General features: G+C 28.5%; 60 protein-coding genes and 8 tRNA genes (1 of these 68 running past the window's edge). 10 read left to right on the forward strand and 58 right to left on the reverse strand.

Annotation, left to right across the window (positions count from 1 at the left end; all coding sequences use genetic code 11):
* Nucleotide 1 precedes the first annotated feature (1 nt).
* The 12 genes from ABNK64_RS03110 to ABNK64_RS03165 all read right to left on the reverse strand — a co-directional run bounded on the left by ABNK64_RS03110 (nucleotide 2) and on the right by ABNK64_RS03165 (nucleotide 3,127).
* Nucleotides 2–78, reverse strand: a tRNA-Met gene (locus ABNK64_RS03110).
* 123 nt (nucleotides 79–201) lie between these two features.
* The gene (gene rd, locus ABNK64_RS03115) at nucleotides 202–360 is read right to left on the reverse strand and encodes a rubredoxin (RefSeq protein WP_291255073.1); all 159 of its coding nucleotides are present in this window, start codon (nucleotides 358–360) and stop codon (nucleotides 202–204) included.
* Between the two features lie 38 nt (nucleotides 361–398).
* Nucleotides 399–782: a desulfoferrodoxin family protein gene (locus tag ABNK64_RS03120; protein ID WP_349763431.1), complete on the reverse strand. Its 384-nt coding sequence runs from the start codon at nucleotides 780–782 to the stop codon at nucleotides 399–401.
* Between the two features lie 30 nt (nucleotides 783–812).
* Nucleotides 813–1,235, reverse strand: a complete 423-nt coding sequence (locus tag ABNK64_RS03125; RefSeq protein ID WP_349763432.1) for a Fur family transcriptional regulator — start codon at nucleotides 1,233–1,235, stop codon at nucleotides 813–815.
* A 102-nt stretch (nucleotides 1,236–1,337) separates the two neighbouring features.
* The gene (locus tag ABNK64_RS03130; protein WP_291255076.1) at nucleotides 1,338–1,787 is read right to left on the reverse strand and encodes a GNAT family N-acetyltransferase; all 450 of its coding nucleotides are present in this window, start codon (nucleotides 1,785–1,787) and stop codon (nucleotides 1,338–1,340) included.
* Nucleotides 1,788–1,798: 11 nt separating this feature from the next.
* Nucleotides 1,799–2,530: a tRNA pseudouridine(38-40) synthase TruA gene (gene truA / locus ABNK64_RS03135; protein WP_349763433.1), complete on the reverse strand. Its 732-nt coding sequence runs from the start codon at nucleotides 2,528–2,530 to the stop codon at nucleotides 1,799–1,801.
* Nucleotides 2,531–2,596: 66 nt separating this feature from the next.
* Nucleotides 2,597–2,680 (reverse strand) — tRNA-Leu (locus ABNK64_RS03140).
* Nucleotides 2,681–2,685: 5 nt separating this feature from the next.
* Nucleotides 2,686–2,761, reverse strand: a tRNA-Lys gene (locus ABNK64_RS03145).
* A 17-nt stretch (nucleotides 2,762–2,778) separates the two neighbouring features.
* Nucleotides 2,779–2,854, reverse strand: a tRNA-His gene (locus tag ABNK64_RS03150).
* Nucleotides 2,855–2,883: 29 nt separating this feature from the next.
* A tRNA-Arg gene (locus ABNK64_RS03155) sits at nucleotides 2,884–2,960 on the reverse strand.
* A gap of 6 nt (nucleotides 2,961–2,966) precedes the next feature.
* Nucleotides 2,967–3,042: transfer RNA gene (locus ABNK64_RS03160), tRNA-Gly, on the reverse strand.
* Between the two features lie 8 nt (nucleotides 3,043–3,050).
* Nucleotides 3,051–3,127 (reverse strand) — tRNA-Pro (locus tag ABNK64_RS03165).
* A gap of 219 nt (nucleotides 3,128–3,346) precedes the next feature.
* On the opposite strand from ABNK64_RS03165, the gene ABNK64_RS03170 reads away from it, so the two are divergent.
* Nucleotides 3,347–4,000: a YiaD family glycine zipper/OmpA-like lipoprotein gene (locus ABNK64_RS03170; protein ID WP_291255078.1), complete on the forward strand. Its 654-nt coding sequence runs from the start codon at nucleotides 3,347–3,349 to the stop codon at nucleotides 3,998–4,000.
* 80 nt (nucleotides 4,001–4,080) lie between these two features.
* On the opposite strand, the gene ABNK64_RS03175 is transcribed toward ABNK64_RS03170, so the two are convergent.
* Entirely contained in the window at nucleotides 4,081–4,755 is a 675-nt protein-coding gene (locus tag ABNK64_RS03175; RefSeq protein WP_349763434.1) for a helix-turn-helix transcriptional regulator, read from the reverse strand.
* A gap of 351 nt (nucleotides 4,756–5,106) precedes the next feature.
* Here ABNK64_RS03175 and ABNK64_RS03180 point away from each other — a divergent pair, with 351 nt between their 5' ends.
* Genes ABNK64_RS03180 through ABNK64_RS03190 form a run of 3 tightly spaced genes read left to right on the forward strand, consistent with a single transcriptional unit; the run spans nucleotide 5,107 to nucleotide 8,088 of the window.
* Complete coding sequence (locus tag ABNK64_RS03180; RefSeq protein WP_349763435.1) at nucleotides 5,107–6,507, forward strand: Na+/H+ antiporter NhaC family protein; 1,401 nt, start codon at nucleotides 5,107–5,109, stop codon at nucleotides 6,505–6,507.
* 23 nt (nucleotides 6,508–6,530) lie between these two features.
* A complete protein-coding gene (locus ABNK64_RS03185) occupies nucleotides 6,531–7,709 on the forward strand; it encodes a MalY/PatB family protein (protein WP_349763436.1) in 1,179 nt (392 codons plus the stop codon).
* Between the two features lies 1 nt (nucleotide 7,710).
* Nucleotides 7,711–8,088, forward strand: coding sequence for a RidA family protein (locus tag ABNK64_RS03190; protein WP_349763437.1), 378 nt, complete (start codon nucleotides 7,711–7,713; stop codon nucleotides 8,086–8,088).
* A gap of 103 nt (nucleotides 8,089–8,191) precedes the next feature.
* Here the strand turns inward: ABNK64_RS03190 and ABNK64_RS03195 are convergent, their stop codons facing one another.
* The 31 genes from ABNK64_RS03195 to ABNK64_RS03345 form a co-directional block, all read right to left on the reverse strand.
* Entirely contained in the window at nucleotides 8,192–8,860 is a 669-nt protein-coding gene (locus ABNK64_RS03195; protein WP_349763438.1) for a type IV toxin-antitoxin system AbiEi family antitoxin domain-containing protein, read from the reverse strand.
* A gap of 158 nt (nucleotides 8,861–9,018) precedes the next feature.
* Nucleotides 9,019–9,309 carry a type II toxin-antitoxin system RelE family toxin gene (locus ABNK64_RS03200; protein WP_349763439.1) on the reverse strand — a complete coding sequence of 97 codons (291 nt, stop codon included), beginning with the start codon at nucleotides 9,307–9,309 and terminating at the stop codon, nucleotides 9,019–9,021.
* Nucleotides 9,306–9,620, reverse strand: coding sequence for a type II toxin-antitoxin system RelB/DinJ family antitoxin (locus ABNK64_RS03205; protein ID WP_349763440.1), 315 nt, complete (start codon nucleotides 9,618–9,620; stop codon nucleotides 9,306–9,308). Before ABNK64_RS03205 ends, ABNK64_RS03200 begins: the two co-directional genes overlap by 4 nt.
* Before the next feature lie 94 nt (nucleotides 9,621–9,714).
* Nucleotides 9,715–10,542 carry a patatin-like phospholipase family protein gene (locus tag ABNK64_RS03210; protein WP_349763441.1) on the reverse strand — a complete coding sequence of 276 codons (828 nt, stop codon included), beginning with the start codon at nucleotides 10,540–10,542 and terminating at the stop codon, nucleotides 9,715–9,717.
* Nucleotides 10,543–10,556: 14 nt separating this feature from the next.
* A complete protein-coding gene (locus ABNK64_RS03215) occupies nucleotides 10,557–11,441 on the reverse strand; it encodes a DMT family transporter (RefSeq protein WP_349763442.1) in 885 nt (294 codons plus the stop codon).
* A gap of 1 nt (nucleotide 11,442) precedes the next feature.
* Nucleotides 11,443–11,802: an FMN-binding protein gene (locus tag ABNK64_RS03220; RefSeq protein ID WP_349763443.1), complete on the reverse strand. Its 360-nt coding sequence runs from the start codon at nucleotides 11,800–11,802 to the stop codon at nucleotides 11,443–11,445.
* Between the two features lie 31 nt (nucleotides 11,803–11,833).
* Nucleotides 11,834–12,541 carry an acylneuraminate cytidylyltransferase family protein gene (locus tag ABNK64_RS03225; RefSeq protein ID WP_349763444.1) on the reverse strand — a complete coding sequence of 236 codons (708 nt, stop codon included), beginning with the start codon at nucleotides 12,539–12,541 and terminating at the stop codon, nucleotides 11,834–11,836.
* Complete coding sequence (locus tag ABNK64_RS03230; protein ID WP_349763445.1) at nucleotides 12,534–13,862, reverse strand: flippase; 1,329 nt, start codon at nucleotides 13,860–13,862, stop codon at nucleotides 12,534–12,536. Before ABNK64_RS03230 ends, ABNK64_RS03225 begins: the two co-directional genes overlap by 8 nt.
* A gap of 8 nt (nucleotides 13,863–13,870) precedes the next feature.
* A complete protein-coding gene (locus ABNK64_RS03235; RefSeq protein ID WP_349763446.1) occupies nucleotides 13,871–14,881 on the reverse strand; it encodes a glycosyltransferase family 52 in 1,011 nt (336 codons plus the stop codon).
* Nucleotides 14,882–14,910: 29 nt separating this feature from the next.
* Complete coding sequence (locus ABNK64_RS03240) at nucleotides 14,911–16,212, reverse strand: sensor domain-containing diguanylate cyclase (RefSeq protein ID WP_349763447.1); 1,302 nt, start codon at nucleotides 16,210–16,212, stop codon at nucleotides 14,911–14,913.
* 98 nt (nucleotides 16,213–16,310) lie between these two features.
* Entirely contained in the window at nucleotides 16,311–17,630 is a 1,320-nt protein-coding gene (locus tag ABNK64_RS03245; RefSeq protein WP_349763448.1) for a GumC domain-containing protein, read from the reverse strand.
* Between the two features lie 72 nt (nucleotides 17,631–17,702).
* Nucleotides 17,703–19,049: an APC family permease gene (locus tag ABNK64_RS03250; RefSeq protein WP_349763449.1), complete on the reverse strand. Its 1,347-nt coding sequence runs from the start codon at nucleotides 19,047–19,049 to the stop codon at nucleotides 17,703–17,705.
* Between the two features lie 80 nt (nucleotides 19,050–19,129).
* Nucleotides 19,130–19,408, reverse strand: coding sequence for a DNA-binding protein (locus ABNK64_RS03255; protein WP_291255090.1), 279 nt, complete (start codon nucleotides 19,406–19,408; stop codon nucleotides 19,130–19,132).
* Between the two features lie 197 nt (nucleotides 19,409–19,605).
* The gene (locus ABNK64_RS03260; protein WP_349763450.1) at nucleotides 19,606–20,652 is read right to left on the reverse strand and encodes a DUF1015 family protein; all 1,047 of its coding nucleotides are present in this window, start codon (nucleotides 20,650–20,652) and stop codon (nucleotides 19,606–19,608) included.
* A gap of 2 nt (nucleotides 20,653–20,654) precedes the next feature.
* The gene (locus tag ABNK64_RS03265; protein WP_349763451.1) at nucleotides 20,655–22,469 is read right to left on the reverse strand and encodes an aminotransferase class I/II-fold pyridoxal phosphate-dependent enzyme; all 1,815 of its coding nucleotides are present in this window, start codon (nucleotides 22,467–22,469) and stop codon (nucleotides 20,655–20,657) included.
* A gap of 221 nt (nucleotides 22,470–22,690) precedes the next feature.
* Nucleotides 22,691–24,142 (reverse strand): flippase, encoded by a 1,452-nt coding sequence (locus ABNK64_RS03270; RefSeq protein ID WP_349763452.1) that lies wholly within the window; start codon nucleotides 24,140–24,142, stop codon nucleotides 22,691–22,693.
* A gap of 12 nt (nucleotides 24,143–24,154) precedes the next feature.
* On the reverse strand, nucleotides 24,155–25,123 hold the full coding sequence (locus ABNK64_RS03275) for an acyltransferase family protein (protein ID WP_349763453.1): 969 nt from the start codon (nucleotides 25,121–25,123) through the stop codon (nucleotides 24,155–24,157).
* A gap of 16 nt (nucleotides 25,124–25,139) precedes the next feature.
* A complete protein-coding gene (locus ABNK64_RS03280; RefSeq protein ID WP_349763454.1) occupies nucleotides 25,140–26,006 on the reverse strand; it encodes a glycosyltransferase family A protein in 867 nt (288 codons plus the stop codon).
* Between the two features lie 24 nt (nucleotides 26,007–26,030).
* Nucleotides 26,031–27,041, reverse strand: coding sequence for a sulfotransferase family protein (locus ABNK64_RS03285; RefSeq protein ID WP_349763455.1), 1,011 nt, complete (start codon nucleotides 27,039–27,041; stop codon nucleotides 26,031–26,033).
* Between the two features lies 1 nt (nucleotide 27,042).
* Entirely contained in the window at nucleotides 27,043–28,239 is a 1,197-nt protein-coding gene (locus ABNK64_RS03290) for a Coenzyme F420 hydrogenase/dehydrogenase, beta subunit C-terminal domain (protein WP_349763495.1), read from the reverse strand.
* The gene (locus ABNK64_RS03295) at nucleotides 28,232–29,317 is read right to left on the reverse strand and encodes a polysaccharide pyruvyl transferase family protein (RefSeq protein ID WP_349763456.1); all 1,086 of its coding nucleotides are present in this window, start codon (nucleotides 29,315–29,317) and stop codon (nucleotides 28,232–28,234) included. The genes ABNK64_RS03290 and ABNK64_RS03295 overlap by 8 nt, the downstream gene beginning before the upstream one ends.
* 28 nt (nucleotides 29,318–29,345) lie before the next feature.
* The gene (locus ABNK64_RS03300) at nucleotides 29,346–30,449 is read right to left on the reverse strand and encodes an EpsG family protein (RefSeq protein WP_349763457.1); all 1,104 of its coding nucleotides are present in this window, start codon (nucleotides 30,447–30,449) and stop codon (nucleotides 29,346–29,348) included.
* Nucleotides 30,450–30,463: 14 nt separating this feature from the next.
* Nucleotides 30,464–31,504: a glycosyltransferase gene (locus ABNK64_RS03305; RefSeq protein WP_349763458.1), complete on the reverse strand. Its 1,041-nt coding sequence runs from the start codon at nucleotides 31,502–31,504 to the stop codon at nucleotides 30,464–30,466.
* A gap of 23 nt (nucleotides 31,505–31,527) precedes the next feature.
* A complete protein-coding gene (locus tag ABNK64_RS03310) occupies nucleotides 31,528–32,658 on the reverse strand; it encodes a glycosyltransferase family 4 protein (protein WP_349763459.1) in 1,131 nt (376 codons plus the stop codon).
* The gene (locus ABNK64_RS03315) at nucleotides 32,655–33,539 is read right to left on the reverse strand and encodes an NAD-dependent epimerase/dehydratase family protein (protein ID WP_349763460.1); all 885 of its coding nucleotides are present in this window, start codon (nucleotides 33,537–33,539) and stop codon (nucleotides 32,655–32,657) included. Before ABNK64_RS03315 ends, ABNK64_RS03310 begins: the two co-directional genes overlap by 4 nt.
* Complete coding sequence (locus ABNK64_RS03320; RefSeq protein ID WP_349763461.1) at nucleotides 33,539–34,219, reverse strand: sugar transferase; 681 nt, start codon at nucleotides 34,217–34,219, stop codon at nucleotides 33,539–33,541. The genes ABNK64_RS03315 and ABNK64_RS03320 overlap by 1 nt, the downstream gene beginning before the upstream one ends.
* 13 nt (nucleotides 34,220–34,232) lie before the next feature.
* Nucleotides 34,233–36,377, reverse strand: coding sequence for a polysaccharide biosynthesis protein (locus ABNK64_RS03325; protein WP_349763462.1), 2,145 nt, complete (start codon nucleotides 36,375–36,377; stop codon nucleotides 34,233–34,235).
* Between the two features lie 207 nt (nucleotides 36,378–36,584).
* Nucleotides 36,585–37,631: a patatin-like phospholipase family protein gene (locus tag ABNK64_RS03330; protein WP_349763463.1), complete on the reverse strand. Its 1,047-nt coding sequence runs from the start codon at nucleotides 37,629–37,631 to the stop codon at nucleotides 36,585–36,587.
* Nucleotides 37,632–37,689: 58 nt separating this feature from the next.
* Nucleotides 37,690–37,986: a hypothetical protein gene (locus tag ABNK64_RS03335; protein WP_291256434.1), complete on the reverse strand. Its 297-nt coding sequence runs from the start codon at nucleotides 37,984–37,986 to the stop codon at nucleotides 37,690–37,692.
* 129 nt (nucleotides 37,987–38,115) lie between these two features.
* Nucleotides 38,116–38,397, reverse strand: coding sequence for a type II toxin-antitoxin system RelE family toxin (locus tag ABNK64_RS03340; protein WP_349763464.1), 282 nt, complete (start codon nucleotides 38,395–38,397; stop codon nucleotides 38,116–38,118).
* Nucleotides 38,394–38,657: a hypothetical protein gene (locus ABNK64_RS03345; RefSeq protein WP_291256436.1), complete on the reverse strand. Its 264-nt coding sequence runs from the start codon at nucleotides 38,655–38,657 to the stop codon at nucleotides 38,394–38,396. Before ABNK64_RS03345 ends, ABNK64_RS03340 begins: the two co-directional genes overlap by 4 nt.
* 141 nt (nucleotides 38,658–38,798) lie before the next feature.
* Between ABNK64_RS03345 and ABNK64_RS03350 the strand changes: the two genes are divergently transcribed.
* On the forward strand, nucleotides 38,799–38,951 hold the full coding sequence (locus tag ABNK64_RS03350) for a hypothetical protein (protein WP_291256437.1): 153 nt from the start codon (nucleotides 38,799–38,801) through the stop codon (nucleotides 38,949–38,951).
* A 40-nt stretch (nucleotides 38,952–38,991) separates the two neighbouring features.
* On the opposite strand, the gene ABNK64_RS03355 is transcribed toward ABNK64_RS03350, so the two are convergent.
* Nucleotides 38,992–39,429 carry an ACT domain-containing protein gene (locus tag ABNK64_RS03355; RefSeq protein ID WP_291256438.1) on the reverse strand — a complete coding sequence of 146 codons (438 nt, stop codon included), beginning with the start codon at nucleotides 39,427–39,429 and terminating at the stop codon, nucleotides 38,992–38,994.
* 160 nt (nucleotides 39,430–39,589) lie between these two features.
* On the opposite strand from ABNK64_RS03355, the gene sstT reads away from it, so the two are divergent.
* On the forward strand, nucleotides 39,590–40,816 hold the full coding sequence (sstT, locus tag ABNK64_RS03360; protein WP_349763465.1) for a serine/threonine transporter SstT: 1,227 nt from the start codon (nucleotides 39,590–39,592) through the stop codon (nucleotides 40,814–40,816).
* A gap of 150 nt (nucleotides 40,817–40,966) precedes the next feature.
* Here sstT and ABNK64_RS03365 read toward each other — a convergent pair whose 3' ends face one another.
* From ABNK64_RS03365 to ABNK64_RS03400, 8 genes are all read right to left on the reverse strand, one after another.
* Nucleotides 40,967–41,206, reverse strand: a complete 240-nt coding sequence (locus tag ABNK64_RS03365; RefSeq protein ID WP_291259613.1) for a DUF2442 domain-containing protein — start codon at nucleotides 41,204–41,206, stop codon at nucleotides 40,967–40,969.
* A gap of 49 nt (nucleotides 41,207–41,255) precedes the next feature.
* Nucleotides 41,256–41,975, reverse strand: a complete 720-nt coding sequence (locus ABNK64_RS03370; protein ID WP_349763466.1) for a LemA family protein — start codon at nucleotides 41,973–41,975, stop codon at nucleotides 41,256–41,258.
* Nucleotides 41,976–41,990: 15 nt separating this feature from the next.
* Nucleotides 41,991–43,817: an MAG1210 family protein gene (locus ABNK64_RS03375; protein WP_349763467.1), complete on the reverse strand. Its 1,827-nt coding sequence runs from the start codon at nucleotides 43,815–43,817 to the stop codon at nucleotides 41,991–41,993.
* A gap of 93 nt (nucleotides 43,818–43,910) precedes the next feature.
* The gene (locus tag ABNK64_RS03380; RefSeq protein ID WP_349763468.1) at nucleotides 43,911–45,083 is read right to left on the reverse strand and encodes a dicarboxylate/amino acid:cation symporter; all 1,173 of its coding nucleotides are present in this window, start codon (nucleotides 45,081–45,083) and stop codon (nucleotides 43,911–43,913) included.
* A gap of 125 nt (nucleotides 45,084–45,208) precedes the next feature.
* Nucleotides 45,209–45,448 carry a TIGR03905 family TSCPD domain-containing protein gene (locus ABNK64_RS03385; protein ID WP_300391028.1) on the reverse strand — a complete coding sequence of 80 codons (240 nt, stop codon included), beginning with the start codon at nucleotides 45,446–45,448 and terminating at the stop codon, nucleotides 45,209–45,211.
* A 26-nt stretch (nucleotides 45,449–45,474) separates the two neighbouring features.
* Complete coding sequence (locus tag ABNK64_RS03390) at nucleotides 45,475–47,028, reverse strand: AbgT family transporter (RefSeq protein ID WP_349763469.1); 1,554 nt, start codon at nucleotides 47,026–47,028, stop codon at nucleotides 45,475–45,477.
* Between the two features lie 37 nt (nucleotides 47,029–47,065).
* Nucleotides 47,066–48,355 (reverse strand): L-cysteine desulfidase family protein, encoded by a 1,290-nt coding sequence (locus tag ABNK64_RS03395; RefSeq protein WP_349763470.1) that lies wholly within the window; start codon nucleotides 48,353–48,355, stop codon nucleotides 47,066–47,068.
* Between the two features lie 264 nt (nucleotides 48,356–48,619).
* The gene (locus ABNK64_RS03400; RefSeq protein ID WP_349763471.1) at nucleotides 48,620–50,386 is read right to left on the reverse strand and encodes a sigma-54-dependent Fis family transcriptional regulator; all 1,767 of its coding nucleotides are present in this window, start codon (nucleotides 50,384–50,386) and stop codon (nucleotides 48,620–48,622) included.
* A 290-nt stretch (nucleotides 50,387–50,676) separates the two neighbouring features.
* Between ABNK64_RS03400 and nagE the strand changes: the two genes are divergently transcribed.
* The 3 genes from nagE (at nucleotide 50,677) to ABNK64_RS03415 (ending at nucleotide 52,812) form a co-directional block, all read left to right on the forward strand.
* The gene (gene nagE / locus ABNK64_RS03405; RefSeq protein WP_349763472.1) at nucleotides 50,677–52,140 is read left to right on the forward strand and encodes an N-acetylglucosamine-specific PTS transporter subunit IIBC; all 1,464 of its coding nucleotides are present in this window, start codon (nucleotides 50,677–50,679) and stop codon (nucleotides 52,138–52,140) included.
* A gap of 107 nt (nucleotides 52,141–52,247) precedes the next feature.
* A tRNA-Gln gene (locus tag ABNK64_RS03410) sits at nucleotides 52,248–52,322 on the forward strand.
* A gap of 157 nt (nucleotides 52,323–52,479) precedes the next feature.
* Nucleotides 52,480–52,812: a hypothetical protein gene (locus tag ABNK64_RS03415; protein ID WP_349763473.1), complete on the forward strand. Its 333-nt coding sequence runs from the start codon at nucleotides 52,480–52,482 to the stop codon at nucleotides 52,810–52,812.
* A 167-nt stretch (nucleotides 52,813–52,979) separates the two neighbouring features.
* Here the strand turns inward: ABNK64_RS03415 and ABNK64_RS03420 are convergent, their stop codons facing one another.
* From ABNK64_RS03420 to ABNK64_RS03435, 4 genes are all read right to left on the reverse strand, one after another.
* A complete protein-coding gene (locus tag ABNK64_RS03420) occupies nucleotides 52,980–53,540 on the reverse strand; it encodes a hypothetical protein (protein ID WP_349763474.1) in 561 nt (186 codons plus the stop codon).
* 10 nt (nucleotides 53,541–53,550) lie between these two features.
* Nucleotides 53,551–53,712, reverse strand: coding sequence for a hypothetical protein (locus tag ABNK64_RS03425; RefSeq protein WP_349763475.1), 162 nt, complete (start codon nucleotides 53,710–53,712; stop codon nucleotides 53,551–53,553).
* Between the two features lie 138 nt (nucleotides 53,713–53,850).
* Entirely contained in the window at nucleotides 53,851–55,203 is a 1,353-nt protein-coding gene (locus ABNK64_RS03430; protein WP_291256451.1) for a glucose-6-phosphate isomerase, read from the reverse strand.
* Between the two features lie 21 nt (nucleotides 55,204–55,224).
* Nucleotides 55,225–55,662 (reverse strand): S-layer homology domain-containing protein, encoded by a 438-nt coding sequence (locus ABNK64_RS03435; protein ID WP_291256452.1) that lies wholly within the window; start codon nucleotides 55,660–55,662, stop codon nucleotides 55,225–55,227.
* Nucleotides 55,663–55,844: 182 nt separating this feature from the next.
* Between ABNK64_RS03435 and ABNK64_RS03440 the strand changes: the two genes are divergently transcribed.
* Entirely contained in the window at nucleotides 55,845–57,200 is a 1,356-nt protein-coding gene (locus tag ABNK64_RS03440) for an MATE family efflux transporter (protein ID WP_349763476.1), read from the forward strand.
* Between the two features lie 64 nt (nucleotides 57,201–57,264).
* Here ABNK64_RS03440 and ABNK64_RS03445 read toward each other — a convergent pair whose 3' ends face one another.
* Nucleotides 57,265–57,671, reverse strand: partial view of an iron-containing alcohol dehydrogenase gene (locus ABNK64_RS03445; protein WP_349763477.1) — the 3' end only. The gene runs 763 nt beyond the window's last position; the window shows 407 of its 1,170 coding nt (coding positions 764–1,170); its start codon lies off the right edge, out of view; it ends in the stop codon at nucleotides 57,265–57,267.

Genomic DNA, 57,671 nt, shown 5'->3' on the forward strand with positions numbered 1-57,671 from the left:
ATGGTGCCTAGAAATGGATTCGAACCATCGACCGTACGGGTATGAACCGTATGCTCTAGCCAACTGAGCTATCTAGGCATATGTAATTCTTATTACACTAATATGATACACTATTTTAAAAATAATGTCAAGTTTTTTTTGAAAAAATTTTAAAAAAAGAACACGTTCAAAAACGTGTTCTTTTAAAAAACATTTTTCATTTTACTCTGCTTCGAATTCATCTTTTCCAACACTGCAAAGTGGGCATAACCAATCCTCAGGTACATCTTCCCAAGCAGTTCCTGGAGCTATTCCATTATCTACATCTCCTACAGCAGGATCATACTCATATCCACAAACTTTACATACATATTTTTTCATATTAAATTTCCTCCTTAAATTACTCTTTATTTTAATTTTTATTTTTTATCTGTCCATACACCATGAATATTACAATACTCTCTAGCTACAACTTTCTCTCCCTTTGGTACTTCAAAGAAAGCTTCTGGTTCCATTCCTGGTTTTAAGTATTTTCTATAAAGATACTCTCCATCTACCTCTATCTCAATAAACTCTATATAGTGAGCATCTAACATAGGATGTTTTGCCTCTTTACCAACTTTTACTAAATAACCATTATCTTTCTCTTCAACAAATGGAACATGTTTTTCAACTGTTGCATCTTCAGATTTTAATTGTACTATTTCAACTCCAGCAGGTAGTCCATTGCAACTATCTTTTCCTAAAGCTACTAATTGAGCTAAAGCTCCACACTCAAATTTAATAAAATCATTTTTTGTCATAAAGCATACCTCCCTAAAAAATGAAACTATCTATATTTTAGTATTCGCACAATCTTTACAAATTCCTTTAAAATAATAGTGTTGCTCCTTTATATCGAACTCTCGTAACTCTTTTTCTTCTATTAACTCTTTGGCTATGTTCACATCAAATATTTTTCCACATTTTTCACATTTAAAATGCCCGTGAACATCCATTATACTATCATATCTAGTCTCATTCTCTTCAATTACGATTACATTAACTATTTTTTTCTCTGTAAAAAGATTTAGTGTATTATAGACAGTGGTCTTAGATAACGTAGGAATCTCTGAACATAGAGCTTTATATATCATATCTACTGTTGGATGATTTCTATTCTCTACTAAATATTGGAATATTCTTATTCTCTGATACGAAGGCTTTATTCCACTATTTTTTAAGTATTCTCCTACATTTTCAATATGAGTCTCCATCTTAACACCCCCAATCTATAAAAATAAAATGAATTTTAAATTTGTAATCATTCTATATTTATATGGTACACTATTTTACAACTAATGTCAAGTGTTTTCAGATTAAATTATGACTTTTTTCATCAAGTATCTATGAACCCCTTTTCCATACTCATTTTCTTGGTATTCTTCAATCTTAAAACCAAGCTTTTTATACATATCTATGGCTATCTCATTTTGAGGATCAACAGTTAATGAGATCTCCTCATAACCATTTGCCACAAGATATTTTTCACTCTCCTGCATTATTTTTTTTGCCCAACCTTGATGTCTATACTTTTTTCTTGTTGAAAGTCCATATAGGAATACCTCTCTCTTGTCCATAACTTGCATATATTCAGCTATACTGACAATCTCTCCAGCCTCTTCCCAGATAAACACCTTTCCATACCTTATGAGAGCCTTCAATATCCAAAGATCTACATTTCCATTCCCTTCAAATGCTTCCTCTTCTATCTCAACTATCTTATTTAGCATCTCTAGATCTACATCTTTCAACTCTTTAAGTTTCATCTCTTCACCCCTCAATAATTCACCTTAGAAAGATAGAGTCCATTTGGCTCTGCCACCTTCCTTATAAATTTTTTATTAGGATTTTCCAACATCTCTCTCAGATAACTCTCATCTCTAACTCCAAAATACACATCTAAAGCAGTTCCAATTATTATTCTAATCTGTGATTTTAAAAATGAACTCCCTAAAATATCAACAGCTATCCTCGAACTATCCAATTTTTTTACATCTATACTGTATATCTCTCTCACTGATGTCTTGCTTCCACAATCACTCAATCTAAAATTGTTAAAATCATGTATTCCAATTAGAGGTTCCATTACACTAGCAAATCTCTTGGTATCTATCTCCCTATTTATATAGGTCTCATACCTACTTTTAAAAGGATCTCTCTCCCAAGATAGAATATATCTATACCCTCTACTCTTGGCATCAAATCTAGAGTTAAACTCCTCTTCAACCTCCTCTATATCCAGTAGCTCTATATCTAGAGGTAAACCTCTGTTTAATACATATTTTAATTTCTCTAAAGGTATGGTAGAGTCAGTATGAAAATTGGAAACCTGTATAAGAGCGTGAACTCCTCTATCTGTTCTCCCAGAAGAGATCATATCTATATTAGTTTTCAATACCACATTGAGTAATTTCTCTATCTCACCTTGGACAGTTCTCTTCTCTGGTTGTCTTTGAAAGCCATAAAACATACTGCCATCATATCTATATGTTATCTTTATATTTCTCATACTTTTCCTCTTATACTTAGAATAAAATAAAAAAAAGAGATTCACTAGAATCTCTTACTAACTAATTGGTGCGAAGAGAGAGACTTGAACTCTCACGTCTGGGACACTAGATCCTAAGTCTAGCGCGTCTGCCAATTCCGCCATCCTCGCACGAATGGTGCGTCATACAGGATTTGAACCTGTGGCAACACGATTAAAAGTCGTGTGCTCTACCAGCTGAGCTAATGACGCATCTTATTAAGTTTTAATGGGGTGATCGACGAGGCTCGAACTCGCGACAACCAGTGCCACAAACTGGCGCTCTACCAACTGAACTACGATCACCATATGAATCTTTTTGCCTGTTATATAAGTGGCGTGTCTGAAGAGATTCGAACTCCTGACCCACGCCTTAGAAGGGCGTTGCTCTATCCAGCTGAGCTACAGACACATTAATTGGAGCGGGAAACGAGGGTCGAACTCGCGACATTCAGCTTGGAAGGCTGACGCTCTACCAACTGAGCTATTCCCGCAGATTTAATGGTCGGAATAGCAAGATTCGAACTTGCGGCCCCCTGCTCCCAAGGCAGATGCGCTACCGGACTGCGCTATATTCCGACGCCTTTCTCTCAAGACAAGAATAATTATATCACTTATAATAAAAAGTGTCAACACTTTTTTTAAAAAATTTTTATTTTTTTTTGAACATTAAATTAACCCTTGTTTTTATTGACTTTCTTTATAGTGCTTTTTATTTTTTTAACTTATTTTTACATTTTTTGCTTTTTTGTTATATAATATATTAAGAAATTTTTTTACAAAAGGGAGGTAATTTTTATGAAAAATACTAAAAAAATTGTTTCAACACTACTTTTAGGACTTACTATGGTTGGATGTACATCTTCTCCATATATGGATGAAACTGGATCAGTCAATAAAAAAACTTCTGGAACAGCTGGAGGAGCTGCTGCTGGAGCTCTTATAGGACAGCTTATTGGTAAAGACACAAAAGGAACTCTTATAGGTGCTGGAATTGGTGCTCTTGCTGGACTTGGTTGGGGAGCATACAGAGATCACCAAGAGAAAGAACTTAGAGAAAAACTTAAAAATACTGAAGTTGAAGTTAATAGAGAGGGAGAAAATCTTAACCTTTATCTACCAGGTGGGGTAACATTTGCTACTAACAGTGCTAATATAGCTTCAAACTTCTACAGTCCACTTAGCTCTATTGCATCTGTACTAGTTCAATACCCTGAAACTAGAGTTATAGTTAATGGATATACAGATAACACAGGATCTCCTAGTTACAACCTTGATCTATCTCAAAGAAGAGCTGCTAGTGTTAAAAACTACTTCATCTCTCAAGGTGTAGCTGCATATAGAATCACATCTGTAGGACATGGTATAAATAATCCTAGAGCTACTAACAGCACTGCTGCTGGAAGAGCTGAAAATAGAAGAGTAGAGATTCAAATTTTACCTTTAAACTAAAAAATGAATAAATAAAAAACTTAGGTATATTAAACTTTTTATCTTTATTTTAGTTTAATATACCTTTTTAACATAATTTTTTATTTTCCATTTTTCTCAAAATTTCTGATATGCAAATACACTGTATTTTTAGAAATATTTAACTGTTCTGCAACCTTTATTACTGAATCTTTTAAATTAAAAATTCCATTTTCATATAATTTATATATAATATATTTATTTTTATTAGAAGTTAAAATCTCTTTATTCGCAAAAACCTCTTTTCTTATTTCATTTAAAGTATCATAAAGTAAATCATCTATACTTTCCGTAAAATTTTCTTGAACTTCTGGAATAACATTCTCAGTGTCTTCAATACATGTAAATTTTTTTATCAAAGCATCTAATGTAATATCAGTATAATAATTTATACATAAAAGAGCTATTATTCTAGAATTTTCTCCTAATATTGGAATAGTACATGATCGGAGTTTTGCTCCTGTTTTTGATTTATTAAAATAAGTAATTGATTTTATTTGATCTAAATCTTGTATTTTTGATAGCATAGATAAAGCAAAGTTAGTTATAGGAGCTCCTGATTTTCTATTAGAATAATGTCCATTGTATATTTTAACTACAGAACTATCTAAGTTTTCTAAACTATGCAAAATAATTTCATACCCCTCCCCCAAATACATTCCTAAATCATTTACTAATCTAGAATACGACTCTAATATTAATTTATCTATTTGTGTTAATTGTAAATATGTAGACATAGTAAACCTCCTTTCTTCCTAAGAATAATTATATATAAATTTAAAAAAATATGCAAGAATAATAAAAAAAAATTTATCAGATAAAATTTTATATATTGAATAAAATATTTTTTATTTAATAAAAAAAATACTAGCATTTATTTTGAAATTATGTTATTATTAAAATATAATAACAATTTGCTATAAAAACAAACAAATAAATTATTTTTTAAACTAGGAGGTTGGTAATTTAAATGATTTAAAATAACATTGTATTTTTATCTACAGTTTTGATTACTCAATATTTTTTGTAATCTATTGAATAATCTATTATATTTTTACTATTGTTAATAAAATAATTTTGGAGGGAAAATGGAAAAAACAATAAGAAAACCAAATGTATTTGAAGCTTTTTCAACTGTAATTTTACTAATTGGATTAATAATCTTTTCTGTAAAAACAAATACTAGTAGTGTTCCAATGCTAGTAATTGCAACAAGTTGGTGTATGATAATTGGAAATAAATGTGGTTACACTTGGAACAATTTAATGGAAGCAATTCTTGAAAGATTAGGAAATTTAATGGAAGTTATCTTAATAATCTTTTCAATAGGTATATTTATAGCATCTATGATGTATTCTGGTACTATTCCTACATTAATATATTATTTAGTTGAGGTTATTAATCCTAATTTTATGATAGTTTTATCTTTTGTCATAACTGGATTAGTAGCTATGATTATAGGTACTTCTTGGGGAACTGCCGGAACTATAGGTATTGTTATGGTTTCTATTGCTTCAAGTATGGGAGTATCATTACCTATGGTAGCTGGAGCAGTTATTTCTGGAGCACATGTAGGTCAAATATTATCTCCAATGAGTGATACAACTAATGTTGCTGCTAACCTAGCTAATACTGATGTAATGACTATGATAAAAAGAATGTCATTCTACTCTATTCCAGTTGTAATTTTTTCAATTGTTGTTTATACAATATTAGGTTTTATTGGTGGAGCTGGACAAGCTGATTTAGCTACAAGTACTGCTATTAGAGCTGAAATTTCAAGTGTTTTTAATACAAATCCGCTTGTTATTTTACCAATGATCTTAGTTTTCTTTTTAACTTTTAGAAAAAAACCAATTATTTTTACTCTTATTGTTTCTTCTTTAATAGCAATTATTTTTGGAAAGATATTCAATGGTTATTCTTTAGCAACAGGACTTGACTTTTGGTATTCAGGGTTCAACATAGAAAAAATAACTGGATTAGGTGCTGAAAATTATAGTAGTATTTTTCTAAATCTTGTAAATCGTGGTGGAATATTAGGAATGATTAGTTCTGCTATTTTAGCAATTATAGCTACTTGTTATGGAGCTTTAATGACAAAAATAAAAGCTGTTGATGTTGTTGCAGAAGCTATTTTCTCAAAAGTAACAAGTAGAGTTGGTTTAGTATTTTCATCAATACTTGTTTCTGGGTTAGTAGTTGCTCTAACTACAAGCTCTTATTTAGCAGTTCTTATAGCAAGTGATCTATTTAAAGAAAAATTTCATAAAGAAGGTATGGATGATAAAGATTTAATTGCTAGTTGTATGCCAGCAAGTTCTCAATTTGTAACATGTGTTCCATGGGTTGATACAGCTATATATCTTGCTTCAATTACTGGAGTAGCAACAATGAGCTCTCTACCATTTAACTTCTTCTGTTGGGGAAATGCAGTAATGGCTATAATTTTAGCTGTATTTGGAATAGGATTTAAAAAAAGAGTTTAAAATAAAATAAGGAGGAATAATTTATGTATAACTTTGATAAACCTTTTAATAGAAGAAATACAAATTGTTGGAAATGGGATGCTGAAGGTAAAAATGCAAAATTTGCAATGGGTTGTGCTGATACTGATTTCAGAATTCCTGAGCCTGTTGCTAAAGCACTACATGCTAAAATTGATGAAGGAGCATTAACATATATTTGTGATTGTGATAATGTATTTTTAGCTTTAGCTAATTATTGGAAAAGACAGTATGATGTAACTATTGATAAAGACTCTATTTGCAACTGTATAGGAAGTATGGTTGGTCTAAGAGTTATGCTAGATGCATACACTCATGCTGGTGATGCAATTATAATTCAAACACCTGTATTTAACTACTTTAAAGATACTGCTGAAAATTACGGTAGAAAAGTTATTGATAATACTATGATATACAACAGAGAAAAAGGAGAATATGAAATCAACTTTGAAGAGCTTGAAGAATTTGCAAAAAATCCAAGAGTTAAAATGATGGTAATATGTAATCCAGCAAATCCTACTGGTAAAGTTTATACAAAAGAAGAATTAGAAAAAATTGGAAAAATATGTTGTGAAAATAATATTATCCTTTTAAGTGATGAAATCCATTCTGATTTCTATTTTAATAATCATAAACATACATCTGTTTTATCATTAAATGATAAGATTAAACAAAACTCTATTATGTTAACTGGAACAGGAAAAACTTTCAATATTCATGGCTTTTATACTGCCTTTATAGTAATTCCAAATAATTTCATTCGTACTCAATTTAAAATTGCATATCAAAATCTTAGATTAGATGTAATTGATATGGGATTAGTTGCTGCTGAAGCTGCTTATAATCATTGTGATGATTATGTTATTGAGATGAGAAAATACATTGCTAAAAATATAGAGTATGCTACTAATTTCTTTAAAGAAAAAAATATAAAAGTTAAATTAGTTAAACCTAATTCAACATATCTATTATGGTTAGACTTTTTAGATTGGAATTTGACAAGTGATGAATTAGATAAATTATTTAAAAAATATGGATTAGTACTTACTAGAGGTAGTCTCTTTGGAAAAACTGCAGATGGTTTTATGAGAATGGATATTGCAACTCAATTAGCTAATGTTACAGGAGCTTTAGAACTTATAGAAACAATATATAATGAAAATATAAAAGGAGAGAATAAATAATATGAAAAAAATAATACATACTGATAAGGCACCTGCTGCTTTAGGACCTTATTCTCAAGCTATTGAAATCAATGGAATGCTATTTGTTTCTGGACAAATTCCTTTTGTTCCTGAAACTATGACTTTAATTTCCGAAGATGTAAAAGAACAAACTAAACAATCTTTAGAAAATATAAAGGCTATAATTGAATCTGCTGGTTATTCAATGAGTGATGTAGTAAAAGCAAGTGTATTTATTAAAAATATGAATGATTTTACTGCTATCAACGAAGTATATAACGAATACCTTGGAGAAGTTAAACCTGCACGAGCATGTGTTGAAGTAGCAAGACTCCCAAAAGATGTCAAAGTTGAAATAGAAGTTATTGCTGTAAAATAATAGATTTAAGTTAAATGATATTTTAGATTAATACAGTGCTTGAAACATAAAAAAAGGGGCTATATAAATTAATAATTAATTTGTATAATCCCTTTTTTATTTATTATTCTATCCTCCACTCTTTTCCATTTTTTAAATCCAAATTTAATTTAAAAATAGTAGTTTTATTCAAGCTTTTCTTCAATTCTCCTACTTTCAAAATATTCTTTTCCTCTACCATACTTCCAAGTAAAGCCAACACAACTACTGTATAGTATTTTTCTGCTATTTCTAATAAGGTCATTATCTCTTCATAAGCTAAACTTAATATTACTTTCTTTACCAACATATAACTCTCTGCTATATTAGAATCTGGAATCTTTTTTAAATTCTTTAATATATCTAAAATTTCAAGATATTTAATATTTTTTTCTGTTATTGGAGCTTTATTTTGAATAAATTTTATTTTTATTCCATCAAATTCTCTAGGATTTTTTCTTGTATTTGTAGCTATCTCTATACTGTTAGAAAGTTGTGTAGTAAGTCCATACTTATTAAAAAGATTAACTCCTGTAATGTATCCTATTCTTCTATCTCCAATATATAAATATTTTTGTATAAATTCTTTTATGGAGAGAGAAAGTTCACCAAAAATAGAGTTCTTCGGAATATAGTATAAACCTTTTTCTGCTCTTTTTAGTTCTCCTTTTTTTACCATTCTTTCTAAAGATTTAAAAATAGCATACTTAGAATTATTATTATCTAGTTCTCTAGTATTTATTATTCTATTCATACTCCCTCCTTCTTTTTTAGTTTTTTTTACATTTATTTTGACTTTTATATATATAATTATACCATTATTTTAAAATATATTTAAGTTTTTTTTACATTTATTTTGACAAAAATAAAAACTAATCATCAAATTGACAATTAGTTTTAAATATGAATTTTTTACTTAATAATCTTTTTTATATCTTTTAAATTATTATAGATATCTCCTCTATTTCCTGCATCAATTGTATAAATTATAATAATTTCTTCGTCTTTTCTTGTAAAAATTATTCTATAACTTCCTAACCTCATTCTATAAATAGAATTTTTAAATCCCTGAAGAGGTTTTATATCTATATTTCTATCTCCTCGAAAAAATTTAATTATAGTATTTTCAAAATCTTTTTTTACTCCAATATGCTTATTAAAAAATTTATCAGCTTTTTTTGAATATAAAAATTCTAAAATCATAGTTCAATCACATTTCTACTTGAAATTTTTTTATCTTCCTCTGATAAATCATTCAACATTTCTAGAATTTCTTTGCTTTCCTCTTCACTGCAAGGATCAACATTTTCTAAATATTCAAAAGCTTTTTTCACATCATCTTTTGATATTTTTTTATTAACTTTTATTTCAAATGGTATACCTTGCTCTTTTATAGTCATTTTCATAAAGGTTGTAAATGCTGAAGTTACAGAAAGTCCCATCTCTTCACATAATTTACTAAACTCTTCTTTTAAGTCATTTTCAACTCTAAAATTAATACTTACTTGAGCCATATTAATTCAACTCCTTTCTTTAAATTATATATTCTTTTATATAATTTGTAAATACAAATCATATAAAATTTGGAGTATTCTCTTTATTTATTCTCTAAAATTTTTTTATAAACTCTTCTCCGTCAGCAAAACCTAGATTATAGACTTTCAATAGTTTATCTCTATTTTTCTCAAACCTATCTATCTGTAGAGGTGCACTTGGAGCTATTACATAAGCTTTTCCCTCAGCTTCCAATCTCCTTATCTCCTCTTGATTTTCTCTATACACCTCATGGTGTCTTTTAAGTAGCTCTACCATAGCTGGGTACTCTCTCATCTTCCAAGCTATGAGTGGAAAACATCTCAACTTCGGCTTTATAAAATCTCTATCTCTAGTTAAAACTACTATTAGCTTGTCACAGCCATCTTTCAAAGCCTGTGAAACAGGTATTGGAGCTGCTGTTCCACCATCAAAGTAGATATTCCCTCTATACTTCACTGGATTGGCTACTAATGGTATAGATGACGAGGCTCTCAAAACTATTGATCCATCATGTATACACTCTTTATCATAAAATTCAGCCCTTCCAGTTTCGGCATTGGTAACACCGATCTTAAACTCACAAGGATTGGCAAAAAAGCTTGTATAATCAAATGGATCTAGCTTTTGTGGAATCTCGTTATATAGAAAATCCATTCCAAAGAGTGAACCTGTCTTTATATAGTTCTCTAGGCTCAAATATCTCTTATCATTTAAGTAGTTTATATTTGTTCTAAGTGCTCTTCCATCCTGCTTTGAGATATAGGAAGCTGCATGGGAAGCTCCAGCAGATACACCTACAATATAATCTGGCATAAAATTGTATTTTCTAAAGGCAGCTAATACTCCAACTGTATAGATACCTCTCATTCCCCCACCTTCTAATACTAGACCTAATTTCATACACAAACCTCTCTTTACACTTTAGTATGTTTTTTTAGAGCAAAAATACATCCTAATAGGATGATAGCAGCTCCTATCCCTTGATGAAAATTGATCTTTTCTCCCAAAGTCAAATAACCAATTACACTGGTTGCTAATGGTATTGAAAGCTGAAGCACATTGAATACTGAAACACCTTGTTTCTGCATAATCTGAAATGCCATCAACATCCCTGTTACCAATCCATATATTCCTGCTAAAATCAAACCTATTATCAAGATTTTATCTACTTCTAACAACTCACTTATCTTTCCTGTTTTAAATGCCAAGATAAAGTAATTGATTCCTGAAAAAGTAGCTATAAAAGCACTTATAACTATTGGATGTAACTCTTTTGCTATATGTTTTACTATTAAATTTTGTATAGATTGTATAAATATAGCAATTCCTAGAAATAGTGATCCTATTAAAAAATTGCCATTTCCTCCACCTCTTTGAGCATAAAAAACAAAAATCAATGAACCTAAAATTGTTAAAATACTTCCCAAATAAAAATTTCTCTGCTTGACTCTATCCCTTTCATCTTTAAAAAATATAGAAGCCATAATTATAGCTACTGGCATTCCTAAAACTCCAAATATACTCCCTGCTAAAGCTGAAGTTTCTTTTATTCCGTTTATAAAAAAATACATATTTCCTGTCATAAAAAAACTCAATACCAAAAGTTTTAAAATTAATATTGGCTTATTTCTAATCTTTAACAGTTCATTACGATATTTAAAACAGCATATTAGGATAAAGAATATACCCCCAGCCAAAAATCTAACAGCATTATTATTTACAGTTTCAAATCTTACACTCATAAATCTCATAATAGGAAAACCTAATCCTATTAGAATTACATACAATATATTAAACATATTACTCCACCTGTGAAATACAAGCTTTGCAACCCTCAATAAATCCTTCAGAGCTATAAGTTGCACCTGCAACTGTATCCACCTTCGATATATCTTGAGTCTCTTTCAATTTAGTTATAAGCTGATCAATAGCTGGATCTGCTATTGCTGCAGTATCTTCATGGTTATATTTTATATCTGTTATTCTAACCTCTCCTCTAGAGTTTTTCTTAGCTACTATTGTCACCTTCATATCTCCATTGAATCCATCAGCAACAGCTGTATACTCCTTTGGTGCATTTGATCTCTCCACAAATATACAAGCTAATCCTACAACTATAAATGCTCCTACACATATCTTTCTGATTTTTTCAACACACACTTTTTAATCCCTCCATATTTATCTTTTTATTTTATTTATTATTAAGCTCTTGATCTAGATAGTATTCGATCTTCTTTATATCCAAGTACGTATCTATATCCACAGAGTATTTTTCACTCATCTCATAAGCTAATCTACCATCATTAAGACTTGTTTCCAATCCAAAGTTCTCATTTAATTCCTGAATATATATAGCTCCATTTACTCTATAGAATTTAGGAAAATCCTGTCTTCTCATTGTACTATTTAGTGATAATAGATTTTTTACTGTTCCATCTTCATTTATCGTTCTCATAAGTACTGGATTCTCATCTACCTCAGTTACACTTACCAAGCTCTTCTCATCTGTTGCAAATAGCTTCTCTATTGCCTCATCAATATGCCAACCCTTTCTCAAAGGAACAGTATTTTGAAGTAGTACAAGATAGTCATACTCCTCTCCTCTCTCCTTCAACCAGTTAATAGCATGGATTACAGCATCTATTGTCTTAGATGTATCTTGAGCCAACTCTGCTGGTCTTAAAAATGGTACATCTCCACCAAATTTTTCAGCTACAGCTTTTATCTCTAGATCATCTGTTGAAATAACAGTTCTATCTAGGTATTTTGAAGAGTTTGCACACTCAATTGAGTATTGAATTAGAGGTTTTCCATAGATCTCAATTATATTTTTTGAAGGTATCCCCTTACTTCCACCTCTAGCAGGTATTATCCCTAATATTCTTTTTCCGTTATACATTTTGGCTCTCCTTTCTGCTCCTATATTTTTTTATTAGCTCCTTTAAAAGATAAAAACTATTAAGTGATTTCAACTGAACCAACGCCTGTTCTCTATACTCTGCAATGAAAAAATCAATTGCAAATAGAGCTATAAACTGTGTGATTAAAGTTGCTATTGCTGCCCCATTTATACCGTATTTTGGAATCAATAGAGCATTTAAAATTATATTTACAACAAGACTTATCAAAGTCTTATAAAAACTTTTCTTAGTAATCTTTTTAATTGTCATATGTCCAGTCTGTAGTGAGGCATTTGCCTTTATAAATATAGAGGCTGCCAAGATAGTGTAAACACCTATAGCTGGTAAATATTCCTGTGCATATACATATTTAAAAGTATATTTTACAACTACTATTGATAGTAGAGTCACTACAAAGTAGAACTGAGTTATTAATGTATTTGAAAAGAGATAAAAATTATAGTACTCTTTATAATCCTTTCTGTATAGCTCCATCATCTTAGGAAACAGTGAGTTCTCAACTGGTCCCAATAGAATAGCCAAGATTGCTGAGAGCTGAAACCCTATGGTGTATATCCCAACATCTGCCACTCCCATATAGTATTTTATCATAAGTCTGTCAACTTGGGTATATATTAAAAAAGATATATAGCTTATCCATAAAAATTTTCCCTCATCTACTATCCTTAGGATTAGATCTCTATCCACCCTCTTCTCCAAGTTTTTTAACTTTATAAGGTAGGCTTGTCTATATTGGTACTTCAATATTCCCATTCTGATAAGGTTTCCTATACACCTTATAGCTGGTAATACAACTATACCCAGATGAAATATCATAGCTAAATACTGTAGTGTATAGGATATCACCTTCACTATATTGTTGGATATAACTATCCTTCTAGATTCTAGCTTAAATTCAAAGAAGTTCTCCACCCCATAGGTAGCTGTTACCAATATATTATCTAGACACATCAACATCAACATATAGAAGATGAGATTGTCCATTCCCACAGTGAATTTTATAACTATTGGAATAAAAAATATTATCCCTGCCATTGTATTTCTAAAAAAACATACATTGTGAACTACATTGTTAAAATTATCATCTGTGTAATACTTCTTTATTACCCTACTGTTTAAGAGTTCAAAAAATATTGCTGAAAAGGCAACCAATGACACTGCATAGTTATACTTTCCATATAGTTCTGCCCCATAGTAGTTGGCTATCTTTATACCTACAGCAAACTGTAGCACAAGTATAAATACCTGATCAAACATAAGCCAAGCTATATTCTTTGTTATTTTTCCTCCACCACTCATACTCTCTCCTATAGATAACTATTTCTTACCATTATATTATCACAACTTCCAAATCTTTCAAAGAGTTTATTATCTACCTCTGTTCCATAAAAATCTATAGCTATATCCTTATCAAATCCAAATACAGCTGTGGAGAAAAGAGTCACCACTCTCTCTAGCTTTATCCCCATAACTGACAACAGTTCAACTGGGTATTTCTCCCTCATCACATAGCAATTGGGAAAATGCTTGGAGTAATCTGTTTTCTCTCTCGGATGTGCCTTGATTATAACGGACTTGTTAGGGTATCTCTCTATCACCTTAGTATATAGCTCTATCTTTCTCTCCTCTGATAGTATTCCATCTTCTGACATAGGCTGTGTAAATAGCATTACACTCTCTCCACTTATCTTCTCCAAGATCTCATCATTGAAGTTAAAAGCTCTTTTTATAACCCTCTTCTCCTGCTCACTCTTTCTCTCCCATAGCTCTTGAAGATTGATGATCTCTGCTTTTTTCTCCAATCCCTCTGGTACTCTCTCACATAGACTATCAGTTAGATATATCTTATCCACACTATCTCCATAGCCCATCACCTTTTTTCTCTCACTCAAACCAAAAAGAAGTGCTATCCCCTTTTGTACTAACTCCTTAATACTGCTTGGATCTGCCTTGTAAGGCATATAGTTTAGAGTTCCCTCCTCTATAACATTTATTCTCTCCTTGTAGAACACTCTCTTCCCAAGAGCTAGATTATCCATTCCATAGAGCTTAGCTTCCCCACTCTCTATCCTCTTTAGAACTGGTGCTAACTCACTTCTCAACTCTTTTATATATTTTGACATCTTTATTCTATTGAGTATCTGATTCTTACCATACATCTTAGAGTTCTCTAAGACTATCTTTCTTCCTGGTAACCCCTCTAATATACTCTCCTTCCCCTCATAGGTAACATAGGTTATATCATCTCTCTCTAGATCTGCTAACAGTAGAAATATCAATAATACCCTATCCATATCATAAAGAAACAGCTTTTCCATAATCTCCTCCCTAATATTCCATTTTTTATCTATCTACTATTCTTTTTATCATTTCTCTTATTTTTATACATGTTTTCATCTGCTTTTTTTATCAATTCATTTATATTTTTATTTTCTTCTGTTGAAATAACATATCCATAGCTAAATTTAATATAGATATCTCCTTTTTTGTATGGCATCTTTAATTTTTTAAGTCTCTCTAATCTTTCACAAAATGAATCAACATCTTTTTGAAGGAAAATACCATTAATTACTAAAAGAAATTCATCTCCCCCATTTCTAATAGCAAAATCCTTATCTCTCAATATACTTTTTAGTGATGTTGAAAAGAATATGAGAAGTTTATCTCCAATTCCATGTCCATAAGTATCATTAATAGCTTTAAAATCATTTAAATCTATAAAGAAGAGAGTAAAAATTTCAAGTGATTTTAACTCATCAAGTTTTTTTATATTATATAAGTTGGTTAATTTATCTAGATAGAGATCCTGTTTTATCAATTTAATCTTTAATTCTCTTTTTCGTAAATATATATATGTTAAATATGAAAAAAACAAACCAGATCCTAATATTAACGCTAGTATTAAATAAATAGTTATAGATGTATTTTTATATATTCCAAAACACCACTCTCCATTAGCTAATGGTATAGAGATAAATTCAATTTGCCCCTCTTTAAATTTATCACTTCTGTCTATTATAATCTTACCTTGCCCATTTACACATGAATATATCTCATATTGATAACCAAATTTTTTCAAAGAATAGAGATCTATAGATTTATTTAATTTATCTAAATCTATTATCAATGCAATCATACCCCAAAAAGTTCCATCTTTATTAAAAATCGCTTTTCTTACTGATAATCCCTGCCCACCTTGTGTCAATCTATCTGGCCCAGAAATAGTTATATCTTTTGTTCTAATCGCAATTTCGACCTCTTTTTTTCGATTTGGCATTACAAATACATTATCACCAATAGCTTCTTTATTATTTTCTAAAGGATATACATATTTTACAATTCCATCTGGCAAAATAGATATATTTCTCAACAAATGCTCCTCTACAATAAGACTAAATGAATAATCTAATTCTCCATTCTCAAAATTACTATCCTTTGTTAATTTTATTATTCCCTCACCCATTTTTATAGCAAAACTTAAATCTTCAATTAAATGTTTAATTCTTAAATTATATATATTTAAAAAATACTCTTTTTCATGTTGTTGGTCCTTTTTATACTCTTTAAAAATAAAACTAGTTAAAAAAATTGTCACTATTAAAGAAAATACAGAAAAAAATATTGAGTATCTAAAATGTACTCTTTTCACAAAAAGCCTCCTAACCCTATCCCTATTTTTTATATCCACTCATACTTTGTTTTATAATCAAAAAAAGGAATAACATATCTATGCTATTCCCCTTTCTCCTATTTTGAATACTTTGCTTTGTAGTTTTTTGCAAACTCTTTCATAAATGCAAGGAATATTCCTAACATTCCTCCAAGTACGATTCCTATTGCTAAAAATAGTACCACTGGTTTTTCAGTCTTAACCTCAGTTACTGGTGAAGCAATTTTTATCATATCTGAGTACTTTGCATTTACATATTCTTCATTTATTTTGTTTAATTCATTTATTATTCCATTCAATTTAGTAGTGATCACATTTAATTTTTGATCAATTACTTTCTTCTGGTTTTCAGAAGGGTAGTTAACTATCTCCTTCTCCTCTTGAAGTTTTTTGATAGTAAACTCTTTATCTTTAATCTGACTATTTACATTTAAATACTCATTGATTAAACCAGTATAATACTCATTCTCTGTATTTATCTTTATTCCAAACTCTCCTACATTAGGTACAACTATATTTCTATTAGTTGGTTTGTACTGCTCTAACATAGATTTAATAATTTGAGCTTTAGCTTGTAACTTCTCTTTTTCTAATCTTATCTCTCTAATTTCAGAGTCATATCTTGTCTCTCTCATTATCTTGTTCAAGCTTAACCCATGAACAGTGAAGTAAGAGTAGTAATCTTGTAACTCAACTCTCTCTAAACTCTCTAATTTAACTAATAACTCATTGAAAGAGTATCCCAATTTGTTTGAGATGTAGTTTTTCTTTGTCTCTGAATTGATATTGCTCTTTAATAGAGATATTCTATCATTTAAAAGTGTGTAGATATTATCATAGTCATAGTTTTTAAACTCTTCTACCTCTGCCACTGCATAGTTAGGTTTATACTTGTTTATAAACTCCTCTATTGAGTCAGTTGATAACTCCTCTAATATCTCCTTACTCTCCTTTGTACTTATCTTGTATTGAGTAGGAGTATATGTCAATATCTCTCCATTCTTTAAAGCACTCTCTATTCTTGTCTCAGTCGCTTCTGGTATTATTCCCTCTACATTTATTTTTGTTTTAAAGTTTGATATACCATCTGCTTTTATCTTATCTTTATTCTCTATGTATACCTTATTTATTACATTCAATGGAATTATATTATCCTTAAAAAATACTGATCCATCTGGATTCTTTCCTCTCTCCATCTCTGGATAATTAAAACCTATTATTGTACTATTTATAGTATTTTCTCTATTATACAGATAACCCCCTACAACTGATAATAGTGTTACCAATATTGTCGATATTAGTATTATCCCCTTGTGCTTTCCTAAAGTTCTGATGAGTTCCATTAAATCAATTTCATCCTCATCTTCATAATACTTTCTCTCTTCTATCTGATTCATAGCTCCTCCATCCTTCATATGTTTTGTCGTTCTCTTTATTATACTTCTTTTTTACGTTTTTTACAAAACATTTTATAATTGTCTTACTAAATTTTTCTCTTTTCTCCCCAAATAACTTAAAGCAATGATGATAACTACTCCACAGATTCCTAAATATAGGAAAGTCATTAAATTCTGTAACCCTCCTAATATTATTATTAACGATCCTACAGTAGCCACTACAGGTATTATCATACCTCTTACCATACTATCTATCTCCCCAGCTCTATATAGCTTGATTACATAGACATACAGTATAATATAGATAATATAACTTGCTACTATTGGTATCTCTGAAATATCTGAATTAGGTATAAGCTCATATTTTTGAACTATGTAGTTTATAACTATGTATACTAACGATATTATTCCAGCTACTCTTGCTGAACACTTTGGAATGTGATGCCCCTCTTCTAAATAACCTACCTTGTCAGCCATTGGGAACATATCTCTAATAGCTAATATATATGGCATTCTTAAAAATCCTAATGTAAATCCATTCAATGATCCCAATACAGATAGGATTACAAATATTAAAAATACCTTTGCTCCACCAGCACCAAATAGTATAGTCACAGCCTCATTTACATGAGCATCTCCTAGCTCCATTATCTTCTGTGGTCCAACTAAGATACTAACTCCTACAAAATATGCAACATAGGCAAATAGTACAAATATTGGTCCAAACACTAAAGCTATTGGTAGATTCTTCTTAGAATCCTTTATCTCATGTGAGATTGATGTAGCTACTACCCAACCATCATATGAGAAGGCTATTGGTGATAACGCTCCTAACCAAGCCATAGAGCTTCCAGCTGTTGATACAACATCTGAATTAGTTATTAGCTTGGGATCTCCATAGATAAAACCTGCAACTGCTAAAACACCTATTAAGATAACCTTAGATACAGTGGCAAAGTTTTGAAATGCTCCACCCAATAGAGCTGAAAAATAGTTTATTCCAAAACAAGTTAAAAATGCTATTCCACCTATAACTCCTAATCTCTCTGGTGTAGCTTCCCAACCCATAAGCATACATAGATATACTCCTACTACCCAAGATACAACACTAAGTATTGCAGGAAAATATATAAATACTTGAAACCACCCAAATGCTCCAGCAGCCTTTGGACTCACATACTCCTCTACATATGTTATTAATCCTCCAGGCTTTGTTGTCCTAGATGCTAATAGGGCTATAGTTAAACTCCCGAATATTATCCCTACTGCTGCAATTACGAATATTAATACACCCTTTAATATGCTTCCATTAGTATAAACTAATATATTGTCACTCTTAAAAAATATCCCTGAACCTATTACTATTCCTACGATCATAGTAATAGCCGTAAACAACCCATACTCTTTTTCTTTGTTCATCTCTTTTCTCCTAACTAAATTTGTAATATTTTACTATTATACTACATGTTTCTGTTATTGAAAAGATTTTTCATACATTTTTATAACACAAATATTAAACTTTTTGTATATATTGAAATCTTTCTCTCACTTTGTTTGTATATAAAACTATTATTGTCCTTATATTTGTAAATTGTACTTCTACTCTTACCTGTAATCTTCATTGCTGTTTCAATTGTAACCCATAGTCCATACTTTTCCACTAATTCATTCATTAAATCCTTTTCAAAGTCACTACTGTTCTCTAATTTCTTTTTCAAATATTCCTCACACTCACTTTTATATTCATTTTTACTTTTAAAATCATTATCTCTTGGCATATCATCACCCCTAAATATATTTTATCAGTTATTACAGTTAAGTATGATCTATATTTATATATTATTACTTTTTAAAGGATTTGTAAAGAGTTATTTTTAATATTTTTCCAGTAAGTGAGATTAAATGGTAATAACTGGGATTTAGGAAGAAAAATAACCCCAATTTTTATTTTGAGGTTATAGTTTTTATTCTCTAACTATTTAAAAGTATTAAATACTAAAAAAGAAGGAAACTTAGGTTTAAAATAAGTTGATTTTGGTGGCATAATATTTCCATTTTCTATTGTTTTCATAAATTCAAATTTATCCATAGCTGCTGTTTCTAAATAAATATCATTAGTTTCTTGATTTAACAATTCTTTTTTTAATTCTTTTATTGATAAAAATTTTACACCATCATCCTTAAAAATTCTAAAAATATCAGATATTACCTGTGTATTTAATCTATATATATCATTATTTGAAAATAAATCTCCAGAAATTTCTAATAATTTAAAAGTTAAAATATTTTTTTTATAATATAATCTAACTTCACCTTTTTCTAATTTTTTAGTATTATCCAACATAATAAATTTATTTTTGATTTTTTCTATTATTTCTAAATACTTTTCTTGAGTTATATTTTCTATTTTTCTAGGAATTGCTTCTATATTTATTTCTTCCATTTCATAAATACAACTCATTACAGTCTCTTTTTCAAAATATAGAGAGGTACTATATAACCTATGGTGTCCATCAGCTATATAAAAATGTTCGTTTTCTTCTAATTTTAAAATAATATCTTTTGCTTTTTCTTGAGAATACACATATAATTTCAATTCTTCTTTTTCTATTTTATATTCTTCTTTATTTTTATCAACAAATTCTTCTAAATTTAATTTTTTATTATGTAATAATATCACTGGATTAGCTTCTGAATTATAATTATGAAAGTTACTTAACATCCTTTGAATAACATCAGATAATACTAATTCATGACATAATATTTTTTTCTCTTTATAATCTTTAATTAAAATATTACATATAACTCCCCAAGAATTTTCTAATTTAAAAATTACAACAACATCTTCAAATCTTTTGATTTTATCTTGATTGAGAACTTCTTTTAGTTCTTTATTTAAAAATAAAGTACTATCATTAAAAGCTATTTTATTATCTTCTACTCTTGCTAAATTTATATAATCATTTGGATAAAAATTCCCACTTATATTTAAATAAGCAGTTTTTAAACTTTTTAACTTCATAATTATCTACCATCCATAAAAATCTCTTTTATTGCATTTATAAAATAATTATTTTCTACAGTAGTTTTTACAGCTATTCTTATATAATTATCATCTATTCCATTTTTATTTTTTAAATCTTTTATTAGTATTTCATATTTATCTAATAATATCTCTGCTAAATCTTTAGAACTATATTTTTTTAGTATTCTAATTAATAGGTAATTAGCTTCTGATGGATATACCTCTAACTCTTCTATTTTTTCTAATTCTTTTATAAAATTATTTCTTGCTAGCTTAATCTCTTTTAAAGCTTTAATATATCCTTTTTGATATTTTCCAAAAATTTGCATATAATACTCTGCAAAAGAATTTATATTCCAAATATTAACTTCCTTCTTTAATTTATTTATTATTTCTTCATTACTAGATGCAACTATCCCCAATCTTAATCCAGGAACTCCATATGATTTTGAAATACTTTTTACAACTATTAAATTTTTATATTTCTCCAAAATATCATCTTTTAACAAACTTGGATCTTCTTCGCTAGAAAAATCAACAAAAGATTCATCTATAATTATTTGAATTTTGTTTTTTTCTCCCCATTCTAAAATCTCAAATAATCCATTTTTTTCTATATAATTTCCAGAAGGATTGTCAGGATTTATTAAAATTAAATTATCTATTCTTTTATCATTAAAGTAATTAATTATATCCTTACTAGAATATCTAAATCCTATCTTAGTTGGATAATAAGCTTCTATATTATCCTCAAAATATCTATTTGGGTATTCTTCAAAAGTAGGTCTTATAACCCCTAATTTACCTTCTATTGCATTTAATAAACCTTTTATTAATTCTGCAGCACCATTTCCTATTACAACATATTTTTCTTCGATATCAAAATATTTACTTGCTAATAAATTATTAACTTTTAATCCTGATGGATATTGGGCTAGTAATACTTCAAAATTTCTCTTTATCTCATCCATCATTTTTTTAGGTGGAAAATATGGGTTTACTAGATAACAATAATCTAAAAGATTAGGATATCTCCAAAATCCACCATATCTTTTTTCAAATTTATTTAGTTTTTTATTTTCAGCAAATAAACTCTCTGCAATATCTAAATCTTGTTTATCGTCTATTTCATACCATTTGATATTTTTTATTATTAATCCTTTTAATTGATTTGGAATAATCTTTATAACTGTTTCGAAAACTGTTTCATAATATTGGTCTGTTCCTTTTGATTTTATATATGCCTCTAAAAATGGAATATAATATTTTGAATTAAACTCTTTGCTTAATTTATAAATATTTATCGTTTTATAATATTTATCAGTTTTATCTATTCCAAATTCTTTTGATGATGTAAAATTTACAATATTGTTGTCTTTATCTAACTCTACACATGTTCCATCCATCCAAAGTTCATAAGGTGAAACTGCTGCTAAGTTTTTATCTGAACTAGATATTATTTCATCCAAAATCTCACTTTCAAATATTAAATCAGATTCAATTAATAAAATATCATTTTGAACCATTTCATCTTTTACTAATGATAAAGAATAAATATTATTTGTCTGATCATAAATTTCATTATTACAAAATTTTATTTTTGTTTTTAACGATAATTTTTCGATATAATCTTTCAAAATATTTTCTTTATATCCAGTAACTACAATTATTTCATCTAATTTATATTTCTCTAATTGATTCAAAACTCTTGCAATTAATGTTTCTCCGTTTACTTCAACCATACATTTAGTTTTATTTTTAGTAATTTTTTTTAATCTGCTTCCCATTCCCGCAGCCAAAATTATTGCTTTCATAACTATCTCCCTAACTTTTTAAATTTTATTAATTTAACTTCACATCACAATGAATTCAATCTGAATTTGTATAGTATTTTAACTATTAAAAATTATTTATCTTTCTATAACAAATTTTTTTCTAATTATATTGTTAAGATAACTTAGTCTAATATAAAATTTATAATTACCAATTCTAAAAATATATTTATCTACTTAACACTAATAATTTCTCTAAATTTTTATAAAATCAATTTTTTTAAATAATATATATACTTACTTTTTATTTTTATTAAACATATTATATAAATTATCATCCCTAAACATATTATTAATAATGTATTAATAAATGTAAACTCTAATTTTAGTTTATATTTTGCTAAAATTAATATTATGAACATAACTATACTCGAAAACATATATTTAATACTTTCATTTACTAAATTTTTTAAAAATAAAATATTAAAAAAATAGTCTTTTACATATATTATTGTTATAATAAGTTTTATAAATTCTGCTAAAATTGTTGCATAAGCTGCTCCTAAAGAATTAAATTTTGGAATTAAGCTTAAGTTCAAAATAATATTAGCTAGCACACTAATTAATATTATATAAATCAAATTTTTTTCTTTTTTATTAGCAATTAAATACTTATTTGCTATTAAATCAGTTATTCCTACAAACAAAGGTAAAGGCGCAAATATTTTTATCAATAGACCTACCTTTATAAATTCTTTTCCGAAAAACCAAGGAACCAACATATCTCCAATTACAACTAATCCAACTACAATTGGAAATCCTAAAATCAGAACTATATTCACTCCTAATAATAATATACTTTGTACTTCTTGGTAATTTTTCTTTTCAATTTTATTAGAAAGAACAGGTAGTAATACTGTTGATATTGTTGTTATAATTGCTATTGCTAAAGTTAGTATTTTTTGAGCTTGTTCATAATAACCTAGTTCTTGATAACCACTTCCCAAAAAACCTAACATTATTCTATCAATTATTGTATAAAAAACAGTTATATAATAAGGAATTCCTAAAATAAATGCTGGTTTTAAATGACAAATAATCTTTTTCAATGTTATCTCTTTTTTTGAAAAAGAAACATATTTTTTTATATCAATTAATATTATTAAATTACCAAGTACATTTGCGAACCCTATAATAAAAGTATATTTATATAAATCATTTGAACTTTTTACAAATAAAAATATTGTAACAATTGAAAAAATTTTAACAAAAATATTTTTTCCTATACTCACTTCAAACTTTTCAATTCCCATATAAAACCAACTTGTTGCAAACGAAGCTCCAAATAACCCCACTGTTTGAATTAAATAAATTTGTCTGTTTTCTTCTACAATATTAAACACAAAAAATAAATATATTAATATTACAATTAAAATAAGGATAAGTTGGGCTAGTATAATTTGAAAAAACAAAGAACTTCTTTTTCTTTTATTTTCTGATACAATTGCTATTTCTCGCTGTCCATACAATGGAAATCCTAAACTTCCAACTACCATAAAATATGTAGCAACTGATAATGTATAACTATATATACCAATTTTTTCTGCTCCGAATACTTTAGAAACATAAGGAGTAGTTATTAAAGGAGTGATTATTATAAAAAATTGATATAACATATTATATATATAATTTTTAAATATTTTTTTTCCATTCATATGATTATTCCTTTATTTAAATTTATTTTTTAAAATTTGTTTATAAATATTTTTCACAATGAAAGAAAAAATAATAGTTAGTACTACAGTTATTAATACATTTAAATAAATGTTATTTCCATAAAAGTAATATTTTATCCAATCCCACACCAACATATGATATAAGTAAATTTCAAACGAAATATTTCCTAAAAATTTTAAAATATAACTACTTAGTTTTATCTTTTTCATTATCATTCTTAAAGTTAATAAAAAGAGAGGAATAACAAGCATTTGCAATCCAACAGCATAATAATTATCTGATAGTGGTAATAATTTTATATTTTTTATCAAATATATTTCTCCTAATATTACTGTAGTGATCCAAGTTATAAAAATAAAAAATTTTATTATATTTTTTTCTTCTTTTTTAGAATTTTTTCCATAATACAATCCTATTAAAATACAAGATGTTGCTGTATACCACCATATTCCTATATCAAATAATACTGCTAATATAATATAAAAAATATATACTATTACATACAGTATTGTTTCATATTTGTTTAGATTTTTTTTAATAAAATATAAAATCACTAAAAAAATTAACAAATGCCATATATACCATAATATTGGATTTGACAATTTTATACCTAATAAGTACAATATAATGTCTTTATATTCAATTTTAGAAATCATTAATTTATTTTGTAAAATACTTGATAAAAAATATAATATATCTGCTATTAAAAATGGTATATAAATATTGACAACTTTTTTAGAGATATAATTTCTTAAAGTTTTCCTTTTATTTAATGAAATTTCACTTCCAAAAGAACTATAATAAAAGAAAACTCCAACAGCAATACCACCACTAATAATATACCAAATATTTGCCATAAAAGGTGCTATATGTCCTAACATAACTATTGTTGCCATAATCCCCTTTATTTGTAACATGTTTTCTTTTTCATCCATTCCTATTATTTTCTTATTATCCATAAATACTCAAATACATCTACTTTCTATTATTTTTAAATCTTAATATATACACTAAATATCCTGGGATTAATGTTAATAAATTCATAAATCTATAATTTTTGTGAAAAAAATCTTCTTTTATTACAAAAGAAATACTTGTATATTTAATTAAATTAATAAATTTATTTTTCAATCGAGTGCTTAATTCTATTCTTTGTTCAAGAAAAGCACGATAACCTTTCGGATTGTTAGCAATAATCTTATTTATATTTTTAGTATATCCATCTTTTAAATAGTTACATTTATATAAACTCTTATTAAAAAAAGATAACTTTCCCATTTTTTCTGTTTGATCATATAAATAATCTTCAGGAACAAATTTCTCACCATTAAATTTTGGAAAACTATAGTTTTTTATTATACTAGTTTTAAAAATAATAAAAGTATCTCCTTTTAATTTTTTGCTCTCATAAGCTTCTCTTAAAAAAAATATTTCTTTATCTTTTAAATTTGTAATAGTTATATCTTTTCCTTCATAAGTCATTCGTTTTGCTAATATACCAATTGCATCTATCTTTATTTTTTCCCATCTTTTTAAAATAGTTTCAACAGCATTTTCTACTAAACAATCATCAGAATCAACACAAGTAAATAATTCCATACTTGCCAACTTTACGCCTTCATTATGAGCCAATGCTTTTCCTGAATTCTTTTGATAAAAATATTTTATTTGAATCTTGTTCTCTTGAATAAATTTATTTATCAATTCTTTAGTATTATCAACTGAACCATCATCAACAATAACCCATTCAAAATTTTTATTTGTTTGTTTACATAGTGAAAAATATAAATTTTCTATAATATATCCTCTATTATATGTTGGAGTGACTATTGTAATTCCCATAACTTCTCCTCTTTCTTTATCTTCTTAATATTTATAACAATACTTTGCAAGATTTTTTTCTATTATTTTAATTTCCTCTTTGTATTCTTTATATTTTTCCCAAAGTTTTGTATTTTTTTTAGAAATTTTAGGATCAAACTTTGTTAAAGCTTTTGTATGCATTTTTTTATCTAAACCAATATAATTTTCTATAATTTCTACTGTCTTTTCATAATTATAAATCAAATCTTCAAATTGAATCCTAATTGAATTTCCTTTATCTGTGTTTTCATACTGTTCTCTTGTCCATTTATACCATTCGCAAAAAAGATTTATATTATAATGTGGTACAATATTCCCTTTAAAAATCTTTTTTTCTAACAAATACATATCTCTTGGATCTCTATCTACTACTATAGATTTTATATTTGAAAAATATCTTTCGTATCTTGCTATATTACTTGGTGGAATTAATTGGTCTAACATAATATATTCTTTATTTTCTACATTAATTTCATTAAATAATTTATCGAAAAATTTTTTAGTTCTCTCTAAAAATATATCCTGATTTTTTATTGTAGCATAAGCTAGTTCATTTTTAGGTAGTAAATTATAGTTAACATCATTTGAAATTCCAATAATTTTTTTTAATATCGTTATTATTTTGTTATATCCTCTTGATGCAAATATAAAAAAATTTCCTCTTTCAATTATATCGTAATGCCATCTTCCTAAATATTTAAATTCATAAAGAGATTTTATATATTCTTTTACAAATATTTTAAATTTATTATTAAAATATTTTTCATATGGTTTTAAAAAAATAGGATTATAATACCTTTCACTCATCTCCATAAATTTTTTTAGTGCATTGCTGCTATTATGTCTATTTGGATTTTCAATTAAATTATACTCTAAATCACTAATCCCATATGGATCATGAGCAATTCTTACCTCAAAATCACCTTTTGTTTCTATATTTTCATATTCTGATAATAAATCAGTAATTGCACTAGAACCTGTTCCATAAAATCCTGTTGTTGTTATAATTTTCATTTTATCCTCGCTTTTTTATTTTTAAAATCATTTTTTTTATATATTCTTTTTTTATAGCCATAAAATTAAATAATAATTTTTTCTTTCCGTTATATATATATTTAATTATAATATCATCAAATGATAATTTTTTATAATCTGACCAAAACTCATATCTATTTAAAGGTTCATCAAAAGGTCTGATTAACGGTGTTTGTAAACTATTTTCTATTTTAGTTTCTACATAATCAATATTTTCCTTGCATTTAAAAAAATATTCTTTTCCTTTTTTATTATTAATTAAAACTAATGAAACTCCATTATTATCATCAAAACCTGGTGCCGCATTATCAATTCCCCAATAATCACCAATTGTTATATCTGCTATATGGTAAATACTTTTATAAGGACATTTATAACAAGCTGGTCGTACAGTTAAATGAGAATAAAATAATCTGGTATATATCTTACTATTAATTTTTTTCCCAGAGTTTATCTTAATTGTCTCTACATGACTATCCCAACCAAATTTTTTTTTATTTCTAAAATCAATTTCTATACACTTACTTTTATAAGTATTTTCAACCCAATCTAAATAATCTTCTAATACTCTTGGACTAGGTACTCCATGACATATGATATCTATAGTTAATAATAATCTTTTATATTTGTCCGGTACAAATGATAAAAGTCCTTCTATTTGACAAGAAGTCCCTGAAAATAAGACTTTCTTTCCGTTTTGTAAATCTTTTAATACATCTCCATAACATTCTTTTAAATCACTTTGAACATACTTAGAGCCTTGCATTTTATTTATACTTTTTATATCATCACATCTAATATGAAGTGCTTTTAAATCTTTATCTAAAATACACCCATAAACTATACCAGTATTTTTTAAAATATACTCAGATAAAACAACAAAAATCCCTCCCGATCGCGATTTCTGTCTTGATAAAAAATTTTTATTTTTTACTGCATAAACAACTGGGAAATTACTATCTCTATTTTGAATAATACTATTTTGACTTTTTTTAAATCCACATACTTTTAAACATTTTTTACAATTAATACATTTTTCTATATCTATTACTGGGTATTTAAAACCTTCATCATCTGATATCATCTTTATCGCTGAAACAGGACATACTGTATAGCAAGCCGTACAACCACAACATTGACTTTTATTTTCATATAAACTTATAAATTCTTTATCTATTTTCTACACCACCTATTTTTAGAAAATTTTTACTTTTTTCTCTAATCTTTTCTAACTTTAATGTTACTATTGCTAATTCTTCTTCTAAAATATCATTAGGAATATCATCAGCTTTTATCAATCTATTCTCTAGTCCTAACTGTTTTAAAAAAGTTTCTGCTCTTTGTGGACTTTTAGGATGTTTAATACTTAAAAATTGCTTTTTAAAGTTCACTGAAAAAGCTGTACCATGAAAAGAATTAGTGATAATATATGAGGCATTATAAAATAGTTCCACAAATTCTTTTGGACCAATATCGTTAAAATATTTTATATTTTTATATTTTTTTCTAGTCTTACATATACAATATATTTCTAAATTTTTAAGTTCAGCTACTCTTTGTGCTATTTCAATTATATTTTTTTCATCAGCCAAATGATATATCAATAAATATTTATTTGAAGTCTCTTTTATATTTAATTTATTTTTCCATTCATCTTCATTTAAAAGAATTGTCGGGTCACAAACCTGTTCAACTTCTTTTCCTAGTATTTCACCTATTTTTTTAGAATTTTCTCTAACACTTATTTTTTCGAATGATTCCACTAATTTTTTAAATTCCATATTTAAATTTTTATCATCTAATTTGTAATTTCCTACACTTGAAGCATAGGAAATTTTTTTAGTATTAACTTTAGTATTTATATTCCCAAAATATATGTCATCATATCCTTTATTTAGTAAGGGATTCCATATTTGATCACTTCCTGAGATAATATAATCATAATCAAAAGCTATTTTTTTTAATTCAGTTTTATTATATAATTTTGTTAAAGAATAATTTTTAAAAAATTCTATAAATTTTATTATTTTTCTTTTTCTTGCACTATAATTAAATATATCTGTCATAAAATAATAAATTCCATGTATTGAGAATTCAAATCTTATCTTTTGCATTCCTTTCATTATAAAATAATTTTTATAATTAATTATTTCTACTTCGTAATTGTTTCGCTTTACTTCTTCTTGTAAAGCAAATGTTTGTAATGCTGCTCCATAATTACTTCCATTATGATATGTTACTATTCCTATTTTCATTTCTTCTCCTTAATTTTTCTGTATTTATTTAAAAAAATCCATAATTAACAAATATTAATATAATCTTTCTTAAAAGAATTACTAAGGTTCCTCCATAAACAATAATATTATTAATATTTTGTATTGTTCTTGATTTAAAATTAGTATTTATATAATAATAAAAAATGAAGACTGGGACATAAAAAATTCCCACAAATCTTGTAAACCAGTATATTTTTATGGAAAAAATAAGTAGTGTTGAACAAATGATAGATATCGATAAATATTTGTCATAATTTTTAAAAACCTTTAAATATTTCTTTCTTTTTAAAACTCCTAATAATGTTATGTAATAAATTGGAATATATTTCAAAAATGTTGCTGATAACTCTATTTTTTTAAAATCACTAAAATAATTTCTTATTTTATTTGCATAATTTATACTTATTATTTCTAATATTTTTTCAAGAATAAATACAAAAGTTTCTATTTTTAATATAATTATAATAATTAAAAATAATATTATTACAATGATATTTTTATTCAGCCTTTTTTTTTGAAACAAAATAAAAAATGGCAATAAAATTATTGAACTTATATGAAATAGAGTTGCTAAAATAATACATATAATACCTAATATCATTCTTTGTTTTCTTTTGTATTCAAGCATAATAATAAAAAATAAAGAAGCTATTGCACAGGCATATGCCTGTTTCAATGTTATTATAGTAAATAAAATCCATTCATTCGTTAACATTAAAATATATATTTTACTATTCATGTTTTTAGAAATTCTATACCCTATTAAAAATAAAAATACACAAATAAAAGTAGTAAAATAAAATAATGTATATACGTCTCCGTTCATTATTCTTATTATTTTTATTAAAGTATTTAATGCTACTGAAGTCGTATCTCTTAAATAATTAAATTCATATATATAATTCAATCTATCTGAACCATATTTTGAAGAAATTTGTGTTGAATAAATATTAAAAATTGTAAATAGTATAGAAATTAACAATATTGTTGGATACGAAATTTTTACTATACTCTTTTTTTCATCAAACTTTTTTTCATCTCTTTTTATTAAAAATATAGAAATTATACTTATAATAATATATACACTTGATACTAATAATCCTTTTTGCATTATCTATTTACCTCTTAATCTTTTATAAGTGATTTATATATTTCTTTCAATTTTAATAAATATGAATGTTCATTATGTAAAAGTTCAGCTCTTTTTTTAGCATTATAATTTTTAAGTTTATAATAATTTTTATCTGTTAACAATTTATAAATTTCTTCTATATATTCTTTTGTAGTCCTACATATTTTTCCAACTTCATTATTTATAATTTTTGGTAATCCACCGACATTTGAAGCAACAACAGGCTTTCCTAATGCTAATGCTTCAATTGCAACCAATCCAAATCCTTCCCATTTTGATGGAATACATAAAAGTTGTGTGTTTTCTAATATTTTATATGGATTTTCTATAAAACCCATACACCTTATGTTATTCTGCAACTCCATATTTTTTATTTCATTCTCTATAAAATTATACATTTCTCCTGTACCTATCATTCCAACTCTTATTTTTGGTATTTTTTTAACTATTTCTTTTATTATTTCTAAAAATTTTTCTGGATCTTTTTGTTTTGTAAATCTTCCTAGATAAATTATATCAAAGATTTCAGAACATTCTGCTTCTTTAGCTCTTTGTTTTATCCTGTAAATATTTATTGGATTTCCTACTATAATAGTTTTCTTAGTAAATATTTTTCCAAAAATATACTCTTTCATTACTGAGCTTGAAACTGTTAAAATTTTTTTATACTTCATACAAGTAATCCCATATATTATTGATTTTATATTTATTTTTTTTATCCAAGGTGGGTTATTGTGAAGATGAGATATTATTGGAATTTTATTTGCGACAGTAAATGAAATTATACTGGCTGTAAAATCATGGGCATGAATCAGATCTGGTTTTTCTCGATCTAAAATATTTTTTATTGATAGTGGTGTTAGTTTGTCAACTAAATAATACTTTATTTTTTTTTCTTGCAAAACTCTTTCTATTGGTCCTTTTAATGAAATATAAATACTCTCTATCTCTTTATCTATATTTTCAATAATTGAGATTGCAACATTTTCTGCTCCTGAATAAAATCCAGTATTTAATATATGTACTACTTTCATTTTTCCCCTTTCTATAATTAATTTTAAATTTTTTCTACAAACTCTGCATAGATTGTTATCATCTTTTGTTCGATATTTTGGATATTTATTTTGGCTAATATTTTTTCAGTACTTTTCTCTAAATTTTTTGAAAGCTTTATTTTTTCTATATACTCATTCTTTTCAATAACTTTTACTAAAAATCCATTTTTTCCATTTTCTACCAAATCATTATTTCCACGAATATTTGAACAAATAATAGGTAAATCACAACATATAGCTTCCATTAAAGCAACTGATAATCCTTCTCTCTTTGAAGGAAAAATAAAAATATCGGAAATTTTATATATTTCATATACATCTTTTCTAAATCCTAATAATTTAACATTTTTTTCAATTTTCAAATCTTTTGCTAATTTTATTAATTCTTCTTTTAATTTTCCTTGTCCACAAATTAAATAATAAATATTTGGATTATTTATTTTAGCTAAGGCTTTTATTACTATAGAATGATTTTTATTTTTATTTAATTCTCCAACAGATAATAAAACTATATTCTCTTTTGTTAATCCTAATTCTTTTCTTTTTGCCTCTTTATCTACTTTTATACTTCTAATTTTTTCTACATCAATTCCAACTCCTGGAATATATTCCACTTTTTTAGCGTGAAATGTTTTAGCTCTTTTATAATCTTCTTTATTTATTGTTATTAAAACATCTGTATATTTTGATAAATATTTTTCAATAGGATAATATAATAACCAATTTATTAGAGGAGCTCCTTTAAAAAAATGAAACCCATGAGCTGTGTAAATTACTTTTGTTTGAGTTTTATATCCTGCTAATCTTCCTACAACTCCACCAATTGGTGAATGACAATGTAAAAATTTATATTTATTTTCTAATAAAATTTTTTTTACCTGTTTATATGCCTTTATATTATTTATTATTTTTAATATATTTCTTTCAAAATCTATTTGATAATATTTTACTTTTAATTCTTCTAAAATCTTTTTTAAGGTTTGGACTCTCTCATTAGAACAGCTACTTCCTTTTTCAAAATTACATGCAACATGGACTTCATATCCCATATTTTGTAGCAATTTTATATTTGGAATATTAAATTGATCTATCATTGAAGCTACTGAAGCTAACATTAATACTTTTTCTTTCACTTCTCATCACCAATCATATTTTTTATTCCGTTTATATAGTCTATTTTTGGAATATACCCTAATTTTTCTCTTGTTTCCTTATTTTCAAATTGTAAACTTCCATAAAGTCTTACCATTATATTTGGTTTTAACTTTGTAAGTAGCCAGAAAAATGGTTGTATCATAGGAATATTTATTCTTTTTAATCCATATGCTTTTTCAATTCCTTCAACTATTTCTTTTAATGAAAGATTTTTTTCATCTAGTGGTAAAAATACTCCTTGTCCCTCTTTATCTATGACAAGGGTTGTTAAATACATTAAATTTTCTATATTTACCAGACTTCTTTTATTCTTACTGTAATTAAAAGGTAAAATTGGAACTCTCTTTATAAGTTTTATTAAACTCTCCATATTCCCTTTTACACCTTTACCATATACCATTGGTGGTCTTATTACTCCAATTTTAAAACTATTCCCTTCTAAGTTTTTTAGAATTTTTTCAGCTTCCCACTTACTTTCACCATAAGGATCATCTACAGGATTGCATTCTGAATTTTCATCTAATATTAGATTATGATTATATAAATCTCCATCATATCCATAAACTTTCACTGTACTATAGAAGACAAAATGTTTTACTCCATTTTTCTTAGCATTTTCTGCTACATTTTTTGTAAGCTCTGTATTCACTTCAAAATACTTTTCTCTTGGAGCTCCCTTCATTTGATGAACTAAAGCTGCCAAGTGTAATACTGTATCTACTCCTTTAAACTCTATTTCCTCTGGCTTTGTTTTTAATAGATCTATTGGAATAATATTATATTTTTCTTTATATCTTTCTATAAAATTACTTCCTATAAACCCTGAAGCTCCTGTAATCATAAGAGTTTTCTTTTCCATTAATACTCAACTCCTATCTTTTTTTCTATCTCTTTTTTCTTTTCAAGTAACTCTTTATCTTTTACAATGTTACTATTATCTACTTTATTAGCTATCTTTAAAAATGTTGCTATTATTAAATAAATATCATTCAAAAACCTTCTATTCTTAACATAATAAAGATTTAATTCAATCTTATAAGGCATTATCTGTTCTATATAGAACTTTTCAGGATCTTTTACTTGATTCATTAGATATTCCTCATCTGAAAAAACTATACTAGCTGGAGAAGATATTCCACTTCTTACTTTAAATATTCCCTTATCTCTTTCAGAATAATAATGTAATCTTCTTGGTAATTCTGGTCTTGGACCTATAAAACTCATATCTCCAAATAAAATATTAAATAATTGTGGTAACTCATCTAATTTAGATTTCCTTATTATTTTTCCTATTGGAGTAATTGCATTACTACTTCCCTTTACTTGAATTCCTTTCGCATCTTTATCAAAATCTGTTCTCATACTTCTAAATTTATAGATAGTAAACTCTCTCATTCCCATTGTTAATCTCTTTTGTTTAAAGAGTATTGGTCCTGGAGATGTTATTTTTATTATTATTCCAACAACTAACATAATTGGTAATAAAAATATTATTCCTAAAAATGATGCAATAATATCAAATAATCTTTTTAAAAACATCTCTCTTTCCTCTCTAGTTATATTTTACTTCCTTATATGACACTACCAACTCTTTCATTACCTCTTTTATATGCTCTATGCTTGGGTTATGAGTACACTCTTCTAATTTTTCAAAGAATTCTGTAATCTCCACACTATTTCCATCCTCTATCTTAGTTATAAATATCTTCTTATTCTCTGTTTTAATTGCAGAATTTACATCATATAGTAGCTCTTCATATAGTTTCTCCCCTGGTCTAAGTCCAATTATATCTATTCCTACATCAGCATTAGATAGTTTTATCATTGTCTTAGCTAGGTCATATATTTTTACAGGTTTTCCCATATCTAGTATAAATATCTCTCCACCATTACCTATTGCACCAGCTTCAATTACAAGTTGTGCTGCTTCAGGTATAGTCATAAAATATCTAGTTATATCTTTATGAGTAAGTGTTAGGTTCTTTCCTTCCTCTAATAGTTTCTTAAATATTGGAATTACTGAACCATTACTTCCCAATACATTTCCAAATCTTACTGCCATAAACTTAGTATTCTTAGCAATAGCATTCATATGTTCTATTACAAGTTCACAAGCTCTTTTACTTGCTCCCATTAGGTTAGTAGGATTTACAGCCTTATCTGTAGAGATAAGTACCATTCTTTCTACTCCATACTTATCTGCACACTCTGCCACTTTCTTAGTTCCAAATATATTATTCTTTATAGCTTCCTCTGGGTTATGCTCCATAAGAGGTACATGTTTATGAGCAGCTGCATGAAATACAACATTTGGTCTATACTTATCAAATAGGAATTCCAACTTCTCTTTCTCTCTAATATTACATATCTCTGATACAAAATCTAAGTTAGGATATCTTCTCTTTAGCTCTAACTCTAAGAAATACAGATCATTTTCATTAACATCTATAGCTACAAGTTGCTTAGGATTAAATTTTGCTATCTGTCTTGCTAGTTCTGATCCTATACTTCCAGCTCCACCAGTTACAAATATTCCTCTACCTTCGATCAGTCCTCTAATGCTTCCATCATTAATTACTATCTCATCTCTTCCCAATAGATCCTCTATCCTTATATTTCTAAGTTGAGTAGCAAGAGATTTACTATCTAATATTTCAGATATACTTGGTACTGTTTTAATATTTACATCTCCAATCTCTTGGACTTTCTCTACTATCTCTCTTATCTCCTTACTCTGTACTGAAGGCAGAGCTAACAAAAGTTCCTCTATTCTTTCATTCTTTATTATCAACTCTAGAGAATCTTTATTTCCCAATACTCTAATGTTATATATCTCTGTTCCAATCTTTTTACTATCATCATCAATAAATCCGATTATCTCATATGGAAACTTAGGATTTGTCATAAACTCTCTAGCTAGTACTACTCCAGCTTCTCCAGCACCATATATCAAAGTTCTCTTAGTATCTCCTATCATCTTATGATGATTTCTATAGTATCTCTTCAAACGGAAGAAATATCTTCCTAATAGTTGGAAAGACACAGATAGAATAAGAGTTATTATCAATGTTGAAACTGGATAAGAATGATCCTTATTTATATACATAAAAATAGTGAAAACAGCTCCAGTTATCCCATTTAATACCAAAAGATTTAAAACATCTAAGATATTGGTATAGCTCCAGCTTTTCTCACTCATTCTCTTATATATATATCCAATCAAAAACACTCCAAGATAGGTAATAATATACTCTTTTTTTATTCTCTCATACCATTCAAAGTCATACTTCAACATAAAAGACAAAACCATTCCTAAGACTATACTTCCACTATCTATTAAAAACTTAACACTGTTTCTTTTATTTATAATTTGAGGAGTATATCTCTCATCTTTTCTAAATGATATTTTCTTAAATACTCTATATATCAACATCTGAAAAATTGAAAATACTAAAAAGATTGTAAATATCTCTATATTCTTGTAGAAGAATAGAAATATTACAAATATTAATGTATTTACAAAAATAGAGTGATATTTTGGCTTTCTTGTAAATTGTAAATTATCAGTTAAGTAATAGAATAGCAATAGAATAAAGAATAGACCATATGCTGCTGTATTCATACTGAAATCACTAAATGAAAATATAGTTTGATAGAGTACAAACAACAAAACTGAATAAATTATTTGTAGTTTCATATATAACCCCTTTAAATTTTTTACTACTTTTCTTAATAATGAAATTTAAATGACAAAATATACCAATATACTGTATTTTTTGTCATTTTATCCATTATATTTTATTATATAATACTCTCTTTCGACTTTAAAGTCAAACATTATTATTTTTATTAGTGTTCATATACATAAAAAGCTAATTAGATCAACTCCAATTAGCTTACTTTTCTATACTCTCATAGCACTTTCATAACCATGTTGTAACAATCTATCAAAATCCTCTTCACTTGGTTTTCTCAAATTTGTTGGATAGTTTTCTGCCCACTTGCACTCTCTTTCACTCAAGTTATTTCTACTCTTTCTATCACAGCTTCTTCCTATCCTTATATATACACCTGCTCCCTCTTTCTCTATATACTCTCTATAGAATTTAGAGTTGAGGTTATCCACCTGTTCCATTGAGATATCCAGCAATCTTTTAATAGCCTTTGTCCTTGTAAATATACTCTTTCCATAGTTTACAAATCCTCTATTCCCTGCACCTGCATCACTTACTATATAATAATTCAACTCTCTTTTCTCCCTCAATATATTTTCAAATATCGGTTCCAATCCCAGATTATCATAGATACCTCCATCCCATAGATGTAGTTTTCCTCTACTTGGCTCTACTCTCTTCTCTCCATATCTATCATACCACTCATATCTCTCTCTTTTCAGTTCATACATTCCTATCAAGATTGGAAATCCTGATGAAGCTGAAACAGCATCAGCTATATTTACATCATCACCGTAGAAATATCCCAACTGATCATCACCACATCTCTCTTGAGAAAAGAAAAATCTCTTTCCACTCTCATAGGTTACTGCATTTATATCCCACACTGGAGATTGAGCTAACTCTCCTAACTTACCATCTATTCTCCAGAAGAGCTTCATTGTCTTAGCAAGTTTTTTAGATTTACTATCAAATATATGTAGAATATCTATGACACTTCTCAATATCAACCTTCTCTCTATATCCTCTTTTATCAATATCTTCCTTATACTTGGTAGCACTCTCACAAGGTACTCCTCACTTGTTGGCCATCTCATATTATTGTTCGTATACATAAAAGCTACAGATATACTCCCACCTGAAACTGTTGAGATATACTCTATCTTCTCCAATAGTTTTTTCTCTGCTAGATACTTTATCACTCCTAAATGAAATATTATAGCCCTCATTCCACCACCTGATAGTGCCAAGCCTATCCTAAGTCCACTCCTTTTCATCTTACCACCCCTTTTGATAAAAAAGGATAGGATTAACTCCTACCCTTTTCTTTTGATTCTATTGTGCTGGATTTTTCTCTAAATAGTACTCATAGGCTACTATCAGATCTTTATACTTAGCAATTGTTGCAAGTGAAGCATTCTTAGATTTCATTTTTTTCTCTACATCTGCTTTCCACTCATCATAGCTTGTAAAGTTTGTTCCCTCTGGTAGTGGTTTTGACTCTGCTACTAAATCTCCAATCTCTTTTAATGCTGCTGTATAGTTTTGTAGATCATTCTCAATTGCTGCCTCTCTCTTTACACTGTTTCTCATTTTTTCAACTTCTTTTTGAACTGTTACTTGTACTGACATAATGTTACCTCCATCTAATTTTTTTATTCCTTGGTGGCCCCCTTTGGATATATATATGATACTATTTTTTAGTATTATTAGACAGAGCATTAATATCAACTACTATTAACTATTGGAAAAACTTTATAATCAGAAATTATTATATATTTGTCCTCTTGAGCCAACTGCTATAACACTAACTACTTTTATTTCTCCATTAACTAGCTTATAAATAACTCTATAATCATTTATTCTCATTCTGTAAAGATCTTTATAAGACTTCATAGCTTTTATATCAATATTTTGATTGCTAAAATAATAATAATTTTTAATATTTTCAATAAATTTTTCATAAACTTTTCTATGTTTAGAAAAAAATTTATCTGCAACTTTAGTCACTTCCAAAGAAATATTTTCTGTAATCTTTATCATAATTTAATAGTTTCCTTTTTAACAATTTTTAAATCATCATCATTAAGCTCATTTAGAAGTTCTACTAACTCTCTTTCCTCTTCTTCATCACAATAAGGAACACTAGACATTCTAACCATAAAATCAGATTTTTTTATATCAAGCTCTTTTTTTATAGCATTTCTAATAAACTCAGAACAAGATATATTAAATATTTCAGCTACTTTTTTAATATCTAAATATAAATCCTCTTCCAATTTCAAACTCATTGTTTTAGACATACTTCTCACCCTCTTTAATTTCTAATAGTATTACCGTATTACTGTATTACTGTATTTTAATTATATCATAGTTTTTTATAAAAAACTATAGTATAATTAAAATATTATATTGACTTTAGATAATTTTTAAGAAGGTGAATTATGAAAAAATTAAAAGCATATAAAAAAAGTAAAGATAGTATTAATGTTAACAAGAAAAAAATACCTTTTGAAATTGATTCTGACCCATTTTATTCCAAAAAAAATTTAGAAAGATTAAAAAAATCTATTGAAAAATTAGAAAAAACTATATGAAAAGAAAGAGAGATACTACACATCTCTCTTTCCACTTTATTTATTCCAAAGCTATTAATCTTGAAGCTACTACATACTTAACATCTTTTAATTTTATTAAAATATCTTCAATAGCTAGTTTTATATCTGAAATATCCAATGATATTATCACAGAAGCTACATCATTGATAGGTATATTCTGGTTGATAGTTATGATATTACACTCCATAGAGTATAGGAAATTCAATATCTCTGACAAAGCTCCCTTTTTATCCTCAACCATAATTGAGATCAAAGCCTTTCTTCCCACATTCCCATCTGAAGGTAAAAACACATAATCTTTATATTTATAGTAAGTACTTCTACTTATACCAACTACTTTTACAGCCTCACTCACATTCTGATACTTTCCATCTCTCAATAGATTTCTTACCTCTATTACTTTCTCAAAATACTCTGGAACTATGCTTTTATCAACTATTAAATATTTTCCTACCATATTACCTCCAACTTCATCATTATTAATTAGAGTATATCCTTTAACCTAAAGTTTGTCTATCAAAAAATAAAAAAATACTTGCATTTAAACTCTCTTTATGATATATTGTTCTCTATATAGAAACAATTGTTTTTAAAATAGAGACATAGGAGTGGGAACAATGAAAGAAATTTATAATAAATGGATAGAGATAAGTTTGATTAAGAGGGTTATAGTGGGTATATTATTAGGTATACTTCTAGTTACTGTAGCACCTGACAAGGCTAGTGGTATAGCTATCTTAGGAGATATATTTGTGGGAGCATTGAAGGCTATTGCTCCTGTGCTGGTTTTTTTCTTAGTTGTAGCTGCTGTAATTCAGCATAAAGAGGGACAGAAGAGTAATATGAAATCTATAGTTTCTCTATATCTACTTGGAACACTTTTAGCTTCTATAGTTGCTGTAGTTGCCAGTTTCTTATTTCCAGTAGAGCTTATATTACAAGCTGGTGAGAGTGCTATTGCACCTCCTGAAAATATATATGGAGTTTTAAGATCACTTTTAATGAATCTTGTAGATAATCCTCTAAATGCTATTTTGAGAGGAAATTACATAGGAATACTATTCTGGAGTATACTCTTTGGAATATTTTTGAAGAGTGGAAAAGATAGTACAAAACAGGCTATTGTGGATATATCTGAAGCTATTCTAAAAGTTGTAAAAACTGTGATTGAGTTTGCTCCATTTGGTATAATGGGTCTTATATTTAACTCTATGCGTACTAATGGATTTTCTAGTCTATTAATATATGGTAAATTGATACTTCTACTATTGGGAGCTATGGCTTTTGTAACTTTTATAGTAAATCCTGTTATAGCTTGGGTTATGATTAGACAAAATCCCTTCCCTTTAATAATGAAGTGTTTGAAATATAGTGGAATGACTGCTTTTTTCACTAGAAGCTCTGCTGCAAACATTCCTGTTAATATGAGTCTTTGTGAAGAGCTTGGATTGGATAAAGATGTTTACTCTGTATCTATTCCACTTGGTGCTACTATCAATATGGGTGGAGCTGCTATTACAATCTCTATATTCGCCCTAAGTGCTGCACATACTTTGGGTATACAGATAGATATATTCTCAGCTATACTTTTAAGTATATTGTCTGCAATCAGTGCCTGTGGTGCTTCTGGAGTAGCTGGTGGATCTTTACTACTTATCCCTCTAGCTTGTAGCTTATTTGGAATCCCAAATGAAATAGCTATGCAGGTAGTTGGAGTTGGTTTTATTATTGGTGTTATACAAGATTCTTGTGAAACAGCTCTCAACTCATCTACTGATGTATTATTCACAAGTTTAGCTGAATACTACAACTGGAGAAAAACAGGAAGAGCAATCCTTATATAGCTAAAGAATAGAAAAAAGACAAGGTTACATCCCTTGTCTTTTATGTTTTGTATTTTTAAAAAATCTATGATATAATTCAACTAATCAATATAAGAATAGTCAACATGAACAAAGAGAGGTATGCCAGTATCTCTCTTTTTATATTTAAATTCATACTCCTTTTGTGTATAATTCATATTCACTCAAGTCACAATCATCATTCCAAGATATTCCATATCCACCTGTATCTACTTTTACATTTTTAAAAATAGAATAGTCTTTTAATATTGAAAAATCTTCATATTTAAAATTAGGTTTGAAATCATATATTTTAACTTCATCATTATTAAAAATAACTTTTAATATATAGTCTTCAAATACTTCTACTTCCTTTATTTTTGGATATTTCATAAATTTCACCTCTCTATCTACTTTAGCTCAGGTAATTTTTTAATAGTATTTAAAAGAAAACCTCTCTAGCTTTTTGTTTTACCTCTTGAGAAGCAATAAATGGAACTCTTGTAGTGTAACCTTTATTGGCAGCCACATACTTTTTAAATGGCCACTCAAATATCTCTCTATTCCAAACTCCTATATTATCATTGTATACTTCTCTAGCAGCAGTGATCTCTCTTTGAAGATAGATATTTTGTTGCATTGCATCTCTTAACTCTCCATGACTCTTAAGATCTGGATAGTTTTCAACAGCTATATTTAGCCCCTTGTATGCTCTATCCAACTGTCCTTGAACCTCATTTCTATCCATATCTTTTATATTTCCACTTCTAAATTTAGCTATATCTGCAAATACACTCTTATCTAAATCAATTGCTTTTTCAACTAATTTAGCAGTATTTTGTAATACTACAACTCTTTGCTCCAAATAGTTATCAATTTGAGAAGCACTCTGTTGCACTCTTTGCTCCAACTGATTAAAGTATGACTCCTGTTTCTTTAAGTTACTATATACAATTACTGGAATTATTATTCCAACAGGAATAGCATAGTATATTTTTGACATAACACCGAATACTATCAATCCCAATCCTAATAGATACAATACCCAGATCAATACCTGAATACTTGAATCTTTTTCCACTTGTATCTGCTTAGCTATAACATTGACATCTCTACCCTGCTCTCTAATCTCTTCATCCATTTCATTTAACATATTAGCCATAGTAAAAACCTCCTATTACCCCTTTATAATTCTTTTCAATATTTTATCACATTTCACTTCATCTGTATCATTAAATATTGCAAAAATATTGTTCTTATATGCAAATCTCTTATTTTCAGTAGATTCTATAAAGCCATTATCAATTGAGTCCTCAAACTCTTTCTCTCTCATATTTATTCTCTTTAATTCCATCTTACCTGTAGCAGTTAGAGGTACATAATCTATCCAATCCACTGGTACATAGTATCTCTTTCCATCTCCAGCATATTTAGGGATATACTCTGTTCTTGTTACCTCTTTATATGAATTGGCTACAACCTGTACTAGGTCTACATCATCTTTTGTTCCAATTGTATTAGTTTTCAAAATTGATTGTGTAGTAGTCTCTGGATGAGCAAATACCCTATCTCCAAGTAAGTTCGCCATCATCTCTGAAGTATATGGGTTATAGTTGTAGTTAAACTCATTTCCATAGATATAGTCCTGTGATTTATGCTGATGATATATAGGTATTGTCAATATAGGTAGGAATAATCTATAGAAGTTACTGAAATATTTTTTGTTTATATCAAAAAACTTCTCTGATATTCTATCATATGAGAAATCTCTATAGTAAGATCTCTCTATATTCAGAGGCCAATCTCTATCATTAGAAACATTGTTCAATTTGTTGATCTTGTAGTAGCTAAAGTCATCTCCAAAATCTGTATCCTTAAGTAATTCAACCATATTTCTTTGAGCTATTGGGGTGAACAGTACTCTGAATTCCACCTCATTATCTCTATCAAAAGCACCAAACAGAGCATCAAATTCTAAGTTTCCCATCTCTAAGAAGCCTGTTCCCTTCTGTATAGCCTTCTCACTCATCTTTTTAACATCTTTCTGAAGCTTTTTAGAGTATTTTTCCAATTTTCTAGGTTTTAACTTATGAATGAACTGTGGTTCTCTAGTAAAAGTTAGATGTTCAGCAGCATCATTCCCATAGATCAAGTTGATCGTACTCTCAAATATCTGTTTAGGTCTAATTATACTTGCTACCAGTGTCTCTGTCACTGTTCTTGACTTTCTCTCACCATTCTCTGTATAGTATTCAGTCCAAGATACAGTTAAAGATCCTGTATACTCTTGATCTACAACCCTATTACGAACTTTTTTACTGATTATAAAGGGATTTCCCAAGATCTCTCCTGAGATTATATCTGTAACTGAAAGATTATCATTTAATTTTGCTGGCATTCCAAAGTTAGTCACAAGGTTGGCATATCTATCCAACTTAAAATCTTTGTCTAATGTCAAAGTGGGTATTAGCTCTGTGATTACATCATTTGACATATTGTCATCAAATAGATTGAGTAGTGGTTCAACCTGTGAATAACACTCCTCTTTTTTCTCTTTTAGTATAGTTGCTAAATGCACTATTGTATCATTCAAACTTCTCTTCTTATCTCTAATATATTTTAGATTTATGTATAGGAGAGTTATTAAAAGTAGACCCATCCAAGTAGTTCTTATTCCTATCTCCTTTATACTCTCTTTTTTAGCCATAAGATCTCTCAAATGCTGGACATTAATGAACTCTGACAAAATCAGATAAGCTATTCCTATCCCTATGACCATTGAGAGCCTACTCAACCATTTTAGCTTACTCTCATTCTTACTCTTAGCATCTAAATTTCCATTGTACTCTTTTACAGATTTCCTGTTTGCCTCAACATCTATATTGGATCTATTCAACAGATTCTCAAAAACTGAAGTGATCCTCTCTAGATACTTTCCAGCCAACTCATCCTTATAGTATTTTACTGGTTCTAATAGTTTTTCTTGCTCGTCTACAAAGTCCATAAAATCTCTCCTATACTCTTCGTCTTTTATTTTCCTATATATGCAAAAATGCCAAAGAGAATCTATCTCCTTAGCATTTTTATTTTAACATATTTATTTATTTTGAGCCAACTCTTTTTTGAAAATTCCGTTTAGGATAAGTGCTAATGCTCCATCTCCAACTACGTTACAAGCAGTACCAAAACTATCTTGTAAAGCGAATATTGTAAGCATTAAAGCAACTCCACTATCATCAAATCCAAGAACAGATATGATAATTCCTAATGAAGCCATTACAGTTCCTCCTGGTACTCCAGGTGCTCCAACTGCAAATATTCCTAAAAGAACGATGAATAATATCATAGTTCCCATAGCTGGTAATTGTCCATAAAGTACTTGTGATACAGTCATAACAAAGAAGATCTCAGTTAAAACTGATCCACATAGGTGTACAGTTGATCCTAATGGAATTGCAAAGTTTGCGATATCATCATCTAAAACTTTAGATTTCTTAGCACAGCTTAATGCTACTGGTAAAGTAGCTGCTGATGACATTGTTCCAACTGCTGTTAAGTATGCTGGTCCATAGTGCTTTAATAGGCTGAATGGATTCTTTCCAGATACTGCTCCAGCCACACTGTATAATAGTGTAAGCCAAATGAAGTGTCCTATTAAAACTATGATAACAACTTTTAAGAATACTGGTAATTGCTTAGTTATTCCACCCTCATAAGCTAATGTTGCAAATGTAGAAGCTATGAAGAAAGGTAGTATAGGAATGATGATAGCATAAACAAGTTTTAACATTATGTTGTTAAACTCATCTAATAATCTCTCAAAATTCTCTGATTTTGTCCAAACAACTGCAAGTCCTAAGAATAGTGCTAATACTAGTGCTGACATAACTGAGAATACAGGTGGTATCTCAACTTTAAAGATCATCTCTGGTAACTCTTTTAATCCCTCAACAGTTGAAACTATATTTAATTTTGGAATTAAAGTGTATCCAGCAATCATAGAGAACAATGCTGCTCCTACAGATGAGAAGTAAGCTAATAGTAACATTACCCCTAGCATCTTACTAGCATTAGATTTCATTTTAGTAATAGCTGGTGCTATAAATCCTAAAATGATTAATGGTACAGTAAAGTTAATTAACTGTCCAAGTACAAATTTAATAGATTGGATTACTCCAATTACAGATTCGTTACAGTATAACCCTATAACAAGCCCTACTATAACCCCTAAAATTAGCTTAACAATTAAGCTATCTTTCATTTTAGCCATATAAATGTGCCTCCTTAAATATATTTTTTATTTTTGTTACCCTAAATGTATACTATATTAGTTGATAAAACTAGTTTATCCAATATTATTATAGCAAATTTTTTCACTAATTGCCATAGTTTATTTTAAAGAGCTTTTAAAATTCTACTAAGTTGATCAGGACAAGAAGTACCCCTTACTCCACAGTTGATCCCCTCTAGTTTCTTTATAACTACATCTTTGTGTAATCCTAAGATAAGATGCTCAAGCCCTTGAGTATTTCCGTCACAACCACCACAGAACTCTATTTCAGTTATGATTCCGTTCTCGTCAACCTCCACTCCTATCTCTTTAGCACAAATCTTTTCAGTCTTATAGTATTTCATCTTTTCCTCCAGTTATTCTAATTTATCTACATTGAGTAGAATAGTCCTCCTCCAATTCCTAGAGGTAGTCCTAACATAAACCACACTATCAATAAAATTATCCATCCTATTAAGAATGCTATTGAGTATGGTATCATAAGTGATATTAGAGTTCCTATACCACTCTTCTTATCATACTTTTGAGCAAATGCCACTATCAATGGGAAGAATGGCATAAGTGGTGCTATTACGTTTGTACATGAATCTCCAACTCTGTATGCTGCTTGAGTCAATTCTGGTGAGAATCCTATTCTCATAAACATAGGTACAAATATTGGAGCCATAATAGCCCATTTAGCAGAGTCAACTGCTATAAATATATTTATAATAGCTGTCATTACTATGAATGCAAATATTAATGGTATTCCTACAAATCCTGTATGCTGTAAAAATTCAGCTCCCTTTACAGATAGTATTATTCCTAAGTTTGAATAGTTGAAAAATACTACGAATTGAGCTGCAAAGAATATAAGCACCATAAATCCAGATAGGTTGTTTATAGATTTTGTCATAAGCTCTATAACATCTTTATCTGATTTTATCTTTCTTGATCCTATTCCATAGAATATACCAGGTATCATAAAGAATAAAGACATTAAAAATACAATTCCAGTCATAAATGGTGAACGTAATAACTCACCTGTTTGAGGATTTCTTAATAGAGCATTTTCAGGTATAACTAGTAGACCTACAACTATTAAGAACACTGCTAAACTTATTAGTGCAAACTTCATTCCTCTCTTTTCATCTAGTGAGATATCATTTACACTGATCTTCTCTTCAGATACATATTCACCTAATCTTGGCTCTATTATCTTCTCAGTAACTAAAGTTCCTACAAAAGTTATTAAGAATGTTGAAGCAACCATAAAGAACCAGTTTCCTGTTGGTAATACAGTGTATGTTGGATCGATCATTCTAGCTGCCTCTGTAGACATTCCTGCAAATACAGGGTCATTTGTTCCTATTAAAAGGTTGGCACTCCATCCTCCAGAAACTCCAGCAAATGTTGCTGCAAGTCCTGCAATTGGGTGTCTTCCAAAACTCATAAACAGTATCGCTCCCAAAGGAACTAGCATAACATATCCAGTAGATGAAGCTACGTTTGATACGATTCCTAAGAAGATGATTGTAGCAGTTACAGCTCTTTTAGGTGTTACAGCAACTATCTTTTTCAAAACAGCTTCCATAAATCCAGAACCATCAGCAACTCCAACCCCCATAATTATAGTAAATACTGTTCCTAACGCTATAAAGTTAGTAAAGTTTTTAATTACAGATGTGTACATAAATCTCAATCCATCAGCAGACAGTAAGTTTACAGCCACAGTCTCTTTTGTTACCAATGATTTAGTAGCAGTATCATAAGTTTCATAAGAAACTTTTAACCCTGATTTTGCTGCTAACCAAGAGATAACAACTAATATTAATGTAAATATTATAAACATTGTAGTTGGATGAGGTAGACCATTCCCTATCTTCTCTACCTTATCCAATGCTTTTAATATAAATCCTTCTCTATTTTTTTGATCTTTTCCCATTGCTTTTTTTAAACCTCCAACACTTTTCAACTAACAATTAAACATTTTTTATCATTATATCTAATATAACTTCGTCAGTTACTTTCATTCCTTGTTGTCCTAATACTCCAACATGCTCTATTGTTTTCTCAACATTTTTTCCTACTATTCCCTCTCCAAATTCGAATTTTCTATTTTTTGAAGCTGCATAGTAAGCATCAAAAGCTGCACTTACTCCACTAGCAATCTTAGTTGCACATGAACTCTTAGCTCCGTCACAGATTACTCCTGACATTGTTCCTAAAGTAGTTTCAATTGCATTTCCAATCTGCTCTAGAGATAATCCTGATAGGAATGATATTGCTCCTGCTACCCCTGCACTTGCACATATAGCTCCACAATAAGCTGATAATCTTCCTATGTTTGATTTAATATGGATAGTTGTCATATGAGAGAAGAATAATCCTCTGATTGTTTCCTCTTTTGATAATCCCTTCTCTTGACAGAATTTTATTACTGGTAATGAACAAGTCATTCCTTGGTTTCCACTTCCACTAGTAGTCATTACTGGTAGTGAGCATCCATTCATTCTTGCGTCACTTCCTGCACTTGCAAAACTTGCCATTTTGTTTCTTAGGTCGTTTCCATAAACTCCCTCTTCCATTCCCTCTTTAATAGTCTTTCCAATAGCTATTCCATATGAATTTGTTAATCCTTCAGTAGCTATTGCTGAGTTATAGTCTATTACTCTTTGGAATGTTGCTTCTATTAAAGATAGATCTATTGTTTTTGCTAAGTTGTAGATTAATTCAACTGAAAGGAAAGTTCTATCAGTCATTACATCTCCAGTACATACCTCATCACAAGATTGCCCTTTGATCTCTACACCATTTTTAACTATTTTTGTTATATTTGTATGGTAGTGTTGGATCTCAACTACTGCTGTGTCATCTCCATAAGTTCCCTCTAATCTTATGTATAATTTTACATCTCCCTCATTTAAGAAAACTTTTATTTTTTTATCATCTAGATATTTTTTTACCTCTGGTAAACGGCTCTTATCTACATGTGCTATAACCATAAGCTCTTTTGTTGAGTCTCCTAAGATAGCTCCCATAGCTGTAGAAGCTTCTATTCCTACCATTCCTTCAGAGTTAGGTATTTTTACACTCTTAACATTTTTTACTATATTTCCTGAAAGGTAAGCATCAATCTTTTCAGGTACATTTCCTAAGATACTTGTTAATTTAGCAGCAGCATATGCGATAGCTATTGGCTCAGTACATCCTTCTGCAGGAACTAACTCCTCTTCTAAAATACTTAATACTTTTTCAGTTATTTTTTCCATTACAAACTCTCCTCCTATAATAAATACTATTAATTTTTATAAATGTCAAATATATTTTAATTTTGAATGTTTTGTGATCAATTTTTACAAAATCAGAAAACAAATTTATAAATTATAGTATATATTTAAGCAAATTATATGCCAATGAAAAAAAATATTAAACCCTCTAAAAATGAGGGTTATTAAGAATCTCTGTATTTTCATTTTGAAAAACTTTTCCATTTTGAAAAATATTTCGTAGGATTTTTTCTATTTTGAAAAAAATTAATCTATCTCAAATTTCTTCATCTTTCTATATAAAGTTGTCAATCCTATTCCCATTTTATCAGAAATAGCCCTTTTCCCATCTGTGCTATCTCCATACTTTTTCAAAGCCTGTAGTATATATCTTTTTTCCAATATTTCAAAATCTACTAAATCCTCATCATCATCTTTTATTATTGGTTGTATACATGTTTTTTTGATACCTTTATTTAGTAATATTGACTCTGGTAAAAAATCTCTACTCAAAATATGACTACTTCCACTCATATTAAACATAAGCTCTATTACATTTTCCAACTCTCTAATATTACCAGGCCAGTTATAATTTGATAATACCCTTATAACCTCTTCATCTATAGATGAGATATACTTGTTAGATATTCTGTTGTATTTGTTTATTAATTTTTCTACAATTGGAAGTATATCCTCTTTTCTCTCTCTCAATGGAAGAAGCTTTATAGGTATAACATTCAATCTATAGTATAGATCACTTCTGAATTTTTGCTCCTTTATTTTCTTTTCAAGATCTACATTTGTAGCTGCAATAATCTTAATATCTAAATCAATACTCTTATTAGATCCAATTCTCTCTATTTTTTTCTCCTGTATTACTCTTAAAATCTTAGCTTGTAGATATAGTGGCATATCTCCAATCTCATCTAAGAATATTACTCCTGTGTTTGCTAACTCAAATTTTCCCATTCTTCCACTGTTATTTGCACCTGTAAAAGCTCCCTTTACATATCCGAAAAGTTCACTCTCTAAAAGTGAATCTGGAATTGCTGAACAGTTGATTACCACAAATGGTTTGTCACTTCTACTACTATGTGAGTGTAGTGAACGTGCTACCAGCTCCTTCCCTGTTCCACTCTCCCCTGTAATCAAAACTGTAGAAGAGGTATCTGCTACTTTTAATATATTCTCCTTTAGATTTTTTGTTGCTATTGAATTTCCATATATATCATCTATTGTTATTACATTATTGTTGTTAGTTATCTCTGCTATATTTCTATTTATCTTTTTAATATCTTCAAATATAAAGATATTATTCTTCTTATTGTCAAAAGAGTTTATTGAGATTAACTTTCCTACCACATTAAATTCTCTTTCAAAAATTAGCAGTTTAAATATCTCCTCATTCATCAGATAATCATTCTGACTCACTATAGACATTGTTTCACCAATACACTCTAAACCTATTTTCAATTTTTTTCTAGCTATCTCATTTATACTAACTATTTTGTTATTTTTATCACTAACTATTACACCTTTGCTTATATTGTCAATTACTGCTCTTAAAGTTCTCTCCTTATCCTCTTGTAACATCTTCTCTTGAAACTCAAAAAACTTTATACCTATAAACTCTGCTATCTGCTTTGTAAAATTTAGGTAAGAATCTATATTTGCAATAATCTTCTTCTTCTGCTCATTGCTAAAACAAACTAGACCTAGTACACCAATTATCTCATTTCGACAGTATATGGGAGTTGATATCTCTAATTTTTCCTGGCAATTCTCTTTATCTTTACATTGAGAACATAGTTCGTGATTTCTTGGGTTTTCAATAATATGAGTCTTCCCTGTTTCCAATGTATTTTTATACACATTTCCCAGAGCTGAAACTCCCTCTATATTCTTATAAAGTCCCGTTCCTGTGACTCTTAACATATTTTTATCAACAACACCAACATCAACATTTATCATATTAGAAATAATGTTTGCATATCTATTTACATCTTCCCTTATATGTAATAATGAAATTTCCACTTTGGCCTCCTAAAAATTAGATATTGTATTACATTGTACCACAAAATTCACTATAAAAAAAGAAAATTAAATTAAATCTCCTAAAATTTATTTTCTTTTATTTTTTAAAAAACACATTTTTACATAAATATATTATTTTAGAACAAATAGTCATAAAATTCTTACTTTTTTATGAAAAAAATTATAGAATTTTTTTTAATTTTGTGCTATAATCAATTCAAGATATTTGAAATAAAAATTCGTATTTTGTAATTTTTTATGAAATATAATATTTAAAAGGAGGAAGTTTTATGTTTAACTATCTACAAAAAATTGGTAAAGCATTAATGGTTCCAGTAGCAGTTCTACCAGCTGCAGCAATCCTTATGGGTATTGGATACTGGATAGACCCAACAGGTTGGGGAGCAAATAGCCAACTTGCTGCATTCTTAATTAAGGCAGGTGCCGCTATTATCGACAATATGCCTATACTATTTGCTGTTGGTGTTGCTTTTGGACTTTCTAAGGATAAAAATGGTGCTGCTGCTCTAGCTGGATTAGTTGCTTTTGAAGTTGTTACTACTCTACTATCTGTAGGTGCAGTTGCTCAAATGACAGGAATCGCTCCTGATCAAGTTTCTCCTGCTTTTGGAAAAATTAACAACCAATTCGTAGGAATACTTTGTGGGGTTATTGCTGGAGAGTTATATAACAAATTCCATACTTTAGAACTACCTAAGTTCTTAGCTTTCTTTAGTGGAAAAAGATTTGTTCCTATTATAACTTCAGTTGTTATGTTAGTTGTTTCATTTATATTACTATATATTTGGCCAGTTATCTACTCTGGTTTAGTTGGATTTGGAATTAGCATTGCTAAATTAGGACCAGTTGGAGCTGGAGTATATGGATTCTTTAACAGATTATTGATCCCAGTTGGATTACACCACGCTTTAAACTCTGTATTCTGGTTTAACGTTGCTGGTATCAATGATATTGGAAGATTCTGGGGAGACCCAGCAGCTGCTTATGCTGGATTACCTGCTGCAGTTGAAGGATCTTACCACGTTGGAATGTACCAAGCAGGATTCTTCCCTATTATGATGTTTGGATTATTAGGAGCTTGTTTCGCTTTCATCAAAACTGCTAAACCTGCTAATAAAGAGAAAATAAAATCTATCATGTTAGCTGCTGGATTTGCAAGTTTCTTTACTGGAGTAACTGAACCTATTGAATTTGCATTTATGTTCGTTGCACCAGCTCTATACTTATTACACGCTTTACTAACTGGTATAGCTGTATTCTTAGCTGCTTCATTAGATTGGATGGCTGGATTTGGATTCTCTGCTGGATTCGTTGACTTTGTACTATCACTACGTAACCCTAATGCTCACAATCCAATAATGTTAATAGTTCTAGGATTAATCTTCTTCGTAATCTACTATGTAGTATTTACATTTGCAATCAATAAATTTAACATCAAAACTCCTGGAAGAGAAGATGAAGATATGGTTGAAGTTGAAGTTAATGCTAATGGTGTTTCTGCTCATATGGCTGTAGCTTCTGCTCTATTACCTCTATTAGGTGGAAAAGAAAACTTAGTTTCTATTGATAACTGTGCTACAAGATTGAGATTAGAAGTTGTTGATGGAGAAAAAGTTAATGATGCTGAAATTAAAAAAGTAGCTGCTGGAATAATGAAAAGAGGAAATGCTGTACAAGTTATCATTGGACCACACGTTGAATTTGTTGCTACTGAATTAAAAAAATTAGTTTAATTAAACTATAAAAATTAAAAGCTGTCACTTGTTTGGCAGCTTTTTTTATTTTTTTCAAAAAAAATTATTGACTTAATAAAAATTATATGGTAATATAAATATGTTGTTGGGGTGTCGCCAAGCGGTAAGGCAACGGACTTTGACTCCGTCATGCGTTGGTTCGAATCCAGCCACCCCAGCCATTCACTAAGCGTTTAAAGCTGTCTATATAGACAGCTTTTTTTTTTACTATTTTTCAAAAAGAATGACAAAATCTACATAAATTTTAGTATAATATTAAATATAGTAATTCTTAAAAATTATCAAATCACTATAAAAAAGTAATGGGGGAATGAAGGAATGAAAAAGAAGTTAATAATTTTAACATTTATTATTCTAACAAGTTATAGTTATGCTAAGAAAGAAAATTTTAAGTATAAGAGTAGAAGAGAGAAAGAGAGCTTTTTAACTGAGATCTTGGAATTAGATGACATTCCTTTATTAGAAAAAGATGAATTATTTGAAGAGTGGCACTCTATATTAGAAGATTTGACTGAAAAAGCATTGGAAGATAACAATGCATTAGAAGAATTAATGGAGTGGAAAGAAATTCATAGTGAATTATCTAAAAAACATAGAAAAATTAGAAAAGATATAGATGATGACGACGATGATGATGAAGATGACGATTAATAATCTAATTGATAGATATTTTAGAGAGTAGGTGCCAACTACTCTCTTTTTAAGATAATAAAAAAGACGAGGCTTTAGTAATTTATTTAAGTGAATTACCAAAACCCCCATTGAAACTTTATTTTATTTTACCTAGCAATACCATTTGACAAAGAATCTTAATTTTTTTATCTGCTCTTTATATACATCGGTATACACTCTCTCAAATATGGTTTATTACTTTTTTTCATATAATTTTCAAAACTTTTAAATTCATTTCTAGAGTATAAACTTTCAGCTTCTGGCACAGAATATAAAATTATAAATTGTGCTCCAACTATATCAATTATATAATTAGATATAAACTCTAATATTTTTGAAATCAATACATCACTAAGATAAAATTTAGTCCCTTTTTTCTCTTCTTCTTCATTATACGAAACATGATGATATTTTTTTTCTAAAGCAAAGTAACTTATTTCAATTGCTGAAGATATATAACTTATTTCTGAATTATCATTATCTTCAATATAGATTCCATTAGCACTTAAAGAAAAGAATCCTAACAAATCATTATTATATAAAATTAAATAAGTACTAACTCTGTGTTCTTCTATAGCATTTCCTTGTAAAAAAAAGTCAAATTCTAAATTCCCGCAAGAAAATCCGTTTGTTAAATTCAAATTATCATAATTTAATTTTTCTATTTTAATATTATCTAAATCTATTTCAGAAAAATATTTAAACATAAATTCACCTTTATTTTTCATAAAATGCATATAACATTTCTAATTTGGCTTTCACTTTACTAACTGAACTATTTATTGTCGGAGCATCTGCTTTAGATATTTCTTTTTTAAATTCTTGAGTTTTATCTGAAGAAATCGAAAAAGCAACTTTAGGTTTAACAAAACTTCTCATAATAACTCCTCCTACTTTCATAATCACTAATGTATATATATTATAATATTTCTATCAGTATATTTCAACTATTTTTGTATTCCCTTGAATAAATAAACTACTAAAAATTACAAAGGAGAGCTAAACTCTCCTTTGTAATTACTTATTTCCTAATCTTTCATTTAAAGCTTCTGCTTCTTTTTCATATCCTTTTTTACCTAATAAAGCAAACATATTAGCCTTATAAGATTCTACACCTGGTTGGTTAAATGGATTTACTCCTAAGATATATCCACTTATTCCACAAGCTTTTTCAAAGAAGTAGAATAGGTATCCTAAATGGAAAGGTGTTGCTTCAGGAACATTTACTATTAAGTTAGGAACTCCACCATCCACATGAGCAAGTAGTGTTCCTTGTGATGCTTTCTTATTTACAAAATCCATTCCTTTTCCAGCCAAATAGTTTAATCCATCTAAGTCAGCTTCTTCTGCTTCTATTATGATATCCTCTTCTGGCTCTCCTATCAATACTGCAGTTTCAATTAACTCTCTTCTTCCATCTTGGATATATTGTCCCATTGAGTGTAAATCTGTTGAAAAATCTGCTGCTGCTGGGAATAATCCCTTTCCATCTTTTCCTTCAGATTCTCCAAATAACTGCTTCCACCATTCACCAAAATAGTGTAATCTTGGCTCATAGTTAATTAACATCTCTATGTTTTTACCTCTTCTATTTAGGATATTTCTAATAGCTGCATATTTGTAACAATCATTCTCTTCAAATGATGCTGTATAATCATTTTGAGCCTCTCTTGCTCCAGCCATTAATTCATCTATATCTATTCCAGCACAAGCTATTGGTAATAATCCTACTGGAGTTAAAACTGAGAATCTTCCACCTACATCATCAGGAATAACAAAAGTCTCATATCCCTCTTCATCTGCTAATTTCTTTAATGCTCCCTTAGCTTTGTCTGTAGTAGCATAGATTCTATTTTTAGCTTCAGATTTTCCATATTTCTCTTCAATATGTTTTTTCAACACTCTAAAAGCTATAGCTGGTTCAGTTGTAGTTCCTGATTTAGAGATTACATTGATTGAGTAATCTTTTCCCTCTAATAGATCTAAAAGGTGTTTTAAATATACACCAGATATATTGTTTCCTACATAGAATATCTCTGTACCTTTTCTCTTCTCCTTTGGTAAGTTGTTATAAAAAGTATGTGACAAGAAGTCAATAGCTGCTCTTGCTCCTAAATATGATCCCCCAATTCCCACTACTAAAAGGATATCTGAATCCTTTTTTATCTTTTCTGCTGCTGCTTTAATTCTTTCAAATTCATCTTTATCATAGTTAGTTGGCAACTCTATCCAACCTAAAAAGTCATTACCAGCCCCATTTTTCTCTTTTAAAAATTTTTCTGCTGATAATACTTGTGACTTCATTAGAGCTAATTCCTCTTCACTCATAAATTGAAGTGCTTTTGAATAATCAAATGACAGTTTTTTCATAATGTACTCCTCCTAATTTATTTAATTTTTATCTTCAAGAGCTTCCACTCTTTTTTTCAAGTCTGCTATAGTTTTCTCATTTGTATTGATTCTCTCTCTCAAAATATCTATTGTCTCATTTATAACATCTATTCTATTAATAAAGGTTGTAGAGTCAAAACCTATCTTATTTAACTCTTGAGAAAATTCAAACATAAGTGATTCCAAAATATTTAAATCCTCTTTATTCGCCTTTTTTAAATCCACATAGTCCAGAGCTTTGGCCAAATTAAAAGCAAAGTCATACCTGTTCATGGGTTCATTCCCATCAAATCTATATCTATTCTCTACGATTATCCCCTTATCAATCAATGATTGTATCTGAGGATAAGCCCAGTGATCTTTATTCAAATCTTCAAATTTTGTCTCTGCAAATACTGCTGAAGAAAACACAATTAATAAAACAATTATATATCTCATATGACCTTTCCTTCTCTCTTTTTTATTCTTTTTCATCACTTTAAGTATAGCATATTGAAGAGATTTTATCCACTAAATATCATTAGTTAAATTATCTTTTATCTATATTTTATCTTTTTTCTGTGTTAAAATTATTCCATAAAGTTATCAATTTTTTTAAATATATAAAATAGGAGTGAAAGATGAATAATACAGCTACAAAATTAGAAAAAGCCCCATTAAAAGAGTTGTTTGTCACTATGGCTATACCCTCTGTCCTAGCTCAATTGATAAATGTACTCTACAACATTATAGATAGGGTATATATTGGTCACATAGAGGGGATTGGTTCACTAGCACTTACAGGTGTTGGAGTTACCTTTCCTATAATTATGGTAGTCTCTGCTTTTAGTGCCTTTGCTGGACAGGGAGGTGCCCCTTTAGCATCTATATTTTTAGGAGCCAAAGATTATGATAAGGCTGAGAAGATCTTGGGAAACAGTTGTGCTCTACTTCTACTTTTTTCAGTAGTTTTAACAATTTTTTTCCAAATTTTTAAGTTACCACTTCTCTATGCTTTTGGTGCTAGTAGCAATATAATTCACTATGCAAATGATTATATAACTCTATATCTGTGTGGAACTATTTTTGTTATGCTCTCTCTTGGTTTAAATACCTTTATAAGTGGGCAAGGAAATGCTAAAACTGCCATGCTATCCGTACTCATTGGTGCTGTAACAAATATAATCCTAGATCCCATCTTTATCTTTAAGTTGGAAATGGGTGTCAAAGGAGCTGCACTAGCTACCCTTATCTCACAAGCCTTAAGTAGTTTATGGGTGGTTTCTTTCTTAATCTCAGAAAGAAGTGTTATTAAAATAAAAACAAAAAATCTTAAATTTGATAAAAAAATACTCTCTAAAATAGGAACACTAGGAGTATCTCCATTTATAATGCAGAGTACTGAAAGTCTTGTCCTTTTAACTCTAAACTCTGGATTACAAAAATATGGTGGAGATATTTATGTAGGTTCTATGTCTATTTTAACAAGTATTTTACAACTTATAACTGTTCCTGTTTCAGGTATCACTCAAGGTATACAACCAATAATAAGCTATAACTATGGGGCTAAAAATATCAGAAGAGTATTACAAACTTTTAAATCTCTATTGATAGTGTGTCTAAGTGTTACATTGATTATGGGTGGTTTAGGAGTATTCTTTCCTGAAATCTATGTAGGTATTTTTACAGAGTCACCAGAGTTGAGTAAAATTACCATAAAATATATGCCTATATTCATACTTGGTATGTGTATCTTTGGAATACAACAAGCTATTCAAGGGACATTCTTAGCTTTAGGACAGGCTAAATACTCAATATTTATAGCCCTTTTAAGAAAGGTTATTCTTCTTGTTCCACTGGCTATTATCCTTCCAAAATTTTTTGGAGTACAGGGTATCTACTGGGCTGAACCATTGGCTGATATAAGTTCTGTAACTATAGCTAGTACCACATTCCTTCTAACGTTTAAAACAATTTTAAGAATAAAAAGAAAATAGATAACAAAAAAGGAAAAAAATTACTTTACCAATTATAGTAATTTTTTTCCTCTTATAATCTAAATTAATCTAAGCACATTTCATAGATTCTTTTTATATCCTCTTTATTAAGCTCTTTGAATCCCTTTAAAATTCCATTTCCACAAGCTTTTTCAGCCATTATATCAAAATGAGTTCTATCTATACCCAACTCTTTTAAATTGCTTGTAAGTCCAAGCTCAACAAATAGAAACTCTTCAAATCTTTTTATTCCTTCTAGAGCTGCACTCATATTATCCAATTTTGAGTCCACTCCAAAGACAGCCACAGCAAAATTTCTAAATCTCTGTGCATTCTCTTCATCTAATATATATCTCATCCAACGAGGAGTAACAATTCCTAATCCAAGTCCATGAGTTATATCATAGTAAGCTGAAAGTTGATGTTCCATAGAGTGACAACTCCAACTACAATGTTGACAACTTCTTACAA

The organism is Fusobacterium sp. SYSU M8D902, assembly GCF_040199715.1.
In the GTDB taxonomy this organism is placed as follows: domain Bacteria; phylum Fusobacteriota; class Fusobacteriia; order Fusobacteriales; family Fusobacteriaceae; genus Fusobacterium_A.

Bases quoted from the DNA above. Each gene is read 5' to 3' on its own strand.
- rd (WP_291255073.1), bottom strand. From the start codon at position 360: ATGAAAAAATATGTATGTAAAGTTTGTGGATATGAGTATGATCCTGCT.
- ABNK64_RS03120 (WP_349763431.1), bottom strand. From the start codon at position 782: ATGACAAAAAATGATTTTATTAAATTTGAGTGTGGAGCTTTAGCTCAA.
- ABNK64_RS03125 (WP_349763432.1), bottom strand. From the start codon at position 1,235: ATGGAGACTCATATTGAAAATGTAGGAGAATACTTAAAAAATAGTGGA.
- ABNK64_RS03130 (WP_291255076.1), bottom strand. From the start codon at position 1,787: ATGAAACTTAAAGAGTTGAAAGATGTAGATCTAGAGATGCTAAATAAG.
- truA (WP_349763433.1), bottom strand. From the start codon at position 2,530: ATGAGAAATATAAAGATAACATATAGATATGATGGCAGTATGTTTTAT.
- ABNK64_RS03170 (WP_291255078.1), top strand. From the start codon at position 3,347: ATGAAAAATACTAAAAAAATTGTTTCAACACTACTTTTAGGACTTACT.
- ABNK64_RS03175 (WP_349763434.1), bottom strand. From the start codon at position 4,755: ATGTCTACATATTTACAATTAACACAAATAGATAAATTAATATTAGAG.
- ABNK64_RS03180 (WP_349763435.1), top strand. From the start codon at position 5,107: ATGGAAAAAACAATAAGAAAACCAAATGTATTTGAAGCTTTTTCAACT.
- ABNK64_RS03185 (WP_349763436.1), top strand. From the start codon at position 6,531: ATGTATAACTTTGATAAACCTTTTAATAGAAGAAATACAAATTGTTGG.
- ABNK64_RS03190 (WP_349763437.1), top strand. From the start codon at position 7,711: ATGAAAAAAATAATACATACTGATAAGGCACCTGCTGCTTTAGGACCT.
- ABNK64_RS03195 (WP_349763438.1), bottom strand. From the start codon at position 8,860: ATGAATAGAATAATAAATACTAGAGAACTAGATAATAATAATTCTAAG.
- ABNK64_RS03200 (WP_349763439.1), bottom strand. From the start codon at position 9,309: ATGATTTTAGAATTTTTATATTCAAAAAAAGCTGATAAATTTTTTAAT.
- ABNK64_RS03205 (WP_349763440.1), bottom strand. From the start codon at position 9,620: ATGGCTCAAGTAAGTATTAATTTTAGAGTTGAAAATGACTTAAAAGAA.
- ABNK64_RS03210 (WP_349763441.1), bottom strand. From the start codon at position 10,542: ATGAAATTAGGTCTAGTATTAGAAGGTGGGGGAATGAGAGGTATCTAT.
- ABNK64_RS03215 (WP_349763442.1), bottom strand. From the start codon at position 11,441: ATGTTTAATATATTGTATGTAATTCTAATAGGATTAGGTTTTCCTATT.
- ABNK64_RS03225 (WP_349763444.1), bottom strand. From the start codon at position 12,541: ATGTATAACGGAAAAAGAATATTAGGGATAATACCTGCTAGAGGTGGA.
- ABNK64_RS03230 (WP_349763445.1), bottom strand. From the start codon at position 13,862: ATGAGTGGTGGAGGAAAAATAACAAAGAATATAGCTTGGCTTATGTTT.
- ABNK64_RS03235 (WP_349763446.1), bottom strand. From the start codon at position 14,881: ATGGAAAAGCTGTTTCTTTATGATATGGATAGGGTATTATTGATATTT.
- ABNK64_RS03245 (WP_349763448.1), bottom strand. From the start codon at position 17,630: ATGAATCAGATAGAAGAGAGAAAGTATTATGAAGATGAGGATGAAATT.
- ABNK64_RS03250 (WP_349763449.1), bottom strand. From the start codon at position 19,049: ATGAACAAAGAAAAAGAGTATGGGTTGTTTACGGCTATTACTATGATC.
- ABNK64_RS03255 (WP_291255090.1), bottom strand. From the start codon at position 19,408: ATGCCAAGAGATAATGATTTTAAAAGTAAAAATGAATATAAAAGTGAG.
- ABNK64_RS03260 (WP_349763450.1), bottom strand. From the start codon at position 20,652: ATGAAGTTAAAAAGTTTAAAAACTGCTTATTTAAATATAAGTGGGAAT.
- ABNK64_RS03265 (WP_349763451.1), bottom strand. From the start codon at position 22,469: ATGAAAGCAATAATTTTGGCTGCGGGAATGGGAAGCAGATTAAAAAAA.
- ABNK64_RS03270 (WP_349763452.1), bottom strand. From the start codon at position 24,142: ATGAATGGAAAAAAAATATTTAAAAATTATATATATAATATGTTATAT.
- ABNK64_RS03275 (WP_349763453.1), bottom strand. From the start codon at position 25,123: ATGGATAATAAGAAAATAATAGGAATGGATGAAAAAGAAAACATGTTA.
- ABNK64_RS03280 (WP_349763454.1), bottom strand. From the start codon at position 26,006: ATGGGAATTACAATAGTCACTCCAACATATAATAGAGGATATATTATA.
- ABNK64_RS03285 (WP_349763455.1), bottom strand. From the start codon at position 27,041: ATGAAAATTATAACAACAACAGGATTTTATGGAACAGGTTCTAGTGCA.
- ABNK64_RS03295 (WP_349763456.1), bottom strand. From the start codon at position 29,317: ATGAAAATAGGAATAGTAACATATCATAATGGAAGTAATTATGGAGCA.
- ABNK64_RS03300 (WP_349763457.1), bottom strand. From the start codon at position 30,449: ATGCAAAAAGGATTATTAGTATCAAGTGTATATATTATTATAAGTATA.
- ABNK64_RS03305 (WP_349763458.1), bottom strand. From the start codon at position 31,504: ATGAAAGTAGTACATATATTAAATACTGGATTTTATTCAGGAGCAGAA.
- ABNK64_RS03315 (WP_349763460.1), bottom strand. From the start codon at position 33,539: ATGGAAAAGAAAACTCTTATGATTACAGGAGCTTCAGGGTTTATAGGA.
- ABNK64_RS03320 (WP_349763461.1), bottom strand. From the start codon at position 34,219: ATGTTTTTAAAAAGATTATTTGATATTATTGCATCATTTTTAGGAATA.
- ABNK64_RS03325 (WP_349763462.1), bottom strand. From the start codon at position 36,377: ATGAAACTACAAATAATTTATTCAGTTTTGTTGTTTGTACTCTATCAA.
- ABNK64_RS03330 (WP_349763463.1), bottom strand. From the start codon at position 37,631: ATGAAAAGGAGTGGACTTAGGATAGGCTTGGCACTATCAGGTGGTGGA.
- ABNK64_RS03335 (WP_291256434.1), bottom strand. From the start codon at position 37,986: ATGTCAGTACAAGTAACAGTTCAAAAAGAAGTTGAAAAAATGAGAAAC.
- ABNK64_RS03340 (WP_349763464.1), bottom strand. From the start codon at position 38,397: ATGATAAAGATTACAGAAAATATTTCTTTGGAAGTGACTAAAGTTGCA.
- ABNK64_RS03345 (WP_291256436.1), bottom strand. From the start codon at position 38,657: ATGTCTAAAACAATGAGTTTGAAATTGGAAGAGGATTTATATTTAGAT.
- ABNK64_RS03350 (WP_291256437.1), top strand. From the start codon at position 38,799: ATGAAAAAATTAAAAGCATATAAAAAAAGTAAAGATAGTATTAATGTT.
- ABNK64_RS03355 (WP_291256438.1), bottom strand. From the start codon at position 39,429: ATGGTAGGAAAATATTTAATAGTTGATAAAAGCATAGTTCCAGAGTAT.
- sstT (WP_349763465.1), top strand. From the start codon at position 39,590: ATGAAAGAAATTTATAATAAATGGATAGAGATAAGTTTGATTAAGAGG.
- ABNK64_RS03365 (WP_291259613.1), bottom strand. From the start codon at position 41,206: ATGAAATATCCAAAAATAAAGGAAGTAGAAGTATTTGAAGACTATATA.
- ABNK64_RS03370 (WP_349763466.1), bottom strand. From the start codon at position 41,975: ATGGCTAATATGTTAAATGAAATGGATGAAGAGATTAGAGAGCAGGGT.
- ABNK64_RS03375 (WP_349763467.1), bottom strand. From the start codon at position 43,817: ATGGACTTTGTAGACGAGCAAGAAAAACTATTAGAACCAGTAAAATAC.
- ABNK64_RS03380 (WP_349763468.1), bottom strand. From the start codon at position 45,083: ATGGCTAAAATGAAAGATAGCTTAATTGTTAAGCTAATTTTAGGGGTT.
- ABNK64_RS03385 (WP_300391028.1), bottom strand. From the start codon at position 45,448: ATGAAATACTATAAGACTGAAAAGATTTGTGCTAAAGAGATAGGAGTG.
- ABNK64_RS03390 (WP_349763469.1), bottom strand. From the start codon at position 47,028: ATGGGAAAAGATCAAAAAAATAGAGAAGGATTTATATTAAAAGCATTG.
- ABNK64_RS03395 (WP_349763470.1), bottom strand. From the start codon at position 48,355: ATGGAAAAAATAACTGAAAAAGTATTAAGTATTTTAGAAGAGGAGTTA.
- nagE (WP_349763472.1), top strand. From the start codon at position 50,677: ATGTTTAACTATCTACAAAAAATTGGTAAAGCATTAATGGTTCCAGTA.
- ABNK64_RS03415 (WP_349763473.1), top strand. From the start codon at position 52,480: ATGAAAAAGAAGTTAATAATTTTAACATTTATTATTCTAACAAGTTAT.
- ABNK64_RS03420 (WP_349763474.1), bottom strand. From the start codon at position 53,540: ATGTTTAAATATTTTTCTGAAATAGATTTAGATAATATTAAAATAGAA.
- ABNK64_RS03425 (WP_349763475.1), bottom strand. From the start codon at position 53,712: ATGAGAAGTTTTGTTAAACCTAAAGTTGCTTTTTCGATTTCTTCAGAT.
- ABNK64_RS03430 (WP_291256451.1), bottom strand. From the start codon at position 55,203: ATGAAAAAACTGTCATTTGATTATTCAAAAGCACTTCAATTTATGAGT.
- ABNK64_RS03435 (WP_291256452.1), bottom strand. From the start codon at position 55,662: ATGAGATATATAATTGTTTTATTAATTGTGTTTTCTTCAGCAGTATTT.
- ABNK64_RS03440 (WP_349763476.1), top strand. From the start codon at position 55,845: ATGAATAATACAGCTACAAAATTAGAAAAAGCCCCATTAAAAGAGTTG.